The sequence below is a fragment of the Streptomyces sp. NPDC051963 genome (assembly GCF_044593495.1).
In the GTDB taxonomy this organism is placed as follows: Bacteria; Actinomycetota; Actinomycetes; order Streptomycetales; family Streptomycetaceae; genus Streptomyces.
In genome coordinates this window covers 286605-344275 of sequence record NZ_JBIUCC010000003.1, presented here as the reverse complement: position 1 = coordinate 344275, position 57671 = coordinate 286605, and the positions used below count along the sequence as shown (strand labels likewise).

At 70.1% G+C, this 57671-nt stretch carries 24 protein-coding genes (2 of these 24 cut by a window edge); 18 read left to right on the top strand and 6 right to left on the bottom strand.

Annotation, left to right across the window (positions count from 1 at the left end; genetic code table 11):
• Positions 1 to 1586, top strand: the 3' portion of a protein-coding gene (locus ACIHFB_RS13830) for an ABC transporter ATP-binding protein (protein ID WP_400127152.1). The gene continues 295 nt to the left of window position 1, outside the view; only the last 1586 of its 1881 coding nucleotides appear in the window; its start codon lies off the left edge, out of view; the stop codon is at positions 1584 to 1586.
• A 156-nt stretch (positions 1587 to 1742) separates the two neighbouring features.
• On the opposite strand, the gene ACIHFB_RS13825 is transcribed toward ACIHFB_RS13830, so the two are convergent.
• The gene (locus ACIHFB_RS13825) at positions 1743 to 3251 is read right to left on the bottom strand and encodes an MFS transporter (RefSeq protein ID WP_400126883.1); all 1509 of its coding nucleotides are present in this window, start codon (positions 3249 to 3251) and stop codon (positions 1743 to 1745) included.
• A 198-nt stretch (positions 3252 to 3449) separates the two neighbouring features.
• On the opposite strand from ACIHFB_RS13825, the gene ACIHFB_RS13820 reads away from it, so the two are divergent.
• Entirely contained in the window at positions 3450 to 4157 is a 708-nt protein-coding gene (locus ACIHFB_RS13820) for a TetR/AcrR family transcriptional regulator (protein WP_400126882.1), read from the top strand.
• On the opposite strand, the gene ACIHFB_RS13815 is transcribed toward ACIHFB_RS13820, so the two are convergent.
• Complete coding sequence (locus ACIHFB_RS13815) at positions 4138 to 5418, bottom strand: DUF3533 domain-containing protein (RefSeq protein WP_365280272.1); 1281 nt, start codon at positions 5416 to 5418, stop codon at positions 4138 to 4140. The two genes, ACIHFB_RS13820 and ACIHFB_RS13815, sit on opposite strands and share 20 nt — an antisense overlap.
• A gap of 205 nt (positions 5419 to 5623) precedes the next feature.
• Between ACIHFB_RS13815 and ACIHFB_RS13810 the strand changes: the two genes are divergently transcribed.
• On the top strand, positions 5624 to 6853 hold the full coding sequence (locus tag ACIHFB_RS13810; protein ID WP_400126881.1) for a PP2C family protein-serine/threonine phosphatase: 1230 nt from the start codon (positions 5624 to 5626) through the stop codon (positions 6851 to 6853).
• Between the two features lie 673 nt (positions 6854 to 7526).
• On the opposite strand, the gene ACIHFB_RS13805 is transcribed toward ACIHFB_RS13810, so the two are convergent.
• Positions 7527 to 8198: a TetR/AcrR family transcriptional regulator gene (locus ACIHFB_RS13805; protein WP_400126880.1), complete on the bottom strand. Its 672-nt coding sequence runs from the start codon at positions 8196 to 8198 to the stop codon at positions 7527 to 7529.
• Between the two features lie 88 nt (positions 8199 to 8286).
• Between ACIHFB_RS13805 and ACIHFB_RS13800 the strand changes: the two genes are divergently transcribed.
• Positions 8287 to 8802, top strand: coding sequence for a nitroreductase family deazaflavin-dependent oxidoreductase (locus tag ACIHFB_RS13800; RefSeq protein WP_365280264.1), 516 nt, complete (start codon positions 8287 to 8289; stop codon positions 8800 to 8802).
• 114 nt (positions 8803 to 8916) lie between these two features.
• Positions 8917 to 9378: a nuclear transport factor 2 family protein gene (locus ACIHFB_RS13795; protein ID WP_365280261.1), complete on the top strand. Its 462-nt coding sequence runs from the start codon at positions 8917 to 8919 to the stop codon at positions 9376 to 9378.
• 467 nt (positions 9379 to 9845) lie between these two features.
• Here ACIHFB_RS13795 and ACIHFB_RS13790 read toward each other — a convergent pair whose 3' ends face one another.
• Complete coding sequence (locus ACIHFB_RS13790; protein ID WP_365280259.1) at positions 9846 to 12677, bottom strand: AAA family ATPase; 2832 nt, start codon at positions 12675 to 12677, stop codon at positions 9846 to 9848.
• Positions 12678 to 13030: 353 nt separating this feature from the next.
• Here ACIHFB_RS13790 and ACIHFB_RS13785 point away from each other — a divergent pair, with 353 nt between their 5' ends.
• On the top strand, positions 13031 to 15043 hold the full coding sequence (locus ACIHFB_RS13785) for a BTAD domain-containing putative transcriptional regulator (protein WP_365280257.1): 2013 nt from the start codon (positions 13031 to 13033) through the stop codon (positions 15041 to 15043).
• A 27-nt stretch (positions 15044 to 15070) separates the two neighbouring features.
• On the opposite strand, the gene ACIHFB_RS13780 is transcribed toward ACIHFB_RS13785, so the two are convergent.
• Positions 15071 to 18388 carry a right-handed parallel beta-helix repeat-containing protein gene (locus ACIHFB_RS13780; RefSeq protein WP_365280254.1) on the bottom strand — a complete coding sequence of 1106 codons (3318 nt, stop codon included), beginning with the start codon at positions 18386 to 18388 and terminating at the stop codon, positions 15071 to 15073.
• 207 nt (positions 18389 to 18595) lie between these two features.
• Between ACIHFB_RS13780 and ACIHFB_RS13775 the strand changes: the two genes are divergently transcribed.
• The 3 genes from ACIHFB_RS13775 to ACIHFB_RS13765 all read left to right on the top strand — a co-directional run bounded on the left by ACIHFB_RS13775 (position 18596) and on the right by ACIHFB_RS13765 (position 23664).
• Complete coding sequence (locus ACIHFB_RS13775) at positions 18596 to 19795, top strand: S8 family serine peptidase (RefSeq protein WP_400126879.1); 1200 nt, start codon at positions 18596 to 18598, stop codon at positions 19793 to 19795.
• 436 nt (positions 19796 to 20231) lie between these two features.
• Complete coding sequence (locus ACIHFB_RS13770; protein ID WP_365280248.1) at positions 20232 to 20621, top strand: hypothetical protein; 390 nt, start codon at positions 20232 to 20234, stop codon at positions 20619 to 20621.
• Between the two features lie 190 nt (positions 20622 to 20811).
• Positions 20812 to 23664, top strand: coding sequence for a BTAD domain-containing putative transcriptional regulator (locus ACIHFB_RS13765; protein WP_365280245.1), 2853 nt, complete (start codon positions 20812 to 20814; stop codon positions 23662 to 23664).
• Positions 23665 to 23696: 32 nt separating this feature from the next.
• Here ACIHFB_RS13765 and eccCa read toward each other — a convergent pair whose 3' ends face one another.
• Positions 23697 to 27677 (bottom strand): type VII secretion protein EccCa, encoded by a 3981-nt coding sequence (eccCa, locus tag ACIHFB_RS13760; protein ID WP_365280546.1) that lies wholly within the window; start codon positions 27675 to 27677, stop codon positions 23697 to 23699.
• Positions 27678 to 27878: 201 nt separating this feature from the next.
• On the opposite strand from eccCa, the gene eccD reads away from it, so the two are divergent.
• The 9 genes from eccD to ACIHFB_RS13715 form a co-directional block, all read left to right on the top strand.
• Entirely contained in the window at positions 27879 to 29279 is a 1401-nt protein-coding gene (eccD, locus tag ACIHFB_RS13755; RefSeq protein ID WP_365280242.1) for a type VII secretion integral membrane protein EccD, read from the top strand.
• A gap of 16 nt (positions 29280 to 29295) precedes the next feature.
• Positions 29296 to 30789 (top strand): type VII secretion protein EccB, encoded by a 1494-nt coding sequence (gene eccB, locus ACIHFB_RS13750; protein WP_365280239.1) that lies wholly within the window; start codon positions 29296 to 29298, stop codon positions 30787 to 30789.
• Positions 30749 to 31150: a hypothetical protein gene (locus ACIHFB_RS13745; protein ID WP_365280236.1), complete on the top strand. Its 402-nt coding sequence runs from the start codon at positions 30749 to 30751 to the stop codon at positions 31148 to 31150. The genes eccB and ACIHFB_RS13745 overlap by 41 nt, the downstream gene beginning before the upstream one ends.
• Positions 31151 to 31182: 32 nt before the next feature.
• The gene (locus tag ACIHFB_RS13740) at positions 31183 to 31503 is read left to right on the top strand and encodes a WXG100 family type VII secretion target (protein WP_365280234.1); all 321 of its coding nucleotides are present in this window, start codon (positions 31183 to 31185) and stop codon (positions 31501 to 31503) included.
• Between the two features lie 114 nt (positions 31504 to 31617).
• On the top strand, positions 31618 to 32103 hold the full coding sequence (locus tag ACIHFB_RS13735) for a type VII secretion system-associated protein (RefSeq protein WP_365280231.1): 486 nt from the start codon (positions 31618 to 31620) through the stop codon (positions 32101 to 32103).
• Between the two features lie 51 nt (positions 32104 to 32154).
• Positions 32155 to 35361: an AAWKG family protein gene (locus ACIHFB_RS13730; protein ID WP_400126878.1), complete on the top strand. Its 3207-nt coding sequence runs from the start codon at positions 32155 to 32157 to the stop codon at positions 35359 to 35361.
• Between the two features lie 34 nt (positions 35362 to 35395).
• A complete protein-coding gene (locus ACIHFB_RS13725; protein ID WP_365280225.1) occupies positions 35396 to 35875 on the top strand; it encodes a YbaB/EbfC family nucleoid-associated protein in 480 nt (159 codons plus the stop codon).
• A complete protein-coding gene (locus tag ACIHFB_RS13720) occupies positions 35872 to 36243 on the top strand; it encodes a hypothetical protein (protein ID WP_365280222.1) in 372 nt (123 codons plus the stop codon). Before ACIHFB_RS13725 ends, ACIHFB_RS13720 begins: the two co-directional genes overlap by 4 nt.
• Positions 36244 to 57671: the 5' end (the start) of a lonely Cys domain-containing protein gene (locus ACIHFB_RS13715; protein ID WP_400126877.1), read on the top strand. Its footprint extends 31795 nt past the window's final position; 21428 of the gene's 53223 nt are visible here — the first part of the coding sequence; the start codon lies at positions 36244 to 36246; the stop codon falls past the right edge of the window.

Genomic DNA, 57671 nt, shown 5'->3' with positions numbered 1-57671 from the left:
GCAGGCGGCTGTCGGCGACGCTCGGGGAGGGGCTCATCCTCGATCTGCGGACGGCCGTGTTCGACCATGTGCAGCGCATGCCGGTCGCGTTCTTCACCCGCACGCGCACGGGGGCGCTCGTCAGCCGTCTCAACAACGACGTGATCGGCGCGCAGCGGGCGTTCAGCAACACCCTGTCCGGCGTGGTCAGCAACCTCGTCACCCTGGTGCTCACGCTGGCCGTCATGCTCACCCTGTCCTGGCAGATCACTCTGCTGGCGCTGGCCCTGCTCCCCGTGTTCGTGATCCCCGCGCGCCGGATGGGCAGCCGCATGGCCCGGATGCAACGCGAGGCGGCCACGCTCAACGCGGCGATGGGCACCCGGATGACCGAGCGGTTCTCGGCGCCCGGCGCCACCCTGATTAAGCTGTTCGGCCGCCCGGCGGAGGAGTCCGAGGAGTTCGCCGCCCGCGCCCGCCGCGTCCGGGACATCGGCGTACGGACGGCCACCGCGCAGTCGGCCTTCATCACCGCCCTGACCCTGGTGTCGGCCCTCGCACTGGCCCTGGTCTACGGCCTCGGCGGCTGGTTCGCCCTGCGCGGCACTCTGGAGCCGGGCGCAGTCGTCGCACTCGCGCTGCTGCTGACCCGCCTGTACGCACCGCTCACCGCACTGGCCGGAGCCCGCGTAGAGGTGATGAGCGCCCTCGTCAGCTTCGAGCGGGTCTTCGAAGTACTCGATCTGAAGCCGCTGATCGCGCAGAAGCCGGACGCACGACAGGTCCCCGACGGCCCGGTCTCCGTCGACTTCGACGACGTCCGCTTCGCCTACCCCGCCGCCGACAGGGTCTCCCTGGCCTCCCTGGAGGAGGTCGCCTCCCTCGACACCCGCGGCGGCGACCAGGTCCTGCACGGCATCTCCTTCCGCGCCGAAGCCGGCCGGACTGTCGCCCTCGTCGGCTCGTCCGGCGCCGGAAAGTCCACCATCGCCCAACTGCTGCCGCGCCTCTACGACGTCGACGAGGGCGCCGTACGCATCGGCGGCGTCGACGTCCGCGACCTGACCGCCGACTCCCTGCGGGCCACCCTCGGCATGGTCACGCAGGACGGCCATCTCTTCCACGACAGCGTGCGCGCCAACCTGCTCCTCGCCGCCCCCACGGCCACCGAGGACGACCTGTGGGACGCACTGCACCGCGCCCGTCTGGCGGATCTCGTACGGTCCCTGCCCGACGGTCTCGACACGGTCGTCGGCGAGCGCGGCTACCGTCTCTCCGGAGGCGAACGCCAGCGCATGACCATCGCCCGGCTCCTCCTCGCCCGCCAGCGCGTCGTCATCCTCGACGAGGCCACCGCCCACCTGGACAACACCTCCGAAGCGGCCGTCCAGGAGGCGTTGACGGAGGCCCTGGAGGGCAGAACCGCGATCGTCATCGCCCACCGCCTGTCCACGGTGCGGGCGGCGGACCTGATCCTCGTCGTCGAGGCGGGGCGCATCGTGGAACGCGGCACGCACGAGGACCTGCTGGCGGCGGGCGGACGGTACGCGGAGCTGTACCGGACGCAGTTCGAGTCCGGCGACGTGACGGAGGCCGCGGCGGCCTAGGGCCTGTGTCGAAGGTGGCGCCTGCCGGCCGACGCCTGGCACGCACTCTCGCCGCACCGGGCGCAACCCCAAGTACGTCCAGACGGCTGTTCCCGGAGGCGGTCGGCTCCGGGAACAGCTCGGGCGGCCTGGGCGGTTGCGGCCCCGGCCGGGTGGTCACATGTGGACCACGGGTGCCGCACCGGGATCCTGGGTGGGCACACCGCGCCGGTAGAGGATCACGCTGATGACCAGACCGGCGGCGAAGAAGGCGGCCGACCACCAGTAGGCGGTGGAGTAGCCCTCCAGGCCGGCCTGGCCGAGGACGGCCGGGTCCTTGGGGTCCTTGCCGGCCAGGTAGTCGGCGACGGCGCTGGTGGAGAGGGTGTTGAGCAGGGCCGTGCCGAGGGAGCCGCCGACCTGCTGCATGGTGTTGACGGCGGCGGAGGCGACACCTGCGTCCTCGGCGCTCACGCCTTCCGTGGCCAGGCTCATGGCCGGGGCCATGACCAGGCCGAGGCCGAGTCCCGCCACGACCAGCGCAGGCAGGATGTCGGAGGCGTAGCCGCTGCTGAGGTCGAGGCCGGTGAGCCAGGCCATGCCGGCCGCGGAGAGGCCCATGCCCAGCGGCACGACCGCCTTGGGACCGATGCGGGGGATGAGCACGGTGGAGGCGAGGGCCGAGGTGAACATCAGCGCGCCGACCATCGGCAGGAACGCCAGCCCGGTCCTGATCGGGGAGTAGCCCAGGCTCTGCTGGAGGTAGTAGGTGAGGAAGAGGAAGACACCGAACATGCCGGCGCCGATGATCAGAACGGAGACGAACGAGGCGCCGCGGTTGCGGTCGAGCAGGACGCGCAGCGGCAGCAGGGGGTGCGCGGTGCGGGTCTGCCACCAGGTGAACGCGGCCAGCAGGATGCCGCCGCCGAGCAGGAAGCCCCAGGTGGCCGGGGAACTCCAGGCGTGGCTCTCGGCGTTGGCGAAGCCGTAGACCAGGCAGAACAGACCGCCGGAGACGAGGACGGCACCGGGGACGTCGATGGTCGCGCTCTTGTCGCGGGTGGCGCGCTGGAGCAGCAGGACACCGCCGACGAAGGCGACGGCGGCGAAGGCCAGGTTGACGTAGAGGGTCCAGCGCCAGTCGAGGTGCTCGGTCAGCACACCGCCGAGCAGCAGGCCGATGGCACCGCCGGCTCCGGCGATGGCGCCGTAGACGCCGAAGGCCTTGGCGCGTTCCCTGGCGTCGGTGAAGGTCGTGGTCAGCAGGGACAGCGCGGCCGGGGCGAGCAGTGCCCCGAACAGGCCCTGGGCGGCACGGGCGACGATGAGCACCTCGAAGCTGCCGGCGGCGCCTCCCAGGGCGGAGGCCACGGCGAAGCCGATCAGCCCGGCCAGGAATGTGATCTTGCGGCCGAACAGGTCGGCTATGCGACCGCCGAGCAGCAGCAGACTGCCGAAGGCGAGCGCGTAGGCGGTGACGACCCACTGCCGGTCTCCGTCGGAGAACCCGAGGTCCTGCTGGGCCGAGGGAAGGGCGATGTTCACGATCGTGCTGTCCAGCACCACCATGAGCTGGGCCAGGCCGATGACACCGAGGATCCACCAGCGGCGGCGGGGCGGTGCGTCGACGGCCGGGAGGGGCGCGACGGCCGCGTCGGCAGGTGCGTCGGCGGGGGTTCGAGGCATGACGAACTCCAGAAGAAACGGGACGAGGGAGGGGTCGTTCGGTGGTGCGGGGTGGCAGCCCGGCCGCGACGTGACGCCGGAGCGCACAACGTCTGACACCTGTCAGATTAGCTTTGATCTGACAGGTGTCAAGTAAGCTGTGTCCGGGTCCCCGGGACGGTCGCGGGCAGTCCGCGCCGCAGGGAAGGGAGAGCCGCGATGGAGGCAGTGGTGGGAGTGCGAGGCGATTCCGTACGACGGCCTGGGCGCCCTGGTGCGGACACGGTCGCGGTGCCCGAGGAGGAGAACATCCTGCTGCGCGGGCTGGAGGCCTTCGCGGAGCTGGGCTACGACCATGCCTCCGCGCGCGAGCTGGCCCGCCGCCTGGGCGTCAGCCACAACTTCATCAACGACCGGTACGGGTCCAAGGCGGCCTTCTGGCGTGCGGTGGTGGACCACGCGCTGGGGGCGCACATGGCGGGTCTGCCGGAGGTGGACCCCTCACTCGACGATGCCGAGCGGTTGCGGCAGTTCATCACCGGCTTCTACCGGGGCGCGGCGGACGAGCCGCGGATGGGGCGGATCTTCGTCAACGAATTCACCCTGGAAAGCGAGCGGTTGGACTACCTGTACGACAACTACATCGCTCCGACCCTGAAGACCATGGGGGCCATCATCGACCGGCTCGTGGCCTCCGGGCGCATGGCGTCCGTCCCGATGGACGTTCTGTTCTTCGCCATCATCCCGCCCATCTCGGGGATGGTGGAGGTGCCTCTGGCGCGACGCCTGGGGCGGCCCGAGGCGTCCTCGCCGGAACAGCTCACGGCCACGGCCGAAGCACTGGCGACGCTCGTGGTCAACGGACTGCTCGGCACAGGTTCACACCGCCCTCACCGCACTTCTCTGCTCAAGCGGGCTGCGGGGTAAGGCGCTTGTGGCCCTTGCGGTCGTAGTACGAGGTCATCGCGAAGCCGAAGAGCAGGGCGATGACCGCGCCGATAGCGATCATGATCCAGGAGCGGGTGAGGCCGGCGTCGCCGCGTGCCTCGAAGTACAGGATCGCGCGGACGCCGTCGCTGAGCTGGCGCATGGGCTCGAAGTGGGACAGGAAGCGGTAGAAGTCCGGGACCGCCTGAAGGGGGACGGTGGCGCCGGAGGACGGAAGTCCCAGGACGATGAACACGAACATGGACACCAGCTGGCCGATGCCGCCGAACGCGGCGTTGATGGCCTGGACGCCGATGCCGACGGCGAGGGACGCGCAGTAGGAGTAGATCCACAGCAGCGGGATGTGGGTCGCGTCCATGCCCAGAACGGTCACGGTGGCGAGCAGCACGAGGGAGACGCTGAGGACCGTGATGCCCGCCGTCATGACCATCTTCAGCAGCAGGGTGTGGGTGCGGTCGATCGGCACCGTGGGGCGGCGGGTGTGCCAGGGGCCGATCTCGTTGTCGGCGTAGCCCAGCGCGGTGTCGACGCCGTTGCTGATGACGTTGGCACCCAGGAAACCGGCCAGGACGAGCAGCAGGGTGTAGTAGAAGGCACTCAGCCCGAGACCGCTGTGGTCGCCGAGGGGGTGACCGACCTCGGTGACGACGGCGACCGGGTCTGCGAGCAGCAGCTTCTGCGTGGAGTCCGCGCCCTTGGCGGCCGCCGTCAGCTGCTTGCCGATGCTCAGGGAGGCCTGTCCGGCCGCCGTAGTGGTGATCTTGCTGGCGAGGGAGGAACCGAGGCTGCCCTTGCCGGGGTTGGTGAGCACCGTCATGGTCGGGCGGGCGGTGGCGCTCGTGGTGGTGAGCGCGGTGACCGAGTCCGTGAACCCCGCGGGGATGACCAGGGCGCCGTAGACCTTGCCGGAGTCCAGTTCGTCCTGGGCCTGCGCCCGGGTGAGCGTGCGCCACTCGGCCGTGTCGTCGGCGGTGTCGGCCGTGATGGCCTCGCTGATCTGTGCGCCCAGGTTCTGCCGCTGGCCGGGCGGCGGCTTGCCCTTGTCGGAGTTGACGAGGGCGATGGGCAGGCGGTGCAGGTCGCCCTGCGGATCGACGACGCCGCCCATGTAGAGCAGGGACAGCAGCAGGGCGAGCAGCCCCGTGAGGATCGTGGGGATCAGCCACAGCTTGGGGCGACGCAGAAGCGCGGCGACGCCGACCTGCGGGCCGGTGTTCGGGGTCGTACCGTCGGCGGTCATGGTTCTCCGTCGTGTCCGGGACCTGGAGGGCGGGAGTCCGCAGGTCCTGCTGTAGCAGATCCGGTGGCCCGTACAGGGACGCAGCACCAGGCGGCTCGGGTCGCCCGTCTCGTACCCCCCGGAGGGAGTAGTGCCAAGGCCCCGTCGTGGGTTCGCTCCTATCGTGGAACAGCTCACTGACGGTCGGCGCCGAGGCAGGCAGGACATGAGGAAACCGCAGATCGACTATGCGGCGGTCTTCCGGGCCCTGCCCGGAATGGTGGCCCTGCTCACCCCTGAGCTGGTGTACGCCGACGCCAATGAGGACTTCCTGCGGCTGGCCGGACGCACCCGCGAGCAACTGCTGGGCCGCTACATCTTCGATGTCTTTCCTGAGAACCCCAACGATCCGGCCGCGGCCGGCATGCGGGAGACCGAGGCGTCGATGCTCCGCGCGGTGACCACCGGCGAGCGCGACACCATGGCGCTGGTCCGCTACGACATCGAGGACGCCGCACGGCCCGGCCATTGGCAGCAGCACTTCTGGAGCCCGGTCAACGCCCCCGTCCTCGGCGCCGACGGGCAGGTGGAGCTCCTCGTGCACCGCGTCGAGGAGGTCACCGAACTCATCCGCGCATTCGGCAGCGGGGGCGGCGACACCCGGGCCAACGTGCTGGAGGCCGAGCTGTACACCCGGGCCCGCGAACTGCAGGAAGTCAACGAGCGGCTGCGCAAGGCGCACGCCCGTGAACGTGAGGTCGTCCTGGCCCTCCAGGCGGCGATGCTGCCGCCACCCGGGCCCACCGGGTCGCACGGGGCGGCCGTGCGCTACCGACCCGCCATCGGCGCCCTGAATGTGTGCGGTGACTGGTACGACCTGGTCGACCTCCCCGGCGAGGCCCTCGCCGTCTCCGTCGGTGACGTCGTCGGCCACGGCCTGGAGGCCGCCTGCGCCATGGGGCAGTTGCGCAGCGCCCTGAGCGCGGCCTGCCGCGTCACAGCGGGCCCGGCACAGGCCCTGGAGGTCCTCGGCCTCTATGCCCGCTCCGTCGAGGGCGCCGCGTCGACCACCGCGGCGACGACGTACGTCAACTGGGGCGACCACTCCATCACCTACAGCTGCGCCGGTCACCCTCCGCCCGCTCTGCTCCACCCCGAGGGCACCGTGACCTTCCTCGACCGGGCCACCGACCCGCCACTCGGTGCCCGGCCCGAACACGCCCCCCGTCTCCAGGCACGCGTGCCCTTCACCGAGGGCGGCACGCTGGTTCTCTACACGGACGGCCTGATCGAGCGCCGTACCGAGGACATCGACGTCGGTCTGGCCCGCCTCGCCGACTCCCTCACCCGCCACCGGCGGGCCGGCCCCGAGGCCCTGGCCGACGCTCTCCTGGCCGATCTCCTCCCGCCCACCGGCAACAGCGATGACACCGCGCTGGTCGTCATCCGCCTGTGAATCGAAAAGGCCGGGGCTGCGCGTGCCGGGTGCCGCGCACGGGGTGACCGGGCTCTCAGTGTGATGGGGAGGGAAGTGCCTACGCTGGTCCGGTAGTCCGCGGCAGGTGCGCGAAGAGTCCGGTCCCTCGCCCACCTCTTTCACGGCCTGATGCGGCATCAGGATAACCAGCCCTTGACCTGCAAAAACGCGGGCAGGGAGCCCGGGCCCAGGAGTGCATCCATGCTGCGCACCATGTTCAAGTCCAAGGTCTAACGCTTGGTCATCTGTGCAGGTGAGAGGCATCGCATTGCCCGCGATCGGCTTGAGTGGCTGGGTAGGGCGCCGGCGGCGGGTCGGCTTCCACGGATCGTGGACGGACAACAACTCCAACAGTGAACGTGTCACCTCAGACACGCGCGGACGCGAACACCTCGCCCAACCGCTCGTTCAGTGCCTACGAACACGACAAGAGCAAGCGCCGGATGGCCTCCGGCCGGCCACGCTCGAACATTGCCCGCCTCCTGGCTCCAGCGCGGCTGACCTGAACCCCGTGGTCGGCACTTCGGATCAGTCACTTCCCGAACCTGCCGACGACAAGGTCCGGCCCACAGGGCGTGGCCGGCAAGGCGAAGTTCGAACGAGGACGATGCTGACAACTGCGACACAGACGCACTGCGGCAGCTTGACCGTCTCACGTAACGACGGGGCCGCTGTTTCGGTGTGTCCGGTCCGGGTTCGAGCTGTGGGTGTCCGGTGCCGCCTCGGCGGGAAGTGGTTCGCGGTGGGCGGCACGCAGCCCGGAAAGGGAAATGTGCAGCAGCCTGTTCCACATGTGCGGGCGGCACTCGTCGGTGACCTGCACGGCGTGTCCCAGGGAGAGCAGCAGGAGCAGTAGGTCGTCGGTGGTCACTCCGGGGCGCAGCGCGCCCGTGGCGCGGGCACGCAGTTCCTCGATGACGAGGCGAAGCTGCTGGATGCCTTCCAGGTCGGGGACCGACCAGGTCAGTGCGAAGTTCTCCATGATCGCACTGTGGCGCGCGTAGCCGGTCAGGGCTTGCTGGTAGAAGTCGGTCAAGGCCCCCCAGGGGTCTTGGGCGTCGATGGCCGCCTGGCGTGCGGAGTCCGCCCATTTGGAGAAGTCCCTGCGCAGGACCGTCTGGATGAGATCTTCCTTCTTGGGGAAGTGCCGGTAGAGGGTGCCCATGCCCACTCCACTGCGGCTGGCGATCTCGCGCACGTCCACCGCGGTGCCCTGTGCGGCCAGGACTTCGGAGGCGGCCTCGATGATCGCTTCCCGGTTGCGGATCGCGTCCACGCGCGGCGCGCGGCGCCTGGTGGTGTCTTCCAGTTCAGTCCCTGCCATAGGGCCGAGCCTACCCCGCTTATCCGGAGCACGTGCTCCTCGCATGCTACTTTGAGGAGCACGTGCTCCGGATAGCGAAAGGGATGCCATGTCCGACCCGTCCACGACCAGCGCGAACGATGCCACGGCGCCTGACGTCGACACCTGGAACGAGCGGATCATCGCCGAGTTCCGGGCGAATGCCGGGTACGTGTCCTGGAGCAGCGAGGAGGAGTGGGCCGCGTCTCGCCCCGTCCCGCCCTGGATGCCCGGTTTCGACGAGCAGGGCATGCCGCTCATCCTGGTGCACAACATCGGGGCCAAGAGCGGGCGCGAGCGGATCAACCCGTTGTTCTTCCAGCCGGTCGACAACGGCTGGGCCGTCTTCGGAACCCACGGCGGCAGTCCGCGTGATCCGGCGTGGTACCGCAATCTCATGGCGAACCCGCGGGTCACCATCGAGGTGGGCACGGAGACCGTGTCGGCCGTAGCCCGGCTCGCGCAGGGAGAAGAGCGCGAACAGATCTGGGCGAAAGAGGTGGTGCTCGTCCCGAAGTTCGCCGAGTTCGAGGCAACTGCAGGGAGGCAGGTCCCCGTTGTCGTGCTGGAGCGCGTAGACGGATAGGGCTCACCCCATTTCCCTGACATTGCCGATCCAATTCACCAAGAAACCTGACGGTCGGCCTCAAGCTGCCGCCGCAGAGCGTCGACGCGCGCTTACTCCAAGGAGTGACCCGGCATGACGATTTCCGTAGAATCCCGTTCCGTCCAAGAGCTGTTGGACAAGTCCGCCATCACTGAGATGGTCTACACCGTCGCGCACGCCATGGATGCCCGCGACTGGGACCTGTTCGCGACCTGCTATGCCCCGGAAGCCGAAGGCGACTACGTCAATGCCAAGGTCACCGGCCGTGAGGCGATCATCGCGGGAACCAAGGCGTTCCTTGGGCCCCTTGACGCCACCCAGCACCTTGTGGGCAACCTCCGCGTCACCGTCGACGGCGACATCGCCACCACCCACGCCACGTTCATCGCCCAGCACGTGCGCGCAGAAGCGACCGGCAGCGGACGGTACATCCTCGGCGGCACGTATATCGATACCCTCCGACGCACGGACGCAGGCTGGAAAATCACCAGGCGTCAAATCCGAGGAATTTGGAGCAACGGCGACTCCTCGGTGCTGACTACACCCGTTTCCTAGCCCGGTCGCCCAACCGGGACGCATTGCTGCGTCCCGCCCGGCTTTCCTACGACCGGGCCCGCGCCGCCCTCGACGCGGCGACCTGCGTCAGCGGCAAGGTAGGCACCGGGCAGGACCTGCACGAACACCGGCACCCCGGACTGACACACCTCGGTGAACAGGGCGCCGGCCTGCGGGAGCTCATGGCCCAGTCGAGGCACAAGAAGTCGGACAACGTGAAGCGGTACGTCACGCCTCCCCGCGGCGATGCGCGAGCTCACCAGCCTGCTCGCCCCCGGATCCGACCGGCGCTGATCAGCGCACCGCATCCCCGTTTGGGGCCGGTGACATGTTCGTTCGTGGGCGCCGGTCCTGACCGCGGGCCCGGGCATGGTGGTCAGGACCTTCGCGAGAGCGTGCCCCAGCAGGGCCCCGACGCGGGTCTTGAGCTCGGTCGGCCGGTGGGCACACGCTCTGCCGGAAATGCCCTAAGCGGGGTGGCCCGTGGTACTCAGTGCCGCCTGCAGCTCGCCCCGGCCCTGGATGCCGAGTTTGCGGTAGGTGCTGGTGAGGTGGGTCTCCACGGTGCGCCGGGCCACGCTGAGGACGTTGGAGATCTCGGTGTTGGTCCGGCCGCCGGCCGCCAGTTCCGCAATGCGGCGCTCACTGAGCGTGAGCGAGGCGGAGCCGGTGAGCGCCACGGTGATACGGCGGGCGCCCACCGCGCGCAGCGCCGTCTCGGCGGCGAGGCGCAGGCGGTCGGCCCCGAGGCGCTCGGCCTGTTCGGCGGCCTCGTGGAGGGACTGCCGCGCCAGGTTCCGCTGTCCTGCGCGGGTGAGCCGGTGCCCCCGGTCGAGCAGCGCGGCGACCAGATCGCCGCGGTCGGGGGACAGCCGGAGCAGCTCCACTGACTCGTCGGCGAAGGCCAGGGCGTGCTTCCCGGAGGCCGTCGAGGCGAGGCCGCGCATGGCACGTCCGAGTGTGCGCGGGGTGTTCCACACCCGGGCCAGCCGTACCTCCTCGTGCGCCAGTGCCACAGCGCGCGGCCGGTCGCCCAGCGACAGCAGGCATTCCGTCGCGGCCGTCCGCCAGGGGGAGAGGGCCGGGTTGACCTCGTCGCGCGCCGTGTGCCGTCGGCCGCACTCCAGGAAGTCGTGGAGCGCGCCTGCAACATCCCCCAGTGCGGACCGCAGCGTTCCCCGGGCGTAGAGGAAGCGGCCGATCTCCGCGGAGTCCAGCGCCGGGTCCGGTGTGAAGCGCTCCGCGAGCTGCCGCGCCTCGGTGAGGCGGCCGGTCTCGACCAGGGCGCGCAGCACCCGCGCCGCGGCGTGGGCCGGCTCCGCGCGGCGGGCCGGGGTCGGCAGCGCCGGGGACGGTTGTGCTGGAGGCTCCGGAGACGGCCGCTCCGTACAGCCGGCGAGGAGCCCGGCGTGGTCGCCGTGGGCGGCAACCAGGTCCGCGCGGATGTCGAGCAGGGTCTGGCGCACCGGGTGCAGCAGGACTGCGGACTGCCCCGCCAGTCCGCGTTCCACGAGCGATTCCGCCTCCTCCAACTCGTCGGCCCATAGGGCGACGGTGGCGGCTGTGCCCAGGAGGAAGGGCTCCTCCAGCGCGTCGACGGGTCCGGCCAGCAGCTCCCGCAGCTGTGCCGTCGCCCCGGCGGCCGAGATCCTGCCGGACCTGGCCTCGGACAGGACCAGTACCGCCCGGCCCGCCCGGCCGACCGCTTCGGGGTCGTCCCCGGCCGTCTCGCGCAGCTGCCGGTACGCCTCCAGGTGTGCGTCCTGGTCCCGTTCGGACAACAGGACCGCGGCGGTCCGCAGGGTGCGGACGATCAGCGGGTCCGCGGCCAGCTCCCGCTCGGTTCTGCGCAGGACGCGCACGGCCTGCTGCACCTCGCCCCGCTGGGCCAGCGCGGCGCCCAGGGCGAGCGCTGTACGTACCTGGTCGCGGGGCTCGGCCGGGAAGTGCTGAGCCTCGGTCAGACGCCGCACGCCCGCGGGCGAATCGGCGCAGAGATGCTCCAGCGAGCCCAGCTCCGTCATCAGCGGCTGCCGCTGCTCGTCGGAGAGCGGCTCGCGCAGGGCCCGGCGCAGATACCGGCGGGCGTCGTCGTGCCGGTCGTCGCGGACGGCGTCGGCCACGGCGTCCCGCAGCACGCGAAGCACCCAGGACTCTCCCACGGCCTCCACGCCCAGCAGCTGCCGGGCGATGGCCTCGGCACGGTCGCCGCGGCGCAGCATCGCCTCGGCTACTGCCCGCCCGGCCATCGCCCTGGCTCTGGCGGGCCAGCCCGCGAGGACGGCGTCGCGCAGCAGGGGATGCGCATAGCGCACATGGCCCGCGTCGTCGGGGCGCAGAAGACCGAGCCGGTGCATCGCGGTGAGCCAGCCTCCCGTGCGGGCAGGGTCGGACCGGGACGCCTCGGCGAGGAGTTCGGCCGGTCCGTCCACGGCGCACTCGGGGCCGGTGCGCTCCAGGACCGCGAGGGTCCGGGCCAGTTCGGCGGTCGTGGTCCCCGCGCTGTCCAGCCACCAGGCGACCGCCGCCGGGAACGCGCCGGGGTAGAGCGCCGCGCAGATCTGCGGCACGGAGCCGAGCGGGGTCTGGCCCAGGTCGTCCAGCAGCGCGCGCAGCAGCAGGGGATTGCCCGCACCGGCCCGGACGCACTCCGCCGTCCACCGCTCCGGAGCCGCTGGGACGGCGGCGCGGACCAGTGCGGCCGAGGCGTCGTCGGAGAGCGGGGCCAGGGTGTGGGCGCGCACCAGGGACGGCGACAACGCGTGGGCCAGTCCGACGAGTTGGGGCGAGAGATCGTACTGACTGCGCTCGGTGACGACCAGCAGGACGGGCATCCCGTCGAGATAGCGGGCCACGTCGACGAGCCAGCGGCGCGAGGCGGCGTCGGCGAGGTGGACGTCGTCCACGCCGATCATCAGCGGGTGTGCCGCGGCCCGCGCGCGCAGTCGGCGCCACAGCCGCGCGGCGCTGTCCCCGTCCCTCGGGTCGTGCCCGGCGTCCCTGTGCCCTTCCGCGTATCCGTCCACGTCCTCGGAGTCGTCCGCGCCGACGTCGGCGTCTTCGAGGAGGGGGCGGATCGCGGCGAACGGGACGGTCATGTCCTCCTGGGAGCAGCGCACATGGCGCACGCGCAGTCCGCGGTGCGCCGCGTGCGCGGCGGCGGCCTCCAGTACCGCGGTCCTGCCGGTGCCGGTGGCGCCGCGCACCAGGACGAGGTGGCCGACGCCGGTGAGGACGCGGTCCGTCTCAGACGCGATTAATGCCTGTACGGCGTCACGTTCGAGAAGTTCTCCGAACATCCCTTCCTCCTGATGCTGTCCTCGTGGCGAGCCGCATACCGTCCCGCGTCCGGGGCCTCGGAGCGCCCGGGCCGTCGGTGGGACAACGGGTACACGGTGCGGACAGTTCAATCGGCAGACCGTTCGGGGTGGCCGCGCCGCTCCTCTCGTGGTGCGTCCCGTGGTGCTCCACGATTGCGCCCGCCGCGAAGGCCGCAGAAGTATGAGCGGCGACCAGCCGTCACGGGCCGGCGCCGTCGCCTCACGTGCGCGTCCGTGCATCGCTGGCCCATCTCTGGCCAGCCCATCTCTGGCCGGGCCGCGAGCGGGAACGGGACCTGTGCGCGAACCGCTCCCGTGAAGAGGGGAACCCAGTGAACTCGACCGCCGAAGGCCGCCATACGTGGTACCGGCTGCTGGGGCCCGTCCAGGTCCAGCGCGACGGCGTCCTACTGGACCTGGGGCCGCGGCAGCGCAGAGTGCTGTTGACCCGGCTGCTCATCGAGGACGGCAGGCCCGTTCCTGTCAGTGAGCTGTGCCGATCGTTGTGGCACGACCACCAGCCGTCCGGCGCACTGTCCTCCGTGCGGGCCCACGTCAGCAGGCTCCGTGCGGTCCTCGACCCGGACCGGCGGGGTCGCCCCAGCGTGCTGGTGGCCGGGCCGGCCGGCTATTCCCTGAAGGTGCCCTCCGAGGCCCGGGACACCACTGCCTTCGAGGACTCCCTGCGCCGGGTGCGGGGCGCCCTGAAACAGGGCCGGCTCCCGGCCGCGCAGCGAGAGGTGGACGCGGCTCTCGGGCTGTGGCGCGGCGAGGCCCTCGGCGACGCGGCCGAGTACGCCTTCGCGATACGTGAGCGGGAGCGGCTGGACGCCCTCCACCAGGACGCCAAGGAGCTGCGGGCCACCATCCTGCTGCGCCAGGGCGATCTGGAGCTCGCCATCGAGGTCGCCGAGGAGCTCGCGCTCAGCGCCCCGCTGCGCGAGGCGTCCTGGGCACTGCTGATGCGCGCGCTCTACGCTGCGGGTCGGTCGGTGGAGGCGCTCGGGCGCTACGACCGGTTCCGGGGGATGCTCGCGAGGGAGCTGGGCCTGGACCCGAGCCCCGTGCTGGGCAGACTGCATTCCGCGATCCTGCGGCACGAGACCGAGTACCTCGACGACCTGGGGCCTCACCCGGCCGTCCCCCTCGCGGCCGAGCGGAGGGCCGCCGCGCCGCTGGTCGGCCGGGTCGAGGAGACCGCGCAGCTGGCCGCGCTGCTCTCGGCGGCCGCTGCGGGGCACACCGGGTGGGCGGTGGTCTCAGGCGAGCCGGGCTCCGGCAAGACCCGGCTGCTGGAGGACGTCGCCGACGAGGCCACAGCGGCGGGCTTCGCCGTCGTCCGCGTCGCGGGCGGCGAGGCGGTCGGACCGCACCGCAAGTCGCCCGGCGGGCGCCCCGCCGCCGAACTCCTGGGCGCCCTGCGGCAGAACGCCCGGGACACAGGAGAGGAGCCGCGCTCCGGCCGGGGGCCGGACCGCTCGGGAGCCGCCGGAGGAGACCCACTGGAGCAGCTCGTCCGGGACCTTACTCGCGCCCCCACCTCCACCCTGTGCGTCCTCGACGACCTCGACTGGGCACCCCCGGACTTCCACGCCCTGCTGCTGCGGCTCGTCGGTGCGCTGCCGGACGCCCGCGTCGCGGTGGTCTGCGCGGTGCGCGAGGCGGACGACCCCTCCGCCAGCGGGCTGCTGTCGGCGCTCGCCCGCCGCGGCACGATCTGGCTGCCGCTGGAGCCGCTCACTGTGGCGGACGTGACCGAGCTCCTCGCGGCGCACGGCGGCGCCACCACGGCGGACGAGGCCGTACGGCTGCACCGGCGCGCGGCGGGCAGCCCGTTCGTCCTGGGCGAGTTGCTCAAGCTCCCGCCGGAGCGGCGCACCGGGCCCGCGGCCCGGGTGCCGACCGCAGTGCGCGGAGCGGTGCACGCCCGCCTGGCCGAACTCTCCGAGCCGGTACGGCAGATGCTCCGCTACGCGGCGGCCGACGGCGAATGGCTCGATATCGGGCTGCTCGCCGAGATCCAGTCCATGCCGCCCGATCTGCTGCTGCCGCAGGTCGACGCGGCGGTCGCGGTCCGGCTGCTGGCCTGGGAGGCGGACTCCGGCGAACGCGCTGAGGGCGGCTACCGGTTCCCCGAGCTGCCGCGCGAGGTGGTGCTGAGCACTCTGACCCCCTCCGCGCGGCAGATGGTGCACGCCGCGCTCGCCCGCAAGCTCCTCACCCGCCGCGGTGCCGATCGGGCCCGCCTGGCCCGCCACCTGCGGGTGGCGGGCCCGATGGCGCCCGCCGCCGAGCCGAGCCCGCTGGGAGTACGGCTGCCCGGGCCCCGGAGGGGGAACGGCTGAGACGGCGCCCCTGGCCGCAGCGCGCCGTCAGCGCGCCGTCAGCCGGGCCTGCTGCGGCAGGTCCTCCGGCAGCAGCAGCCGCAGGTCGTCCAGGCTGGGCGCGGAGATCGCGCCGATCCGGCGGGCCTGTCGGGTCATCATCGCCTCCAGCGTCTGCCGCGCGGTGCGCGCGTTGCCGAACGAGCGGTCGCGCGGCAGCTGTTCCAGGTAGGCGCCGAGCGCCTGCAAGGTCCCGGACGCGCAGTCGTAGCCCGAGCTCGCGGCGTAGCGGCCGGTGATCTCGACCAGCTCGTCGGTCGAGTAGTTCTCGAACGCGACCGAGCGGGCGAAGCGGGAGGCCAGGCCCGGATTGGAGGCCAGGAAGCGGTCCATCTCGTCGGTGTATCCGGCGACGATGACGACGATCTCGTCGCGATGGTCCTCCATGAGCTTCAGCAGCGTCTCCACGGCCTCCTGGCCGAAGTCGGAGCCGGCGCCTTCGGGAGTGAGCGTGTAGGCCTCGTCGATGAACAGCACGCCGCCCAGGGCGCGGTCGAAGACCTCCTTGGTGAGCTGCGCGGTATGGCCCACGTAGCGGCCCACCAGGTCGGCGCGGGCCACCTCCACGAGCTGGCCCGTGGGCAGCACGCCGAGGGAGTGCAGCAGATCGGCGTAGAGCCGCGCGACCGTGGTCTTGCCGGTGCCAGGTGGGCCGGAGAAGACGAGGTGGTTGCTGACCTTCGGCACGGGCAGCCCTGCCGCCTGCCGCTGCCGGGTGGCGGACAGCAGGTTGACCAGGTCGGTGACCTCCTGCTTCACGGCGTGCAGGCCGATCATGGCGTGGAGTTCGGCCAGCAGCTCCTCGGAACCGCGCCCGTCGGCGCCGTCCTTCGCCGCGGCGCCGTCGCCGGCGTCCTCCGGCAGCAGCAGCGACAGATCGGCCTCCGCCGCCGGGTCGGCCAGGGAGCCGAGCCGGAAGGCCTGCCGGTCCACCATCTCCTCGAACACCTGGCGGGCCGCGCGGCCGTTGCCGAACGCGGAGTCGCGCGGCATCCGCTCGTAGCGCTGCGCGAGCGCCTCCAGAGTCTCCGGGGCCAGGTCGTAGTGGTGGGCCCGGCACATGCTCTCGGTGATGGTCACCAGCTCGTCGACGGAGTAGTTGGCGAATTCGACAGTGCGGGTGAAGCGGGACGTCAGGCCGGGGTTGGAGGCCATGAACTGCGCCATCTCGTCGGTGTATCCGGCGACTATGACGACGATCTCGTCGCGGTGGTCCTCCATCAGCTTCAGCAGCGTGTCGATGGCCTCCCGGCCGAAGTCGGCCCCTGACCCCTTGCTGTCGGACAGCAGGGTGTAGGCCTCGTCGATGAACAGCACGCCGCCGATGGCCTCGTTGAACGCCTCGGTGGTTTTGATGGCCGTACCACCGATGACCCGGGCGACCAGATCGGCCCTTGAGGCCTCCACCAGGTGCCCCGAGGGCAGCACGCCGAGCTCCGCCAGGATGCCGCCGTAGAGCCTGGCCACCGTCGTCTTGCCGGTGCCGGGCGGTCCGGAGAAGACCAGGTGCCGGCTCATGGGCGGGACGGGCATGCCGAGGCTGGCGCGGCGCTGCGCGAGCTGGTTGAGGTTGACGAGGGTGTGCACCTGGTGCTTGACGTCGGCCAGACCGATCAGCGACTCCAGTTCCTCCAGCGGCCCCTGGGGGCGCCGCTGCTCCCGCCCGGCACCGGATCCCTCGGCGGCCAGCTCTTCGGCGGCCTCGCCCCACGCGTCCGGGAGGCCGTTGCCGTTGCTGTGGAGCCTTTCGACGCTGAGCCGCTCGGTGACGCGGGACTGTCTGAGCCCGGCGCCGCGGTTGTCGTGGACGGCGCAGTCGGTCAGGGCGACCTCCTCGGAGCTGTCGACGCGGACGCCGTCGCCGGTGCTGCCGCTCATCCGGCAGCCGTCCAGCGCGGCCCTCCCGCCGTCGGCGACCAGCACGCCGTGCGAGGCCGCCCCGGTCACCTGGGTGCGCACCGCGGTCAGCTCGCCGCCGCCGTCCACCAGCAGCCCGGCCGTACGACTGTCGTGGATCTCGCAGTCACGCATCGTTCCGCGACCCCCGGAGCCGAGGCGGACACCGGCCTGCCCGGTTGAGCGCACCACAGTGTCGGCCATCTCGGGCGCTCCGCCGCCCGAGATGTGCACGCCCGTGCCCTCGCAGCGCTCGACCGTGCAGCCATGCAGCCGGCCGCGGCCGTCCTCCAGCACCTCCACTCCGTGGCCCCCCGCGCCGACGACCAGGGCATTGCGCAGCAGCGGGTCGGCGCCGGAGCGGATGGACACGCCGACACCCGCCGCATCCAGCACCTCCAGTCGGTCGAACTCGGCCGAGGAGTCCTCGCACAGAAGGACGGCGCCCGTCCTGTCCGCGCAGGTGCGCACCGTGGTGCCGGTCAGCAGGGGGGCGCTGGATCCGGTCACCCGGATCGCCGCGCTCGCCGCGCCGTCGAAGTCGCAGCCGTCCAGGGTGCCCCGGGACCGCTCCGTGACCGTGAGGCCGTTGCCCTGGGTCCGCTTGGTGCGGCAGCGCCGCAGCTCCGGGTCGGCGCCCTGGGAGAGCACGATGCCGGGCCCGGTGGTGTCGGTGACCGTCACGTCCTCCAGGACCGGGCGGGCGCCGCTGGTCACATACACGCCGACCGAGGTGTCGTGCACGGTGCCGCGTGCCACGCGGGTGGCGCACCGGCCCTCCAGTGCGATGCCCGGCTTCTCGGTGCCGGAGATGTCGCAGTCCTCGACCAGGCCCTGCGCCTCGCCGTTGGCCAGCACCCCGTTGCCCTTGGCGTCCCGGATCCGGCAGCCGCGGACCACGGTGCGGGCCCGCTCGCCCAGGACGACGGCGGAGGTGCCCAGATGCTCGATCAGGCAGTCGGCGACGATGCTCTCGGTGGGCGCGGTGTCCACGACCCCGGCGCCCTCCGGGTTGGAGACCCGGCAGTCCCGCATGGCCAGCGAGCCGTTCTCCCGGGCCAGCACCGCCGTCCAGCCCCCGCCCACGACGGTGCAGCCGTCCATCGCCACCTGGCCGCGCGGCGCGTCCACCACCGGTAGGTCCTCGCTGCCCCCGCGCAGCGTCAGATCGGTGAGCATCACCGCGTCCGCGACCAGCACCAGGGCGGTGCCGCGCTGCGGGCAGATCTCCACGCTGCCGCGTTCGCCGTCCGCGACGATCGTCACCCGGGTCTTGACGGTGAGGTTCTCCCGGTAACGGCCCGGCCGGACGCGGATCACGGCTCCGCTGCGCGCCTGTGCCAGGGCCTCGCCGATCGTCGGGAAGCCGTCCGTCCCGTCTGGATCGACCCTGAGCGACTGCCGTGGCACGGTCGGGACCTCCTGGTAGCGGTACTGGTGGGGGTGCCCCTGACCCGGGGGCGGGCCGCGGCGGCTCCTTTCGGTGGAGCGACGCGCGTTCTTGCACGCAGGCTACGGGAACGCCGGTGCGAACAGCCAGGAATGCCGGGGGAGTTGGATTGTCTCCGGATTGTCTCCGCCGTCGAACGCCGTGGCGGGCGCCGTAGCATGCGCCTTATGCGACGAGCTCTCTCTCACCGCCCTCCGAGAGTGCGGGCGCTGGCCGCCGCTGTGCTGGCCACGGCCTCGCTGGCCGCCGCCGCCGCCGCCGCGGCCCCGGCCGCCGCCGACGGCGTCGTCCAACTCCCGTCCGTCAGTGCGGTGTTGACCTCCGGCGAACCGTGTGCGAAGGCCTCCACCGACAGGGCCGAGCAGCAGCCCTGGAGCAGGCGGCCGCTCGGGCTGTCGCGAGCCTGGCGGCTCACCGAGGGCGCCGGGGTGACCGTCGCCGTGGTGGACACCGGCGTCGGCACCGGCATCCCCGCGCTCTCCGGCCGGGTCAAGGCGGTCGGCGACGCCGGCGAGGACTGTGTGGGCCATGGCAGCTTCGCGGCAGGGTTGATCGCGGCCGCGCCCGCCGACGGCGTGGGCGTGGCCGGACTCGCGCCCCGTGCCCGCATCCTGGCGGTGCGCGGCACCGACACCCGGGGCGGGACGACGCCCGGGACACTGGCCGCCGGCATCCGCACAGCGGCCGACCAGGGTGCCGACGTCATCTACGTCGGACGCGCCATGGCCACCGGCAAGGACGAGCTGTCCGCCGCCGTCGAGCACGCGGCCCGGCGCGACGCCCTGGTCGTCGCGCCCGTCGTCCCGGACGCCCTCCCCAAGGACAGCAAGACCGGTGAGCCGGTCGAGCGGGCCCCCTGGTACTGGCCCGCCTCTGCTGACGGAGTGCTGTCCGTCGGCGACTACGGCCCCGGCGGCAAACGCCCCGAGCAGGCCCCGCCGACGACCGGAGCGGACCTCGCGGCCCCGGGAGACGCGGTGGTCAGCGTCGGCCCAAGTGGCTCGGGGCACTACTACGGCTCCGGCTCCTCACTGGCCGCAGCGCATGTGGCGGGCGCCGCGGCCCTCGTCCGGGCCCGGTACCCGAAGCTGACGGCGGACGAGACGGCGCGTCTGCTCACGGTCGGCAGCTACCCGGACAACCCGCCGCGCCTGGACCCGTACGCGGCGCTGACGACGGTGCTGACCGACGGGCGGGGGGCCGCGCCCCGGCAGGCCGCGGCCCAGCTTCCCGAAAAGGCCCCCAACGGACCGCGCCACCGCGCGCTGGCCATCGCCGGCGCGGGCGGCGGGCTGGTGCTGCTGGTGGCGGGCGCCGCCGTGGTGATTCCCCGGGGTCGCGCCCGTGGCTGGCGGGCGCCGCGCTGAGGAGGAACCGGAAGGCCCCCCGCTCGCAGTTCCGGCAGCCGCAAGCAGTGCTTGGCGAGTTCGCGGCGCAGCGGGGCAGGGCGCGTCAGTTCTGGAGCTGGAGGGGGTGTCGTTGCGGTCGTCGAGCATCGGGTGGTTCAGCGCCGGCAGTCGCAGGCGCCGGCCAGCCCCCTCCGCGCGGAATGCTCAGCGTTTCGATTTTGAAGAGAAAAAGCTCCTCCACCCGCTGGTAAGAGGGGCAGAGGAGCTTCGGAAGGCATCGGACGCCCCATCCGGTATGGCCGCAGGATGGGGGCCTGATTCTGTTCGGGGCCCAGAATGCCCTTCCGGAGAGTAACTACGGCTGCGCGCAATCTTTGAACAAGAGCCGCCGGATAACGTCTTCGTCAACGGCACCGAAAAGGATTTGACGCACTACATCTCAGAAAGGAAACTCATGGCCGGAGCCAGGAATCTTACGCGGGCGGCGACCGCCCTTGGCGGCACTGCTCTGCTGGTCACGGGGGTGGTAGCCGCGACAGCAAGCCCGGCGGGCGCCGCCGCGAGCGGGACGATAAAGGTCTGTGCCAGGGGCAGCTACGATTCCTCTGTCGAACTCAAGGCAGGGGGCGGCAGGGGCTGGCAATCACGTATCGTCCAGCCCGGGAACTGCACCAGCGCACGGGTCGGGTTCTCCGGGCGGCTTTATGTCTACGGTCACGCCTCCCCCAGCACCTTCTACATCGGTTTCGTGGACTACAAGGCCGGGACGAGCCGCGTGATCAGCACTACCGGCAGCACCGCCGCTCCCCATTTCGCCGTCAATTCCCCGGGTGGTTCGACCTGAACAGTCAGGAAGCCCCGCCCGACCGAGGGCGGGGCGGCCCTGCCCGGGGTCACCATGCTGATGCGTCGCGTCACGGTCCGTGATCTCTGCGATGTCTCACTCCAGAATCCACTCAAAGTCTTAACAAAAGCGGAAATGTGGTCGTGCTAGCGTCCGCGGACGGGCATTGACCGCGGAGTGGATCGGGCTTGTGAGCGCATCCAACGAAGATTCTCTTTACTTTTCCGTACTGGGGCCGGTCCGGGCGTGGCGCGGCAAGCGTGAACTGAACCTGGGCTCGCCACAGCAACGCGTGGTGTTGGCAGTGTTGCTGCTACGACGCGGGCGCCCCGTCACGGTGGCCGAGTTCGTTGACGCTGTCTGGGGGGAGGCACCTCCGCCCGCTGCGGTGTCTGTGCTGCGCACGTACGCGTCGCGGCTACGCAAGCTTCTAGAAGAGGAACGTGGCGTCGGTGGGCCTCCGCGGGTGCTTGTCTCGGCCGCGGATGGGTACCTGCTGCGTGTCCCTGAGCGCGCTGTGGACTTGGGCGTGTTCGAGCAGCGGGTTGCCGAGGGGCGAAAGCAGCGTGCCGCGGGTGAGCTCGCGGCGGCTGCGGACCTGCTGCGAGCCGGGTTGGCACAGTGGGAAGGGGTGCCGTTGGCGGGGATTCCCGGGCCGTTGGCGGAGGTGGAGCGCTCGCGGCTGGCCGAGGAGCGGCTGACGGTGCTGGAGAGCTGTCTGGAGATCGAGGTGGAGTTGGGGCAGCTGGGTGAGGCGGTTCCCCGGCTGATCTCGCTCACGGGTGAGTACCCATTGCGTGAGGAGTTGTGCCGGCTTCTGATGCTCGCGTTCTACCGGTCCGGGCGGCAGGCCGAGGCGCTGGCGGCGTACCGCAGGACGCGGGGCACGCTGGTGGCCGAGGTGGGCGTCGAGCCCGGCGTATCGCTGCGGGATCTGCACGACCGGATCCTGGCGGCCGATGCTTCGCTGCTACCGGAACGCTCCGGCCCGCAGCAGCGGCTTTCTTCTCGTGAGCCCGGGGCTGCCGGGCAGGTGGCCGGTCCCGCACAGCTGCCTGCCGATCTGCCGACTTTCACCGGGCGCGAGGACGAACTCAAGCAGGTCCGGACTCTCGGCCCGGACACCACAACGTCCTCGACCGTCACGGTGATCAGCGGGATGGCGGGGATCGGCAAGACGGCCCTGGCGGTGCACTGGGCCCACCGGATCGCCGGGCACTATCCCGACGGGCAGCTCTACGTCAATCTGCGCGGATTCGATCCGACCGGTGCGGTCGTCTCTTCTTCGGAGGCGATCCGTGCGTTCCTCGACGCGCTCGGCGTCCCCCCGCAGACGATCCCGGGCTCGCTGGACGCTCAGACCGCCCTCTACCGCAGTCTGCTCGCCGACCAACGGGTGCTGGTTCTCCTCGACAACGCCCGTGACACCGAGCAGGTCCGCCCGCTGCTGCCCGGCTCCGCCGACTGTCTGGCCATCGTCACCAGCCGCAGTCAGCTCGCCGGTCTGGTCACCCGCGAGGGGGCGCAGCCGCTGACACTGGGCCCGCTGCCTCCCGCCGAGGCCCACGACTTGCTGGCGCGCCGCGTCGGTGCAGTACGGCTGACGGCGGAACCGCAGGCCGCGAACGAGATCATCGAGTGTTGCGGGCGACTGCCCCTGGCCCTGGCCGTCGTCGCGGCGCGTGCCGCAACCAACCCCGGGTTCACTCTCGCCACCGTCGCCGGAGAGCTGCGCGAGGGCCGGGGCAACCTGGACGCGCTCACCGGCGGCGACCCCACCTCGGACGTACGCACCGTCTTCTCCTGGTCCTACGACGCCCTGTCCGCACCAGCCGCGCGACTCTTCCGCTTGCTCGGCCTGCACTGCGGCATGGACATCTCCGGCCACGCCGCGGCAGCTCTTGCCGGGCTCCCCCTCCGCGAGACCCGCGGCCTGCTCGCGGAGATCACCCGGGCCCACCTCTTGAACGAGCACACGCCCGGCCGTTACACCCTGCACGACCTCCTGCGCGTCTACGCCGCCGAACGCGTCGCCGCGCAAGAGCCGCCAAAGGAGCGGGACCGGGCCGTGGAACGGCTGGCGCACTTGTACCTGCACACTGCGGCCGCCGTCTACGGTCACGTCTCCCCCTCTCACCGCCCGTTCCCTCTCGGGCCCCCGCCCCCTGAATGCGAACCCCTGACATTCACCTCGCGCGGCCAGGCACTGCGGTGGTGCGAGATCGAGCGCTCCAACTTCGTCGCCACCGTGCACCAGGCCGCCGGAATGCACCGGCCCGACCTGGCGTGGCAGCTGACCTCCTCCCTGTGGGGGTTCTCCTACCTCCGCGGCCATCTGAACGACTGGCTCAACATCGCACAGGCGTCGCTCGAGAGCGCCCGCAAGGCCGAGGACCCCTGGGGCGAGGCATGGAGCCTCATCGAAGTGGCCGTCGCGCACACGACAACGCGCCGGTTCGAGGAGTCCATCGCGAACTACCGGGAGGCGCTGGCGCTCTACCAGCAGCTCGGGGACCCCTACGGCAGCGCCCAGGCCGTGAGCGGCCTAGGCGTCGCGTATCTGCAAGCGGGGCAGCTCGACGATGCCCTCGACTATCTCAACCGCGCGCTGGCCCTCTCCCGGGCCAACGGCGATGAGTGGGTGGAGGGTATCGCCCTGGCCCAGTTGGGCGAAGCGTGCCATCGGCTCGGCCGCACCGACGAGGCGATCGACTACCTGCGGCGCGCACTGGTGGTCCTGCGGGCCACCGGCTACCGCTGGGTTGAAGGCGTCGCCCTCGACGTCCTCGGCGTCGTCCTCCACCAGCGGCTTCGCCATGACGAGTCCATGGAAAGTCTGCACCAGGCGCTGGAGATAATGCGGGAAGTCGGTAACAGCTGGGGCGAAGCCGACGCCCTCGATCACCTCGGCGACGCCCTCTGGGATAAGAGCCGGCCAGCGGCGGCCCGCACCCGATGGCAGCAGGCGCTGGCGCTCCTCCAGGAGTCCGACCGCCCGGAAGCCGAAGCGGTCCGCGGGAAACTCCGCCGCCCGGACGGTTAGCAACCACGACTCAGCGCGGCGAGTGGTTCACTTCACGGCCGGATTTCTTCGTCCACCAGCGCCGTCTGCACCTGAGTCGCCTTGCGGCGGGCGATGTGCGTGGCGCGCCCCGGCGCCATGGCCCGGCCCTTGACATTGCCGATGAGATAACCCTCGGTCGGCGGACAGGACAGCAGCAGCGCAGGGGTGTTGGCCTCCTGGAGGCGCCGCATCAGGAGGTCGTTCAGGCCCCGGCTGGCGCCTGCCGCAGCACGCGCCACGACGAGGTGCAGGCCGACCTCGTAGCCGAGCGCGAGGTGGGGCATCAGAGGCTCGAACGGCGCGATTCCGATGCCCGTGCCCAGCATGTCGTAGTCGTCGACCAGGATGAACAGCCGCGGGCCGCTCCACCAGTCGGCCAGCCGCATCCGGGCCGGGGTGATCTCCGGGCCCGGCAGCCGGGTCTTCACGGCGCGTGCCGCGCCGTCGACCAGGTCCTTGAGCGCGTCGGTGGAGACGGCGTGCCCGAGCCGGTACGCGTCGGGGACCGCCTCGACCAGGTCGCGCCGCAGGTCCACGACCATGATCCGCGCCTCGGCCGGTGTGTAGCGGTCCATGATGGCCTTGGCGGTCAGCCGCAGCAGGTTGGTCTTGCCGCTCTCGGTGTCGCCCACCACGATCAGGTGCGGGTTCTCCGCGAAGTCGTGCCGGACCACGGAGAGTTCGTTCTCCTCCAGGCCGAGCGGCATCCGCAGATCGCCGTCCGGCGCCGGCAGCTCCCGAGCCGGCAGCTTGGTGGGCAGCATCCGCACTTGCGGGGTCCGGCCGCCCGGCCAGCTCTCCTTGACCGCCGACACCAGCCCGTCGACCCCGTCGGCGAGGTCCTCCGTGCTCTCGATGCCGTCGATGCGGGGCAGCGCACTCAGGTAGTGGAGCTTGTCCTCCCGGGTGAGGCCCCGTCCGGCCAGCCGGGGGACGGTGGCGGCGCGGCGGGAGTCGATCTCGGAGTCCATCGCGTCGCCCATCCGCAGCTCCAGGTGGGTGGCGGCCTGGTCGCGCACGCCGGAGGACAGTTCCACCCAGCGGGCCGTGGTGACGATGAGGTGCACGCCGTAGTTGAGGCCGCGGGCCGCGATGGCGTGGAACGTCTGGATGGTGTGGTCGAAGTCGGCGCGCACGGTGGACCACCCGTCGATGACGAGGAAGACGTCGCCGTAGTCCTGGTCGGGGAACTCCCCGGCGGCGCGGCGGCGGCGGAACGTCGGCATCGAGTCGATGCCGTGCTCCAGGAAGAACCGCTCCCGGGAGCTGAGCAGCGAGGTGATCTCGGCGATCGTACGGCCCACCCGCTCGGTCTCCAGCCGGGCCGCGACACCGGCCGTGTGCGGTAGCCCGGCCAGCGAGGCCAGCGTGCCGCCGCCGAAGTCGAGGCAGAAGAACGACACCTCGCGCGGGGTGTGGGTCACGGCGAGCGCCGTCAGGATGGTGCGGACCAGGGTGCTCTTGCCGCTCTGCGGACCGCCCGCGATGGCCACATGGCCGCCTGCCCCGGACAGATCGATGGTCAGCAGGTCGCGCTGCTGCTCGAACGGCTTGTCCACGATGCCGATCGGAACGGCCAGCCGGCCGCGGCCCTTCCAGCCGACGGTGGTCAGACCGAGCTCGGGGTCGGGGGTCAGCGGCGGCAGGATCTGGTCCAGGCTGGCCGGCTGGTCCAGTGGCGGCAGCCACACCTGGTGGGCCGGCGGACCTGCGTCGCGCAGTCGGTCCACGGCCACCGACAGCAGGGTGTCCCCACCCTCCTCGTCGGGCTCCGGCTCGGACTCCGGTGCCGGCTCGTCGGGCAGCTGGCGCGGCACCACATAGCCGGATGTCCAGGGCACGGTCTGACTGGCCACCCGGGCCTGGTTGGCACCCGAGCGGCGCTCCCGGTAGGAACCGGAGACGTAGGCGGCGCGGAAGCGGGTCAGCGCCTCGACCCCGGACTTGAGATAGCCGCTGCCCGGCTGCGGCGGCAGCTCGTAGGCGTCAGACACCCCGAGCACGCCGCGGCTCTCCATGGCGGAGAAGGTGCGCAGCCCGATCCGGTAGGACAGATGGCTCTCCAACTGGTGCATCCGGCCCTCGTCCAGCCGCTGCGAGGCGAGCAGCAGATGGACGCCCAGGCTGCGACCGAGCCGGCCGATCATCACGAATAGCTCCATGAACTCCCGGTGCGCCGCGAGCAGTTCGCTGAACTCGTCGACGACGACGAACAGGCTGGGCAGCGGCGCCAGCGGAACGCCTGCGGCCCGCGCCTTCTCGTATTCGAGTGCTGAGGTGTAGTTGCCGGCGGCGCGCAACAGCTCCTGGCGCCGCATCAGTTCGCCGTGCAGCGCGTCCTGCATCCGGCCGACCAGTGCGGCCTCACCGGCCAGGTTGGTGATCACGGCCGAGGTGTGCGGCAGCTCGTCCAGGCCGAGGAAGGTGGCGCCGCCCTTGAAGTCGACGAGGACAAAGTTGAGGGTCTCGGAGGAGTTGCTGAGCGCCAGTGCGAGGACGAGCGTGCGCAGCAGCTCGCTCTTGCCGGAACCGGTGGCCCCGATGAGCATGCCGTGCGGCCCGGTGCCGCCCTGCGCCGACTCCTTGATGTCCAGCTCCACCGGGGCGCCGTCGCCGCTCACGGCGATCGGCACCCGCAGCCGGGCGCTGCCGGTGCTGCGGTTCCACAGCGTGATCGGGTCATGGTGATGCAGGTCGGAGATGCTGAGCAGCGTGGTCAGCTCCACGTCGCTGGAGAGAGGTGTGGCGCTGTCGACGCCCACGCCCACGCCCATCCGGTACGGGGCTATCCGCTTGGCCAGTGCGGTGGCGCCGACCGTCCCGAACCGGTCTGGCCGGCCCAGTCGGGTGGTCTGCTCCTTGCGCTCGCGGTCGGTGCGGACGAGCGAGAAGTCGTCCTCGGACACCTCGAAGCGGAGCGTGACCCGGCTGGGGCGCCAGGTCAGCGCCCCGCTGAGATCGATGACCACGGCATTGCGGAATCCGGAGCCGTCCAGCCGGTGCCCGGAGGGTACGCTTCCGCCGTCCACGACGATCACGGTGAACGGCTCCTCGCGCCCGGCGACGGCGTCGGGGTCGAAGGGCGGGCGCTCCAGGAATTCCGCGCCGAGCAGGTCCTCCAGCTCGTTGAAGGCGGAGGCGAACATCCGGGCCCGGCCCGCGCCGTCGTTCTCCTGCGGATGCAGGTTGTGCGGCAGCCACTTGGCCCACTCCCACTCCTCGCGCCGCTCGTCGGAGACGCACAGCGCCAGCCACAGGTCGTCCGGCGCGTGGAACGTGGCGAGTTGGCCGATCAGGGCCCGGGCCAGCGAGCGCGCCCGGTCCTCGTCGCCGCGCATCAGTACCCGCGCCCAGGCGCGCAGATAGATCGCGATGGGCTGGTCGGGCACGGTCCCGTAGGCGCGGATGAAGCTGCGCAGGGCGTGCGCGGAGAGCGGCTCCAGGTCCTCGACGGGCGTGCTGGACTTCGGGGTCAGCCGCAGGCCCAGTTTCTGGTCCCCCACGGCCACCCGGATCTCCCCGAAGTCCTCGTCCTGGGAGCGGCGTTCCCACAACCGGGTGGTGCCCACCATCGACCACAGCGCCGCGGGTTCGGGATGCCGCCAGGCCAGCGCCTCCTGCTGAGCGGCGACCGCGGTGCGCACCTTGCGGCGGGTCTGGGTGAGATAGCGCAGATAGTCGCGCCGCTCGCCCTTGAGACGCTGCTTGCGCTCGCTGGCCTTCCGCATCATCTGGCCGAGCATCATCGCCGCCGACGCCAGCACCATCATGCCGACCGCGAGATAGAGGAAGTGGCTCCCGGAGCTGCGTGACATGCCGGGACGCATGAACATCAGCATCATCGAGCACGACATCATCGCCATCGGCAGGTAGTTCCATATGGCGGAACTGTCCGGCACGACCTCGGGCAACGTCGGAGGCTCCTGCATGCTCAACTCGCCCTCAGGCATGTCCGGACCGGGGCGGCGGGCCGGCCTGCGGAATAGGACCACACTCAACGGACGGTCTCCTCACGAGCTGAACGAACCACTGCAACGCATTCTGCGGGGGCGGGAGTTGCCTTTGCGTTGCACGCAGCTTGCTTCCGGTTTGTCTCCACGTTGTCCGTTCTTGCCCACGGACGTCAGGGGACAGCAGGGTTTGCCTGGAACCAGTCCCACCCCGAACCTGCCCGGAGAAGCGTGAGCCAGCACATGAGTGACACGCAGACGGCCGGACTGTGCCGTATGACCGTCCGCGCGCCCAGCAAGAGCATCGATCTCGCGGTTCCCTCTGATGTGCCCGTGGCCGACCTGCTGCCCGCCGTCGTCGGCTACGGCGGCGAGGACCTCGCCGAGACCGGGATCGACCACGGAGGCTGGGTGCTCCAGCGCCTGGGCGCCGAGCCGATGGACGAGGAACGCACCCTCGGCTCCTACGATCTGCGCGACGGCGAGACCCTCTACCTCAGGCACCGCATCGAGGCCCTGCCCGAGGTGCACCTCGACGACCTGGTGGACGGCATCTCCACCACCATGGACTCCCGCCCCTACGGCTGGACTCCCGAGGCGAGCCGCCGCCTGCTGCGCGGCGTCGCAGTGGTCGCGCTCGCCGCCGGACTCGTTGTCCTCGCGCTGCCCGGCGGCTCGCTGTGGCTGCGCGTGGTGTGCGCCGCAGTGGTCGGGTTGCTGCTGGTGGCGGGCGCCGGCTCGGCCAGCCGCGCGGTCGGCGACGCCGGGGCCGGCGCGGCACTGGGCGTCATGGTCGCGCCCTACCTCGCCTTCGCCGGCTGGCTGCTGCCCGGTGGCGAGCTGACGGGGGAGCATGCCCACGAGGTGGTCGGCTCCCGGCTGCTGGCCGCCTGTGCGGCGGGAGCCGGCGGTGCGGTCGTCGTCGTCGCCGTCGTCGCCGCGTACGCGGCGCTCTTCCTCAGCATCGCGGTGGTCGCCGCGTTCGGCGCTCTCGCCGGAGCCCTGATGCTCACGCTCGACCTGGCGTTGCAGCATGTCGCCGGGGTCGTCGCGCTGGTGGCGGTGCTACTCGGCGCGTTCGTCCCCTCGCTGTCCTTCCGGATGTCCGGGCTGCGGATGCCGCCGCTGCCCACCACCCCCCAGCAGCTCCAGGAGGGCATCGAGCCGCACTCGCCCAGCGGCGTCGCGGCCCGTACGGCGCTCGCGGACGGCTGGATGAGTTCGCTGTACGGGGCCGTGGGCGTGGTCTGCGCGGCCTGCCTGTGCGTCCTCGCCCGGTTCGCGAACCTGTCGGGGACGATTCTGGCCCTGGTGCTGTCACTGCTGCTGGTGTTGCACGGCCGCGGCCTCGGCAACGCCTGGCAGCGGCTCTCGCTGATCATCCCGGGGACGCTCGGACCGCTCCTGCTGCTCATTCTTGATGCCGCCTCCAACGAAGCCGACGACCGTCCCCTGGCGGTGGCCGGGTTGCTGGCCGTCACCGCGACCATGGCGATCGCCTCCTGGACCGTGCCCGGTGCCCGGCTCGTGCCGTACTGGGGCCGGGCGGCAGAGATCCTGCACACGCTGTCCGCCGTTGCACTGCTGCCGCTGGTCCTGTGGGGGCTCGGTGTCTACGGCACCCTGCGCGGGCTGATGGCCTGATGCGGGGGTGTGAGCGGTGAACGACAAACGCGATCAGGTGCAGGCGCACATGTTCGTCATGGGGCGGCTGACCTCCGGCATGCTGCGCGCCGACCCAGACGCCCCCGAGAGCCCGCAGGGACGCACCAACCGCGGTATCGCGATCAGCGTGCTCATCGCGCTCATCATCTGCGCGGGCGCCTTCGTCTTCGGTCTGCTCAAGCCCGGCACCAAGGACTCCTGGCGGGACCCGGGCACGCTGGTCGTCAACACGGACAACGGCGCCCGCTATCTCTACCTCGGCGGACGGCTGCGGCCCGTACGGAACTTCACCTCGGCGCGACTGCTCGCCGGCGACCAGATGAAGGTAATGACGATCGGCGGCAAGTCGCTGGCCGACGCCCCGCGCGGGACACCCGTCGGCATCGTCGGTGCCCCGGACGAGCCGCCCGGCACCGACGACCTGGCAGCCGGACCGTGGCAGGTCTGCTCGGGCACGACAACTGGCTCGACCGCGACCACCGTGGCCGTCGGCACCGAGGCCGAAGGCCCCGGCCTCAAGCAGGGGCAGGGGCTGCTGGTCACGGGCCCCGACAAGAACAACTACCTGGTGTGGCAGGGCCGCAAGCTGCGTGTCGACGACGGTACCAACGCCCAGCAGGCCCTGGGCTACGGCGCCGAGAAGCCGCTGCCGGTTTCCGCGGCGCTGCTCAACTCCCTTCCCGCCGGCCCCGATCTGACCCCGCCCGAGGTGCCGGGACTGGGCGGGGCCGGACGGGAGCTGGCCGGCCGGCAGGCCCGTATAGGCGAGGTCTTCAAGGTCACGGCGTCCGGCGCGCAGGCCCGCTTCTATCAGTTGCGCGAGGACGGCCTGGCCCCCATCACCGCGACCGGAGCCGCGCTGGTGCTCGGCGACCCGGAGACCAAGCGGAAGGCCTACGCGGGCGGTTCGGTGGCGGCACGCGGTCTGGGCACCGACGTGCTGAGCGAGAATCTCGCCGGCGACTCGAAGCTGTCCGACCTCGCCAAGGAGCTGCCCGAGAGGCCGCCGGAGCCGGTGGACGTCGCGCGCGGGCAGACCCTCTGCGTCGGCATCGAGTCGGCCGCCGACGGCATGCGCGTCGCAGTGACGCTGTCCCAACCCAGGGACCTCGGCCCGACCGCGCAGGCGCCCGCCGAGGGGCTGACCCCGGCCTGTGTGACGGTCAACAGGATCGCGGTACGGCCGGGGAGCGGCGCGCTCGTGCACGCCATTGGCGCGAGCGGCAGCGAGGTCGGCAACACGCTGTACCTGGTGACGGACACCGGAATGAAGTACCGGCTGCCGTCCGAGGACGCGCTCAAGGCACTCGGCTACACCGGGGAACGAGCGCGGGGCATTCCGTCCGCACTGCTGGCCATGCTCCCGACGGGTCCAGACCTGACGCAGCAGGCGGCGGTCTCCGGCGACCAGAGGTCGACGGCGCCGAAGTGCGAGGGGGAGAGAGCCCATGACAGAGATGCCGGAGGCTCAGCAAAATATTCCGGCTAGTTTGATGGTATTTGCCGAGAAAGGTGGAAACGTGCAGGGAATCACACAGCAGGAAGAGAGCTACACCCGAAACGGAATCAACGCGCTGGAGCAGGCATTCGCCGCCGTGCAGAAGAGCCGGTGGGAACTGGAGAACACGAAGAACAACGTGGGTCTGGGAGGTTCGACCGGCCGCAGCTATGACGAACTGCTGCAGCTGTGGGACGACCAGGCCGAAATCATCTCACGAAACCTGCAGTCGATGATCGACGAGCTGAACAATACGCTGCGGGAAAGCGGGAAGACCGTCGGCTCCGCGAACGAGCAGGTCAACATGGAGTATCAGCAGTCGCAGTCCGTCTTCAACGCACTCCAGGGCTGACCGATCGCACACCGAAACGGAAAGAGGATGCAATGCCAGATCGCGCGAACTTCACCGACGGTCATATCTTCGTTGATTTCCAGAGGACTGGAAACGCGATCCAGGACATGGAGCTGCAGACCAATCAGATCATTTCGTGGCTGCAGCAGCTGAAAACGGAACTCAACGAGCTCCAGCAGAGCTGGATCGGCGACGACGCGGACGTGTACAGGGTGAAACAGGAGGCATGGAACAATGCGGCCGAGGAAATGGCCAAACTGGTGAAGAAGCATGGCATGACTCTGGATGACGTGTCGAACGTATTTTACCAGAATCAGCAGCAGTCGAAGATGAGGTGGGAAAGCCTTCGCTAGCGGCGGCTGAACGGCACAGGAATCCGGTGACGGGCAGCGGTCTGCGTTCCGGTTGACGCGGACCGCTGCCCGCGCTCCAGGCAGGCGGAACGAGATGGCAGGGGAGGCAGCGCCGTGGCAGCTGGGAACGACGATAAATCAGAGATCGTCCTCGACAAGGAATGGATGAAGAATTTCATCAACAACGAAATCCTGGAGTTCCAGGCGGCACTTAAGAAGATCGGCACCGCCGACTCCAGTGGCGATGGGCCGACGGTGCCAAAAATCGCCGACCTGGGGGGGAATTCTCGCCCTGTTTATGTGTCGCCGGGCGGCGCCTGGCCGCTGACCATGGGCCTGTTGGAGGATGAAGAGGGAGGGGGGTATCTGCAGGATCAGGTAAAAAGCTTGGCCAACACCCTCGGTGGATTCATCGAGGACCAGCAGCTCCTCTTTGACGACATCGAGAGCAATATGCGCGAAACTCTGCGCACGTTGCTTAAGGCGGAGGAGGACAACCTGAGCAAGATTGACGGTCAGAAGCTCCTGAACGTCTTCGAGGACGTGGTGGACGATGTTGCCGACTCCTCGGCCACAGGAGAGAGCAGTAGCGATACCTGATCCCTGATCACAGAACCGTCAGCCGTCCGATTCCTGTCGCTGGAGCCCGTTATGCCGTCCGAAGAAGATACCCAGATACCGCTGCTTTCGAAGTACGACGAATGGCAGAAGGCGGTCAAAGTACTCACTGGGTACGACGCTCCACTCATCGAGGATGTCTTCACGGACAAGCTGATAGGCAACCAAGACATTCCTCTGATGTACGTCGAGATTGAGACGATGGACAAGGTCGAAGTCGTCGATGCGTCGGAGACGGCTTGGATCGGCGAAAACTCGCTCTTTGATGTCAACACGCTGGACATCACCATCCCGTTCTACAACGACATCGACGGGGAGGTGAAGTATCAGAAGGTTAAGATCCGGCTGCTTGGTGACCGGGACTCTGGGTATGCGCCCGTTGGCGGTGTGAAGGCGGGGAGTGAAGGGAAGCTTCCCGACACGGATGAGAATACCGAAGGCACTTCCTGGGATACGTACGCCCTGAATCGGTATGCCTACGGCACGGGGAGGGCGCTGGAGGCGCTATTCCGGCACGAGCACGGCACGAAGGGCTTCGCCTGGGGCGGGGATGGTGTCGGAATAGAGGATACCGTTGACCTCAGTACCTTCGAAACGGCTGCCCTGGCGTTCGACCACGTACAGAATTTTGTCAACGGGCGGATGAACGAGCTGCACGGGTGGGAGAAGATTCTCGGTACGTACGAGAACGATAACTGGCGGGGCTATGCGGCCGGCGTCTGGTGGGAGCTGGTCCATCTTCTGGTGCGGCGGTACGAACGCCTTGCCGAAGATATGGAGAACACTTCCGGTAAATCCTTCGGATCAAAGCAGGGGGCCGCGATCCGGCATGCCGGTGACGTAGTCCGCGAGGAAGCGCAGAAGCTGCACAACGTGTGGGTGACCTGGGCCAATGAGAGGAGCAACCCGTTGCGTTGGCTCAGTGACATCCTCGCACAGATTATGGACTACGTGTGGGATTTCAACATCACTAAGATCTCGTATCACGACGCCGAATTCGGAAACCCGTCTGCCCATGCGAACGCTGGCGCTAACGGCGAAGGCGCAACGGGCAACAATTATACAACCGACCCCGGTTTCAGTGACGAAGCAGTCAACGAGTTCGGTAATTCCTACGGCCCGCTCGACTCCATGTCGACCTGGAAGAAGGTCGGTGGAGCGGCGAGGCAGCGTTGGTGGAACGACGTCCGCGAAACGCTGGGTACAGCCGCCGAAGACGCCATGCGGAATGTGCAGCGGGCGTGGGCGGACGCGGGCCTGGACATCGGGGAGATCCGCCCGCCGCGGGCCGACGACCTGGAGGCGGCCTTCAAGGAAGACAAGGCCTACAAGGACCAGAAGGACGCCCAAGACAAGCAGGACGATATCGCCGAGCAAAACCAGAAGAACATCGACGACATGAACGCGGCGAACGAAAAGGCCAGGCAGGACGCTGAAGAGGATGCCGCCAAGGCCAAGGCCGCGGCGGACGCACAGCGCGAGGAGGACCTGAGGCGCCAGGAGGAGGAGCAGAGACGGCAGGACGAGATCCGGAAGGCGCAGGAGGCCAAGGCGGACGCACAGCGCGAGGAGGATCTCAGGCGCCAGGAGGCGGAGAGGGAACGGCAGGACCAGATCCGGAAGGAGCAGGAGGCCGAGCAGGAGCGGCAGCAGAAGGAACAGGAGGCGAAGCAAGAGGAGCAGGAGCGGGAGGCCGAGCAGGAGCAGAAGGAGCAAGAGGCCAAACAGGAAGAGCAGGAGCGGGAGGCCGAACGCGACCAGGCGGAGCAGGAGCGGAAGGCCGAGCAGCAGCAGAAGGAGCAGGAGGCCAAGCAGGAGGAATACCAGCGCAGGCAGGAGCAGATGCAGCTCCATCAGATGGCCCAGCAGAGGGCCATACAGGAGCAGCAGCGGAAGGAGCAGGAGAAGCAGCAGAAGGAGCAGGAGGCGAAGCAGGCGGAGCAGGAGCGGGAGGCCGAGCAGCAGCAGAAGGAGCAGGAGGCGAAGCAGGCGGAGCAGGAGCGGGAAGCCGACCGCGAGCAGGCGGAGCAGGAGGCGAAGCAGGAGCAGCAGCAGAAGGAGCAGGAGAAGGAGCAGGCGGAGCAGGAGCGGGAGGCCGAGCAGCAGCAGAAGGAGCAGGAGGCGAAGCAGGAGCAGCAGCAGAAGGAGCAGGAGGCGAAGCAGGCGGAGCAGGAGCGGGAGGCCGAGCAGCAGCAGAAGGAGCAGGAGGCCAAGCAGGAGGAGTACCAGCGCCGCCAGGAGGAGCAGCAGAAGGAGTACCAGGAGCAGCAGCTCAACCTCCAGCGGGAACAGCAGCAGCAGGCCGAGGACCTGGTGCAGGACCAGAACGAGATCACCGGCCCGGTCAACGGCGACGACTCGCTGACGAACCCGGGCGGCAGCGACTCGCATCTGGATGAGCACGGCCGCGTCGTCACCGAGTACCCGGACGGCAGCACCACCACGATCGACCCGCAGACCCAGACCGTGACCGTCACCAACCCTGACGGCTCGACCTCCTCCGGCCCGTTGAACTCGGGCGACGTCTTCACCAACCCCGACGACAGCGTCTCCCACCTCGACTCGCAGGGGGAGGTGGTCACTGAGTACCCGGACGGCAGCACGACCACCGTCGACCCGCAGACCGGTGCCACCACGTTGACGAGCCCGGACGGCACGACGACCTCGGGATATCTCAACGGCGGTCCTGGGAGCGAACTTCCGGGTTCGGGCTCGCAGGGCGACTACGAGGGTTCCCAGGTCGGGGGCGTAAACGACCTGGGCTCGTTCAACGGCGCGCAGACCCCGGAAGAGGAACTGTACGACCCCAAGAACGGTGGATCCAACGGGCAGGAAGGGAGCGGCATCGGCGCGCCGCCCCCCTCGACCCAGGGCGTCGGCGGCTCTCCCGGCGGAATGCCGTTGAACCAGGGGATGGGTCCCGGCCGTGGTGGGGGCGGCGACGGCGGCCCCTCGGAGCGCACCCGCAACGTCATCGACGGCGGCGAGGTCGTCAGCAACCGCAGGCGGCCCGCCGCTGCCCGCGCGGGGAACGGGCGTTACGACGAGCGCGAGGCCGTGATCCATACCAGCGGCGGTACTCCCTTCGTCCCGCCCATGGCAGGCGCGGGCGGTGGGCAGGGCGAGCAGAACCGGCAGCAGACGGAGAGCGGCGACCGGGAGCGCGACGTGTGGGCGCCGGAGGACGAGGACGTATGGGGCTCCGACGAAGGGGGCGCACCGGCGGTGATCGGACGATGAATGACCACGGGAAGCCCAGGGAGAGGAAGCTGTGATGGCGGGAAACCCGCAGGAATCGCTTGAGGACCGCATGGCCAGGGCGCGGGCCTATATGGAGGCGACCCGGGCGGCTATCGCCCGCGCCGAGGACGACCTGCGGACCACCTCCGAGACAGTGCGCTCCAAGGACCGCGTTGTCGAGGTGACTGTCGGAGCGCAGGGCGAGCTGACCGGACTGAACTTCCCCGACAACAAGTTCGCCGCCATGACAGGTCCGCAACTGGCGGCCTCGGTGCTGGAGGCGGCCAACGAGGGCCGTCGGCGGGTCGCGGAGCGCGTCATGGCGGCCTTCGCCCCGCTGACGCAGCCCAACCCCGGCCTGCCGGACGCACCGGGAGTCGAGGTCGACTGGGAGAAGATCTTCGGCTCGGCTCTCTCCGGCGGCCGGCGCGCGGGCGGCGGCCGGACCAGGGACCGGCTGCGGGACGAGATCCACGAGGACGACGCCGACCAGACACCGGGGGGCCGGGCATGAGCGTGTACCGGGTCGATCCTGACAAGGGACGGGAGGCCGTGGAGAATTTCCGCAATTCCCTGAAGGAGCGCCTACAGGAGATGAAGTCCCGATTCCAATCGGAGGCCGCGGAGTGGAGGCCGGCTTTCGGGAGGGACGACGATTTTTACTGGAGAGGGTCCACGGAGTACGACAAGCAGAACGATGGGATCACGAGCGTCCACGAGCGCCTCGATGAGGTGATCGACGGTTTCGCATCCGCCGCGAATGAGTTCTTCAACAGCGCAGATGAGGCCAATATCGACGCTGGGGACATGATCGATGATGCGCGGCGGAACAGCGTCTTGCCGGATCCGTCTGGCGATCCCGGTGGCGGGGGCAGGCGCTAGATGGCTGGCAAGTACGACTACGAGGCCTGGACCGAAGAGGAGCGGTACTGGTGTCTCATCCTGATCGGTGACATGCCACCCCAGGGCCTGCCGGACATGATGTTTGGGAGCCGGCAGCTGTACGACATGTCGGCCGAGGACATGACCGAATTCGAGGAAGTTCTCCGGCAGGCCGTCGGAAAGATCATCGACGAAGTCCCGGACGAGATGGGCGATTCGTTCAATCAGGTCCTCGACCAGTTCTCGGGGATGTTCGACGACTTCAGACGTCAGCAGAGGCAGCTCGCCGACAACCAGATCCTGCTCTCCCAGCAGCTGCAGAACGCGAGGTGGCAGATCTATGCTGAGATCGCCCGCCTGATCGTCGAGCTGGCGATACTCGCGGCGCTGGCCTACTTCACGGGTGGCCTGTCCCTGTCCCAGGCCGCCTGGGCCAGGGCGCGCGCCGCACTCGGGATCACCATGGCGGTGGACCGGCTGCTGAACGCCGTGCCGGTCGTGCCGAGCCTCACGGAGATGCTGGATGAGTCGATCCTGGACTTCTTTGTCCAGGAGGCCCAGAGAAACATTCCTGAGCCCATACGGCGGCTGAAGAGGATCGACTGGGGGCAGGTCTTCGCGGCCGGAGCGATCGGCGCCCTGACCGGAGCGTTCACGCACTGGCTCATGGGGCTGGGCGACGTCATCAAGGACAAGCTCTCCGATTACTTCAATAACAACTTCGGGAAGGACGTGTTCAGCAAGTTCGACAGGGACAGCTTCCCTGACGAGTTCAAGGACAGCAAGTTCTTGAACGGCCCGGATTTCGGCAACTACTTCAATAAGCCGGATCCGGGTCCGAACGCCGTCTACGACGTCGGTCAGATCTTCGTCGCGCAGGGCATCGGAGAGGGCGCGGCCGAATACATCGGCGTAGGGCTGATATACAACGACTGGAACTTCAAGTGGGAGACCTTCCTGGGTTCCGGGTCCAGCGGCAACATACAAGCCGGCCTCGCAGGGGGCATCGCTGGGAATCCCAATTGGGGAATGACGGGCGCATTTGTGTGGCTGCATCATAAGTCATTCCCAGACGGCAACATATTCACCGAGTTCTACATGAACAGCTTCTACCCGGGCGGCTCGAACGGCCCGGGCGATGCCGGAGGAGGCGTGAACGGGGTCGGCGGTTCCCAGCCGGGGACCCAAAACCTACCGCTCACGCCTCCCCCCGCATCGCCCGACCTGCTGCCCACATCCTCATCCCCGGACAACATTTTCAACGGCAGCAGCCCTCCGCCGCCTGACTCGTTCACCCCAGCGGATCCTCCGCCGCTGTACAGCTCGCAGGACTCCGCTCCGCCATCCCCGGAGCAGGACGCCTTCCCGACCCCCGAAGCCCGGGAGTACAGAGCCGAGATCCCGGCGCCCGCGCCCCCCGGTTGGACGAACACGGCCTCGGCCTTCGGGCCAGGGAGCCCGGGGCTGCCGCAGAACGTCAGCCCGCCCGTCACCAAGGACTTCGGCGACTACGCACCGTACGACGACCTGCCCGACGCGGATGGGGCCCTCAACCTGCTGCCCGAAGACGCGGACGTCAACGCTTACAACCCCGCCGATCCGCTGTCCAGCCCCGGCGCCCAGGACCTAGCAGACCTGAAGGGCGACAAGAACCTCCTCGCACCGGGAACCGAATCCCCGCCTCCCTCCGCACCCGGCCGCGGTGGTGGCCCGGAGAGCCAGTCGCTCACCTCCGGTGAGGACGCGGCGCTGAATCCCGAGGGCGACGTCGCTCCTGGCCCGGGCGCTACACAGCAGTCGCCGGGCCCACCCGGCAGCCAGCAGCCTACGGGGCAGCCTGGCGGCCAGCAGCCGGGGAGCCAGCAGCCGGGGAGCCAGCAGCCGGGGAGCCAGCAGCCGGGGAGCCAGCAGCCGGGGAGCCAGCAATCCGGTGGCCAGGGCAACCGCGCCCCAGGGCAGCCGGATGCCCCTGCCTCCCGCCCGGACGCAGAGCAGGACGCCCACCAGGGCCCGCAGGCCGGAGAGTCCGAGGACACGGCATCAGAGTCCGAGGACACGGCATCCGTGTCCAGCTCGTCGAGCATCGACAGCTCCGAGATCCCGGGGGCTACGGGCGATGCCCAACGCCATTGGATCGCCCAGCGGTTGACGGCGGAAGACCTGACGGCGGACGGTCGGGACGATGGCGCAGCGCTGCTCGACCCGCACTCCACGGTGACCCTGCAAGAGCTGGAGTCCGCCGGGGTGATGAACAAGCGCCGGCAGTTCGCGGCGACCATGGCCGGCGACGGCCTCCTGTCCGTACGCGAAGCGGGGCTGACGCCGCTGGAGCAGGCGCGGCTGCTGCTCATGGCCCGGTCCGGCGCCGGCCCCTGGACCGGGAAGCTCGACGCCATCGCGGACCGGGTGACCCAGCGGATCTGGCAGCAGGCGTACGCGGACTTCGCCACTTCGGCCCCGGCGGACGCCACCCCCGCCGACCTCGCCGACGCCTGGGCAGCCGTCGTCTCCCGCCACGGAGGCGACACCTTCCGCGACGCGGTCCGACCGGTCGTCGGCAAGGCGCTGACGCACAGCCGCGACGCAGACCCGGAGGCGGACGCGACGCCGCCGTCGGCCCCGGCCCCGGCCACGGCACTCCTGGACACCGTCCGCGCGAGCCTGGGGCTGGCCGAGCCCATCGTCACGCCGCCGACCGCGATCGTCACCACGTCCTCGAACCCGGACTCCGCCACGTCCGCTGCCCCAGTCGAGACGGACGCCGGGGAGACGGTGGCTCTCGCGCCCACGGGCGGCCGTCACACATCCCCGACTGCGGCCCAGCCGGCCTCCGCGCGGCCGACGGCCGGAGGAGTCCCCTCGTCCCGGTCTTCCTCCGGTCCGGAACGGCGTGCCGCTGTCTCGACTGACGCCGTACGGGAGGTGGGCCGCCGTATCAGGGCGGCCGTTCGTGGGGCGGGGGGTGACCTGTTCCTGGGCGGTTCCATCCGGGAGCGGGTGCAGTTCGGGAATCCCTTCCCCTTCGACAAGCTGTACTTCCACTTCGCTTCCCCGGCCGCCCCCTCCCTGGACGAGATCAACCAGGCTATATCCAGGGAGTTTCCTGGTACGTCGGCGAACGCGCTGCGGCTCACCGAGAGCGGGCAGCTCTTCGCCGGCTCGGTGAACGGCGTCATGGTCGGTATCGCCACGTCGGGTCCCGCGTACGCGAATGCCGAATCGGCCGAAATCGACGGCTTCCTGGTGCCGTCCCAGAATGAATCCCTGGCAGATACCGCGCTTGCGCTCGCGACCAGCCGCAATGCGAGGTGGCGTGAACGTCATCTGTTCGATCTGCTGGTGGGGCTCGGGAAGACGGACTCAGCTGACGAGCTGCCCGGCCTTCTTGAGGGCCTGAGAGGGGAGCGCTACCGGGCCGCGGGAGGACAGTGGGCCGCCCCCACACTCAGCGTCGCCCTCTACGAGCAACTGATGGAGGCGGAGCGCGATCCCGCGAGCCGGACGCAGTTCGATGACCGCTGGAAGTCGCAGGGGGTGCCCGAGAACGCCCGGCGACGCCTGCTCGGATTGCTGGATGCTTTCGTGGCCGGGTTGCGGCGTTCGGACGCGGTGGCTTCGGATCCAGTGCACGGGCTCGTTCCGCGTCTTGTGGACATGTCGCAGGAGGAACGTAAGCGTGCGCTGGAGCTGTCGCCTGCTGACCACCGCCGGCTCGTGTTCAACCGCTTCCTGATGGAGCCGCTGGTCGATTCGCTGACCGACGGGCTGAAGAAGAGCAAGCTGTCCCGTGATGAATTCGCCGAGACCGCGGCGTATCTCATGGTGCAGGTGGCGGCGGGCGCGGAACAGCCTGCCCCGGAGGGGCAACAGGCGTCCTCGGACGTGGTGCGGACGACGGAGGCGCGGCGGGAGGCGCGGCGGCAGGTTGCCCTGATGCTGCGCAATCCGAAGGTGGTGGCGAAGCTCCTGAGGGGCGGGCATCACGTTCTGGTCGTCCCTCGCCACATGCCGATCACCGCATATGAACCCTTCCTCGACCAGGCCGGTATGTCGGTGCGAGGCCAGCAACTCGATACGGTGCGCGGCCTGGCACACCGCGACAGGGGGGTCGCGGGAGTGGCGGAGGAGCGCCTGCTCGGCGAGTCCAACCTGTTCGGAGCCGAGGGGGAGTCCGATGGCTATGCAACGACCGTGCACGAACTCGCCCACGTCATCCACTGGTTCGCCCTGAACAAGCGCCAACAGCGCCGAGTCAGCATGGCGTTTGACGCGGCTACTGGCGAATACGGTGCGTTGTACCCTGACGGTGTTGAGACCGTTCTCGACGAGGACGGTAATCAGGTGGGGAATTACTCAAGGACCAACCGGATTGAATTCTTTGCGCAGCTGAGTAACCTCTACCTCGGAGTGAACAAGGGGACGGACCCGGCTTCCGGTCAGATGCGCCACAACGGCGGGCCGGATTGGGTGCGAAGGCACTATCCTCAGCTCTTCCCGCTGATGCAGTGGCTGTACGGCAAGAAGCCGGCGCAACTCGAGTCGGTCAATCCGGTCCACGCCATGCGCGCAGAGGACGATGCCCTGGACGGGTTCCGGCAGCTGTGGGACCAGGCGGAGGGCGAAGCGGAGGTCGAGGCGCAAGCCACTCCGCAGACGCCGCTGGACGTGGGCCGCCGTATCAGGTCCGCCGTGCGGGGCATGGGCGGTGACGTCATTCTCGGCGGGCCCGCGAGGGAACGGGTGCAGTTCGGGAATCCTCTTCCGATCAGGGGCGTGGGGTTCCAGCTCGTCTCCCCGGCCGGTCTCTCTCTGGATGAGATCAACCAGGCCGTATCCAGGGAGCTTCCAGGAATTCCCCCGGACGCGCTGGCGCTCGCCCCGAACGGAACCGGGTTCACCGGAACGGTCAACGGCGTAGAAATCCGTATCTACATCTCTGGCCCCGAATACTCCGAAACCACCGAGGTCGACGGCTACCTCCTGCCGTCCGGGAACCACTCCTTGGCAGACACCGCGTACCTAGTGGCGACGAGCGGCGCCGGGCAGGTGCGTGAGCGGCACCTGTTCAATCTTCTGTGGGCGCTCGGTCAGGCGCGTTCCAGCCGCACGCTGCCACATCTCCTTGAGGGTCTGCGAGGCGCGAACTTCCGTGCCGCGAACTTCCGTGCCGCGAGGACGTCTTCGTTCGCTCCCACCCTGGCCGCCGCGCTCTACGAGCTGCTGGGGCCAGCAGTGGCGGACTCGGCGGAGCGGTCGCGGCTCAACACAAGCTGGCGGCAGCTCAGGGTGCCCGAGAAGAACCGGCGGGCACTGCAGGGGATGCTCGACGAATTCGTGGTCGAGCTGGGCCGCACGGCTGCAGTGGCCTCGCGGCCTGACGACCCGCAACACGCTCTTAGGGTTCCCGAGGACACCATCCTGGACGTGGGTCGCCGTGTCAGGTCCGCGGTCCGAGACCTGGGCGACGAGGCTCTCCTCATCCGGCCTGTCAACGGAAGGGTGCAGTTCGGGAACCCGCTCCCGTTCCACTGGATCGGCTTCGAACTCGTCGCCCCGCCCGACCGGACTCTGGACGAGATCAACCAGGCCGTTTCCCGGGAGTTTCCCGGAACATCTCCGAACGTGCTCACGTTCGCCAGGGACGGGAAGACGCTCCTCGGCGAGGTATATGGCGTTCAGTTCTCACTGGCAACCTCAAGCCGCGTGTCCGCGGCGGCCGGTAACGTCGAAATCGACGGTTTCCTCATGCCGTCCGAGAACGAAACTCTCACGGACACAGCACTTGAGCTGGTAACGACCCGCGATGGCCGTCTGCGCGAGCATCTCCTGTTCCACCTGCTGTGGGGAGTCGGGCACAAGGGGTCCAGCCGCGATCTGGTGCGTGATCTGGAGAGGCTGGGTGGTCAGCGCTTCCGTGCCGCGAGGAATCCTTGGAGCGCCCCCTCGCTGACCGTTTCCCTCTACGAGCTGCTGGCGCCGGGCGTGCGCAACCAGGAAGCCAGGCAGAACGCTATTCTGACCTGGGCGAAATTTGAGATGGACCGGGACGACCGGCGGCGCCTGCTCGGGGTGCTCGATGCTTTCGTGGCCGAGCTGGGACGTTCGGACGCGGTGGCTTCGGATCCGGTGCACGGGCTCGTGCCGCGCCTTGTGGACATGTCCCACGAAGAGCGCAAACGCGCGCTGGAGCTGTCGCCCAATGAGCACCGGCGGCTGATGTCCAGTCTCTTCCTGACGGAGCCGCTGGCCACCTCGCTGACGGATGGGCTGAAGCAGAACAGGCTGTCCCTTGATGAACTCGCCGAGACGGCGGCGTATCTCATGGTGCAGGTGGGGGCGAGTGTGCAGCGGCACCTCTCGGAGCCGGGGCGCCCCGCTCCGGCGCTGACGCAGCCGTCCTCGGACGTGGTGCAGACGGCGGCGGCGCGGAGGGAGGCGCGGCGGCTTATAGCCGTGATGCTGCGCAACCCTGACGTCGTGGAGAAGCTTCTGAAGGGCGGTCGCCATGCCCTGATTGTGCCGCGCCATCTGCCGATCACCGCCTACGAGCCTTTCCGGCAGCTGGCCGGTGAGGCCCTGCATCATGGCGGGATCATCGATCTGAACCGTGGCGCGACGCATAAATCCGAGGGAGTTTCGGCAATAGTTGAGGAAAATCTTCTCGGTGAACTCGACTTGTTGAAGCACACCGCTCAGGCGGATGGCTATTCCTCGGTCATGCATGAAATTGCCCATCTCATCTACTGGTTCGCCCTCAGCGATGAGCAAAAGAGTGCCATCAAACAGGCGTTTGACCAGGCGACCACGGAGTACGGGGCGCTGTACCCGGACGGCGTCGAGGCCGTTCCGGACAAGGATGGCAATCAGGTAAGGAATTATTCGAGGACCAACGCAGATGAGTTCTTCGCGCAGCTCAGCTGCCTGTACCTCGGCGTGAACCGGGGAATGGCCTCCGGCCAGATGCGGCACAACGGCGGGCCGGACTGGGTGAAGCGGCACTACCCGGAGCTCCTCGAACTGATGCAGGGGCTCTACGGCGCGGAACCGGAGCCACTGGAGTCGGTCAATCCGGTGCACGCCACGGAGGCCGAGGAGGATTCCCTGGACGCCTTCCGTGCATTGTGGGCGGGGGCGCTTCTGCCCGGGCCGACGAGCTTCAGGTTCACCGGCGGGGTTTCCGAGCTCACCCGAGCCCAGCTTGAGCGGGTACGGAAGCTGGCGGGGGAGATCGCGGAGGCCTCCGAGCCGAACGTCCCGGCGGGCGTTCCCGGCCCGCGTCTCGTGGTGACCGGCTATGGAGACGATGGCCGCCCCTCCCGTTCGGGCACCGCCGGGCAGCGCGCCGCGGCGGTCGCCCAGGCGCTCCGGGAACAGGGCGTGCCGGACGTGTTCACAGTCGAGGTGAGCGAGGAGACACGGCCGGAAGGTGCTACACCGTCGGGCGGCCCGGGACGGGTCACGGTCGACATTCAGATGCGGTCCGACACCGCGGCGGTCGTCCGCCTGGACCAGCCGCGGCTGGCCGATCCGGACCTGGACCGATCAGCGGAGATGGCAGCGGATGCGGCCGATACCGCCCCCCCGACTGCTCCCCGCGTGCGGCCTGCGGAGTCCGGGCCGTCACCGGCCGGCGAGTCGGCCCGTCGGCCTCGCCCGCAAGGCACCCGGCGGCCCGTGCTCACGCGGCCCGTGGACGGTGCGCCGCAGAGTGCGAGGACGAATGCGCCCCCGGCGGGGTCGCCAGCGCTCGCCGCAGCGCTGCCGCCGTTCGCGCAGTCCTCCGACACGTCGTCGCACCTCGAAGGCAAGGGCAAGGGGCGCCTGGTGTCGGGGGATCCGGACCCGGCTCCGGACGACACCCTCGGTGTGGCCGCGGGCGAGGACGAGATCACGGCTGCCGTGGAGGAGTACACGGACGCGGTGCAGGCCTACGGTGCCGCCGTAGCCGCGGAGAATGCGGCGGCGAGGCGTATGACGCCGGGCAGTGGCAGCGGCACCCCCGGCAGTGGCGTCCCGGCCGTCCTCGCGGCGGCCCGCGCCCGTGCGGTGCAGGCGTACGGCAGGAGGTCCGCGGCGGAGGACCGGCTGCGCGTTCTGGGTATCGATCCCGCGGGTGTGGGGGCGGCTGAAACGTCCGCGATCGTGCCGCGTGTCGCCCATGATGAGGGCGCACGGCGGTGGATCGCCGCGCAGGTCACGACGGCGGATGTGCCGGAGGACCTGGGGGAGATGGGGGCCTGGGGGCCGGCTTCGGGTGTGCTCGCGCCGGTGGAGCGGGTGCGCGCGATGATGGTGCGGCCGGGGCCGTGGCCCGCTGTGCTCGACGTCGTGGCCGCGAACATGTCGCGTAGGCGGTGGAAGGAGGCGTACGCCCAGTTCGCGCGGGCCGCGGCGGGGCCTGATGGCGGGCGGCCGCGGGAGGAAGGGGCGCGCCTGTCCGGGGTTTGGTACACCGCGATGAGCCTGGTGCTGCCGCTTGAGCTGCACCCGGTGGCGGCGGATGCCTCGTATGCCACTGAGCCCTATCTCGACGCCGTCCAGCAGGTCGCCGGGCTGCTGGCGGCGGGCGGCAGCCGCGGCGAGGCCAGGGCCCTGGCCGATCGCCATCGGCGCGACCTCGGGCTGCCCTTCCGCGTACGCGGCGGCGCGCTCGCGTCATCCGATGCGCCGGGGCCGTCCGACACAGCGGCGGCCGCCCGAGCCCGCCTGGACGAGCTGCGCCAGGCCGACCCCGACCTGGCCCCAGGCCCGCTCGACCTGACGCCGCTGGCACGCCGGATTCTGCACCTGGCCCCTTCCGCACCGGTGGACGCATGGGAGCACGAGGCGGTGCTTGCCGAGCTGTACGGGGTGGTAGACGCGGCGGTGCTTGATGAGCTGTACGCGGTGGTGGCCGAGGCGATGGCGGAGGGCCGCGACCGGAGCCTGGCGTCGCTGGCCGCGTTCCACGCCGCCACGCGGGGCCGCTTGCTCGCCCCCGAGTATCTGCTGATCGAGCCCAGCGGCAAGGTGGTCGGCCGTAGCTGGACTCGGCGGCACGCGCTTGCGCAGGTACCGCCCAACGACATGACCGGAAGTGACGAGACCTACTGGTTGGAGGCGGAAGGCGGCCGTGACCATGTCGTGGTCCCGTGGCCGGACGGGAAGACCCGCCGGATTCCGGGCGACGAGCTGACCGAACTGCTCGCCATGGACAGGGAGTTGATCAAGCGGAGCGCCCGGGCAGATGTGCAGCTGTTCGTGCCGAACGCGGGCGCCGGCGGCCTGGAGATGCCGCGCGGCATGTCGTTCGGGCTCTCGCCGCGCAAGGTTCTCGCGCACAGCGGCGTCCCACGGCTGTTCTTCGACAGCAAGAGGCAGCGGTACCGGCACGATGTGGTGAACCTGTCGACGCCACAGAAGAAGATCCCGCTGGGCGACTGGGTGAAAAGCATCCCGACCGACCTGGGGCCGAACGGTGACTGGGCCAAGCCGGGGGACGGGTCCATGGTCCTGCGCGACGGCTCCAGACTGATGGACCGGCACCTCAAGAGCTTCACCCTTACGGATCCCGGTACCTGGCGGCCCTGGGGCCGTGCCATCTTCACCGACGCCGATATGCACGACCGGCAGGGCTACGCACGAGATGTGCACAACCTGGACGTGTACCAACTCGATCCGGTCACTGGCGAGCTAATCGGGCCTCCCGAGGACGGTCTGTGGGCGGAGCTGGAGGAGGAGTTCTACCACCTCGTCGCGCACGGCTTGGAGGACGCAACCCAGGTCGTGGACGAGAGGGCAATCCCGCCGGACACAGGGGAAAGGTGGGCCACCGGGGACGGACTGGTCGGTCATCTGAAGCGCCGCCCCAGCGTGCAAGGGCTCAGTCCGAACGCCGTGTTCGTGATCCAGTCGTGCTTGTCCGACGCACACCCGGGCGGTGGTGCGCTGGTTCAGTTGCGCAACGGCCGTCCCACGCCGTTCGTGCCCAATCCGCTGCGGCAGATACCGAGGTCGCGGATAGTCTCCAACGGGCTTCAGCTGGATGTGATCGCCTTCAATCAGGTGAAGTGGTCCACGGATCTCGAGGATGGTTCGTTCGCGCACGCCATCAGCACATCCGTCCTCGGCGTGCGGGGGATCCAGAGGAGAGTCCGGCCGGAGCCCGACCGGGAGGTGCTGGGCCGGCTGGCTCTGCTGGGGAGCTTGTCCGACGCGGGGAAGGCCCCCGACCTGGAAGCCACGCTGGACCTGGTGCGGGCGCTGCGTGAGATCTACGGGGACGCGATCGAGGACGACCGGGACGACCCCAAGGGGACGTACCGGGAGCTGTGGGCCGGAATCTCGGCGCTGGAGCGGATGCGCCGCGCCGATACGGGCCTTAAGGAGGGCGGGTCGTTCACCTTGGACCTGCTCGACTTCGTGGTGCGTTCCCACATGAAACAGGAAGGGAACCCGAAGCCGGGGGCCGAGCCGTTCGCGGACCTGGACGAGATGCGTGCCGAGGTGCGGATCGTGCTGAAGGCTGCACGGAAGTATCTCGACAACGCGATGGAACCGGATGCGGTGACCCTGCATCACTTCGTCACGCTCAGCGCGCTCGACGAGGCCGCTGCCATGATGCCCCGCCTCTCGGGACCGGCCCTCAGCGTGCTGGGGCTGGCGGTACTGCCTCCTTCGGGGCACCCGATCCGGGCACTCGCGTTCTGGGGGCTTGCCAAGGCGCATCGGGCGCTGGCGGCTCGCACCGACCCGGTGGGATTCGCGGCCCAGATCCTGCATCTGGGTGATGGCGACCCGGTGACGGACGACGACCTGAGGCGGGCGCTGTGGCTGATGGCGTCCGGCGCGATGATCGGCCGGGACATCTCCGACCCCGTCGAAATGGGCGCATACGACCTTGAGAAGCGGGGCGCGCTCGACACGGCCACCGCGATCGTCTCGCCCGCGGGCAAGTACGTGGGCCGCAACTTCACCGGCCGCCCTATGCCGGGTTCCCTGGCGCACGGCGGCTACTACGTGTCGCCGGACGGCACCCCGGCAAGCGGCCAGTGGCGCAGTTTCGGTGCGAGCGAAAACCGCGAGTACTGGCTGTTTGCCGACCGCGACGGGAACGGCACCGCGATGGTCCTGCCCGGGGTCAGCCTCAATGTGCCGCACGAAGAGATCGCCGTGCTCGTCAGGCACGATCCCATACAGTCCGGGCACTTGGTCGTGCTGTCCAATTATCCCGTCACCCTGATCGGCTCGGCCGCGGGCACCGGGCTGAAGACCGCCCTGGCCGCGCGGGAGGGCGCGGCGAGGAAGGTGCTGACGCCCGCGTACCCGGCCCGGTTCGCGCCTGACAGCACGCCGGGCCAGAGCGTGCTGCTGATGATGGCTGACCCGGTGGCGAACGCGGATCCGGATGACGACTGGAACCTCACTACCCCCCCGCCCCTGCCCCAGGCCGAGGGCCGTCCGCCCGTGGCAGTCCTGAGCCAGAGCGCGTCCGTGGAATCCGGGAATCCGGCCCCAGGCACTTCAGCCCACCCGGGCCAGGACGCCACGTCGGTGGCGGTCTCACAGGAGGCCCAGCCGGCCGAGTCCGGGCCGGCGCCGCTCACCGCACCGCCGGCGGGCAGTACGGCCCCCGCTGCCGTGACGGGTGATCCCTCCCCCTGGTACTTCGCCCACGGCGCGATGGGCCAGGCCGTCGTCGCCGACTCCGTCGAGGCCATCGACTTCCAGCGGGAACAGGCGGACGCCTGGGCGGAGCAGATCAGTTCGCTCCTTGACCTCCACGGGCCCGGCCCGCATACCGCCCTGCGCGCGGGCATCAGGACCGCGGTCAGCGAGCTGCTGCTCACCACCCGGCCGAAGGAGTGGGACGACATCCTCGCGGCGGGCCGCACGCTGGTGGTGGACGGCCGGCTGGTGTGGCTGCGCCCGGTGATGCGGGACCTGACGCCTGTGCCCAGGACCAAGGGGGCGGTCAACGAGTTTCCCGTGGGCTTCGGTTCCACCGTGACCGGCGGCCGGAGCGGCCACGAGGTCACCCAGGGCGTGGAGTCGACGTTGCTCACCCTCGTCAACCTGGGGACGAACGCCGTCGCGTCCGCGGCAGCGGTACCAGCCCCCAAGCTCAGCATCGCCTCGTCCAAGTCCAAGGACGGCGGCTGGCAGCGTACCGTCCTGTCCGGCCGCAAGCCGTTCATCAACGACCTCACCCGCTTCAGCGCCGGTCTCCGGATGAGGGTGTTCGTCGACGGGGAAGAGGCCACCCCCACCGCCTCCCACCAGGTGACCGTCAACGACCGGATCCACGTCGACGTTCCCACCGGCTACGCCGGCGCCGACGGACACCGCCCCGACTACCGTGCTCCCGAGGCCGAGCGGCCCCGGTACCAGCGCGCCTCCCAACCCTCCCAGGCGCGGGAGCTGCTGCAGGCGGTCGACGTCACTCCCGTCATCGCCGGGCTGCACCGCGCCATGCGCGACGCCGGACTGCCTGCCCCGGCCGTCAAGAAGGCCCTGGAACAGGTCGCGATGAACCGGTCGCAGGGCTTCCTGACCGAGACGACCGCCCGCAGCCGCCATCTGTGGTGGGCGGGCGGTGACTCGTCCAACGCCATCGAGGTCTCCGGGTCCTTGTTCGGTACGTTCCGGGGCCATCTGCGGATCCGCAGGGAGATAGACAGCCTCCAGTACCTCGGTGACAGCGCGATCGCCACCCGCGACGACTTCGGGGTGGGCGACAGCAGGAGCGCCGACAGCCAGGGGGGCTCGGACGCCGGGCTCGCCTTCGGTTACAACACCGCAGGTCTCGGCTCGGGCCTTGAGGCCCTGCCCGATGTCGACGGCGGCACCGACCTCTCCGAGGAGCAGCCGAACGCGAAAGCGACAGGCATGGTCCCGGCGCTCGGCGTCGGTGCAGGGGTGAACCGCGGCGCCGGATACTCCCTGGACTCCTCACATATGAGCCACACCGTGCTCAACGACTTCGCCGAGCAGTCCCGCTACCGAGCCGGGCTGCGCCTCGAAGTGACCATGGAATCCAGCACCCACAGGATCGCTCCCGTGCAGGTCACCACCGAGGGTGAACTCAGCGTCCCGCGGCGGGAAGCGGCGCACTTCGTACGGCGGACCGTCGGCTCGGGCTGGAACGCCGAGCTGCGGCCGGTGACCGGCGGCACTGATGCCCCGCGGCACCGTGTGCCCGCTCCCCCTCCGCCGAGGAGGGTCACGAGGCTGCCGGAGACCACGCCGCGGTTCCGGTTCCGCATGGCGGTGCAGCGTGTCACGAGCCTGCTCACCCCGCATCCGCGTGAGCCCTTCGCGCTGGCCGCGCGCCGCGGCATGGGCTTCGGCGTGCCGATCGCGCTGCCGGGTGTGGAGAGCCTCCAGCAGGACCTGCGCGATGCCATCGAGCGGCTGCATGAAATGGATGTCGGCGCCGCAAAGGCGAAGAAGAGCAGCTGGATGCAGGCCGACCGGGACCTGGCGTCCTTCTATGGCCGCCCGGCTCTCGAAGGGGATGTGTCCAAGGCGCTTCTCGGCATCTACCGCACCGTCGAGGTCGGCGGACGCCGCTACAAGGTTGCCGCGCAGGCGGTATGGGGCAGCCGGATCGACCGGCCCAGCCCGCTGGCCGACCCGGTAACCGAGGGCAGCCCGGCGGGTGACTACCCCATGAAGGTCAACACCCGGGCGGCCACCGGGGCCACCACAGCCGGCGAGCGCGGCAACGGATGGTGGGCGGCTCTCACCCTCGGTGGCGGCGCCCGTCTGGGCATCCCCGAGTTGTCCATCGGCAGTCTGCACTTGAAGATCCCGCCGATACGCCTCCAGCTCGGAGCAGTGCGAGGGATCTTCAGCAGGTCCAAGAACAAGAGCAGTAAGTACGGGGGTGCCGCCGGGAGTTACCGCAGGACCGAAACCGGCAAGCGGGTCGACGAGCACCGCTATCTGATGGCCGTGAACTGGACGGTCACACCCGAGAAGACGAGCCGGTCGATGACGACCTGGCGGCGCAAACACCGGTTCCTCAGCGGGCGCAACCCCTTCGTCGCCCGTGTCGTCGTACCGAACGAGCACGTCCCCGCCACCCCGGTCACACCGGAGCAGGCACAGGCGGCCGGCCGCACCGCCGTAGGGACGGAGCTGACCAGCGTCGGCCGGCTGCTGGACTTCTCCCGCGGCGCCCAGGGGATCTACCCCGCCTTCCACCTCATGCCGGAGCTGGCCCAGCTCGGCGCCCGGATGTACGCCGAGCAGAAATACGCCGCGGAAGGGAACAGGGCCAAGCGGCAGCGCCTGATCGACGCCTGGATCGACGACCCCGCGCAGTGGCCGGAGCTGATCCGCGACTTCGCCGATCCCGGCTTCCTCAGCCAATACTTCGGCCAGCTGGTCGGCCAGGGCGGATTCGAGGAGGAACTCCCGCGGGACGGCAAGTACAAGCAGGCGCTGCGCCTGCGAATCCACGTGGACAACGCGCACGTCCTCGGGGCCGGCCCGGAAACGGAGGTGGAGCAGTACCTCAAGGGCAACTCCGCGTATGAGTCCGGGCAGGAGGGCGAATGGGGGGTGGGCGTCACCGGCACCGTCGGCCCCCAGCTGCGGTTCGGCTCCGATGCGGCAGCCGGTGATCACCCCACAGGACCCGGCGGCCGGGTCACTGTTCTCGCCGAAGCCTCGGCCGAGAAGACCTGGGGCAGCGGAGCGGCCCGGAGCTCCGGCCGGATCGGCATCACCCGGACCACGTACGGCGGAGACGTGTACACGCTGCGCACCGACCCGGTCTTCGAACTGACTCATGTCCGCTGGCACAACGACAAGCTCACCGAGACGACGCGGTATCTGCGCGCTACCGAGGCACTCGATCTGCTCGTCCCCGAGCGACGGATGTCCGACATCCTCGCTACGACGGCACCTCCGGCCGCCGAGATGCCCCGTACCTACCTCGACACCGGCCTGCTGCCCGGGATCGCGCACCCCGAGAACCTACGCGTCGACGTCCTGAAGACGATCAACGACCGGCTGCGCACCAAGGGGATCATCCGCACCGAGAACGACGAAACCACCGCGCCACGCCCCAACCTCCTCCAGCGCTCCCTGAAGGCGGTCTACTCCGCCGAGGCACTGCAGAGCGAGTGGCCCGCCCTCAGCACCGACGGCGTGCTGCGCTGGTTCCCGGTGCCCGGCCCATGGGGCACCACCCGGTATCTGTGGGTGAACGTCACGGCGACCCGGCTCGACCGCCCCCATGGGCAGCGGCCTCGTGATGAGGTCAAGCTCACGCTGCGTGGCGAGACCCTCGATGAGGAATCCCGGAGCAGCGACACCGGCTGGGAGTTCAGCGCCGGTGCCGGCGTCCGGGCCCGGGCCGGAAACGAGAAGGGGCACGGCGGAATCGAGGCCGAAGCCGAGTACTCCGCGTCCGCGGGAGTGAAGCGTGAGGACGCCGAGAAGAAGGTCGGAATCTACCGGGCCACCCCCCAGGACCCGTCCGAGGAGTTCGAGCACCGCGTCCACTTCCGCGTCGAGATGGGCACGACCACCGAACTCCCGGAGGTGCTCACGACACCGGCTCGGGGCGCGCTGTCCGTGGCCCGCCTGTTCTCCCGGACTGGCGGACCCAAGGCCGGCCCTTCGGTCTTCGCCTGGCACGACCCCGGGGACGGTCCGGACCAGTTGGTCGGCGGCGACGTGCGGCTGCTTGTCTCCCGCCACTTCACCGGCGAGAACGACCGGCCGCAGCAGTGGCCGCTCGACCTCGCCGCACCACGCGAGACCCGCGTCAGCTGGCTGTGGCACCGCTCGCAGAACCCGCCGGCCCCCGCGCTGCCGGATGCGTTCGCCGCCAACCTCCACCCGTGGACGGTGCCCGCCGCCGCCTCGATCCGACGCTGGGCCCAGCTCACCGCCGTACGCCACCGCATCGTGCCCAGGCCCGAGGTGGGCAGCCCACCGGAGATCTCCGGCCTGGACCGCACGGAAACTGCCGGGGTGCGCTATCACCACAGCACCAGAGCCGATGTGCTGCGCCCCCGCATCACGGAGCTGCTGAAGCAGACATACGAGGTCCCGCTCGGCGACCGGTCGGCCCTCGTGGGCCTGGAGCTGAACGGCGCCGAGATCCTCGGACCCCCGGAAGGCGCACCGCTTAAGCAGCGCAGGTACCACCAGGCCGACGAGGAACCCAAGCACGAGGCGCATCGGGACAGCGGCTGGCGGATCGCGGCCGGTCCTGACGCCGGCGGTCCGGCCGGCGATCAGAAAATGCTCGAGCGCATGCCGTTCGACATCAAGAACTGGGAGGACAGCGAGAGCCGGACCGCCGCGCTGGGCGATACCGACGAACGCAACGCGGAAGGCAAGCTGCCCTACCGGGACTACCGCTTCGACGTCACCGCGGTCGTCAACGGGCCGCACGGCACCGTACGGATCGCGGTGCCGGGCGGTCTCTACGGCGGCCTGCCGGTGGACAAGAGCACCGGCAGGCTTGTCGGCGGCCTGGAGGACGACCCGGTACTGGGCCCCCTCCTCCGCCCGGCGCCCGCGGCCACCGCGACGGCCGGACCGGCGACTGTGGGCGCGCCGCCGGGGCCGTCTGCCGCCGGGCCGTCGCACGTCGAGCATCTGGTGCTGGAGGCGGAGCGCGCCTCCCGGCAGAAGGCAATGGAGCGGTCCCTCGCGGCACTTGAGAACGTCGTCGCCGAAGCAGAGCCCGACATCGAGGCCGCCAGGGCGGCCGGCGCCGCGCTGGCCGACGCGGAGCGCGACGCCCCCTGGGACCTGGTCCGGCTGCGGGCCGACGCACGGCTCGCCGAGGCGCTCTTGGCGGAGCTGGAGCGGAGCGCCGCGGCCGACGGGCCGGACGTAGCACCCGAGTGGACCCGCGCGGCTGCCGAGGCGGCGCAGGCGGCGAACCAGGAGGTCGCCGACCGGCAGTCGCTGCTCGACAGGTACGAAGAGGCCAACCGCAGGGGCGAGGCCGCGCGGGCGGCGATCACCGAGGCTCTGGGCAGGCTGGAGGCGGACGAGGCACGCGTCGCCGAGATCGGCACCGCCGCCGTCCGCGCGGCCGAGGCGCACCGGGCCTCCGGCCAGGACGCCCTGCGGGAGGGAGCGGCCGCCACCGCGACGGCCGGACCGGCGTCTGTGGTGTCGCGGGCGAGGGCGGCGGTGGGGCCGGTGTCTCCTCGGCGGGTGTTGAGCCGTGACGAGTTGATCGGGCTGGTGCGGGGCGTCGTCCGGGGTGGGCCGGCGGTGGAGCCGTCGGGGGAGTCGACGGTGGAGCGGTGTGCGGGGTTGCTGCAGGGGTTCCGGGATGAGTTGTTTCCGCAGGGGGTGCGTGCTGCGGGGGTGTTGGACGACTCGGGGGTGGGCCGGGGTGGGCGTGAGTGGGCGCTGGCGGCGGGGCCGGGGTGGCGGCCGGTGCGTGCGTGGGGGGACGTTGCCGAGGCGCTGCGGGGGGCGGGCCCGGGGTCCGTGGCTTTTGTGCTGGCGCGGCACTTGGGCGATTGGCGGGGGCATGCGTGGGCGGCGTATCACCTCGGTGGCGAGGACGGTGTGGTGTGGGTGGATCTGACGCTGGCGGAGGGGTTTGAGGTCTCCGGCCGCCCGCCGGTCATGGCGGCGGTGGACGCGCGCGCCGTGGTCGTCGGGCCGGAGAGTCAGGTGCTGACGGGCCAGGTGCTGGAGGACGCGCTGCCGTTGTTCGCGCAGTCCTCCGACACCGAGCGTTCCGTGGTGGACGCCGCCACGAACCGAAGGTACGACGGGCTCGGGCTGGAGGACGAGGACAAACGGATCGTCATCATCAAGCCCCGGAGCGGTGATCCGGAGGATCTCACGCCTCAGGTGCTGGCCGAGGGGCCGGGGCTGAAGGCCACCCTCGACTGGGGGAGGTTCTACCGGGATCCCGGAACCGGGGCTCTCCGGGCCACACCACCGGAGGTTGCGCCCGGCCAGGACCCGCCGCGGGCGGAGATGGCCTACGTCGTCGAGTTCAGCGACGTCGATCCGATGCAGGTGCTGGAGGAGGAGCAGCGAAAGACCATCGGCGAGGGGCTGTCGGCGCTGGAGCGTGCCAAGTCGGCACTGGGCTCCGTCGATGTGCTGGGGAAGCCGACGCCGCTCGGCGACCTCCTGCGTACGGCAGACGGGTGGAAGTTGACCGAATTGGGGGAGCGGGCTACGGTCCAGCCGAAGTTGCCGGACGCTGGTGTCGGCAGTTATTTGCAGCTCACCGCAGGAGTGAGCGCACTCGGCCTGCGGAGCATTCAGTACCAGGCGTTGCGCCGGCTGAACCATGAGGCCCTGGGAGTGGTCCTCGACGAAGGCAGCAGCTTCGGCCACGAACTCGCCCGTCGGTACGTGCTCGGGCTCGTCGACGCAGACCCGTCGCGAGTGGACGCGCTCACGCCGTTCCTCGCGGCGGTTCCGGACGTCGAGGAGATGTTGGGGTACTCCTGGCTGCTGTTCAACGAGATGGCCGCCGACCCGAGCGCCGTGGGTGCCCCGAACCTTCTCGCCAAGAACTTCCTCGCGGCGGCGTCACGGCACTCCTTCGAGCGCCTGCGCAGGACGCTCAGGCCCCGCACCCGGGAGTTCCTCCAGGACCACGTCGAGTGGATCAACGAGGTCGCCGCCGGGCACCTGACGGGGCTGCTGGAGCAGCTGCAGCAGTCCCTGAAGGGGTTCGAGAAGTTCCCCGTCAACGTCTTCGACCTCGCTCGCCGCTCCGGGGATCCGCGCATAAAGTCAGTGAGTCCGCGCGAGAAGATGAACGTCGGGCTGACCGGTCGCATGTCCTCGGGGAAGCGGCTGAAGAGGTTCGACAGCGTCGGTATGGTGGAGTTCGGTCCCCTCGATACAGACTCCGGCCGACTGCTGGTTGCCCTCATCCTGGTGGAGTTGCGGCAATACGGCTTCAATCCGCTGACGACGCCCGCGGAACTACGCGAGTTGGCGACGGAACTGGCCGACCTTCTGCGGCGGGACTACGAACGGGCGAAGGCCCACCGCCTCCCGCAGTCCGAGGACACACTGCGCACGGCGCTGCTGCGGATTCTCGACAGCGAAGCGGTGCAGCACCTCGCGCCCTTCCTGAGCATGGCAGTCGATGGACTGCCGTCGGCCAACGGCGAACGGCAGGTGCTGCTGGACACGCCGACCGCATGGGACATCGCCTCGGCCGTCGGAGCCTGGGCCCTCGGCACTCCGCTGCCCGAGAAGCTTCACCAACGGCTGAGCGGCGCGGTGCGGGACGCGGAGCGCCAGTTGCCAAGACTTCCCCGGCCGGATCAACTGCGGATTGTGCCGCTTGTCGACGACGCGGCGGCCGCCCTGACGAAGCTGGCGGATCCGGAGGAGTTGCCGGACCGAATGCCCTGGGACACGGCGGTCGAGGCCGCGGACGGGGAGCTGGTGCCGTTCGAGGAGATCGCCGTCGACCTGCACCGGGCCGTGGGAGGCGATCCGGCGGGAGGCGTTCCAGTGGCGGTGTCGTCGGGTTCCGCCGCGGACCGGGACAGGTGGCAGCAGTCCTTCGGCCGACTGCTCGGGGTGTTCCCGAGGAAGCCGGAGAGCGAGGGTGGCGCCCAGGGCGTGGCGGCGATGACGGGCACGCTTTCGGTGCCGTTCGCGAAGGCGTTCGGGCTGGGTCTCAAGGCGGACGCCGGGCTCGTGCAACTGACGCTGAAGTCCGGCGTGGTCAAGCAGTTCAGCTTCCCGGCGCTGATCGACGTGCTGCATGCGCTCGCGCCGGATCTGATGGCGCAGACGACGAACACGGCCGCAGTGGCGATGGGGATCGACCTGGCGGGCCCGGCGATGGCGGATCCGGCGATGGCGGATCCGCTGGTGCACCCGGTGGCCGGTGAGTATCTGGCCACGGTGTGGGACCGGTGGCTGTTCGGGACCGCGAGCGGGCGAGAGCCGAGGATCGTGGACCTCGGCACCGGCCAGAACCCTTCGGCGCGCTTCGAGTTGCCGGAGGGCGACTGGTGGGTGGGCTTCCGCGGAACGCCGGGCGAGCCGCAACTGCAGGCGCTCTCGAAGCGGATCACGGGGGGCCAGGCGACGGCGCAGCAGGTGCTGCGCTGGGTACGGGCGATCCGGCTGGTCTACGGCCCGATGCTGGAGAACGATCAGGCGGCGTCCGACGCGCTGCTGCGCGGGTTCTGGCTGCTGGACCAGTACCGGGCATCCAGTGGCGGCCCGCCACTGCTGACCTGGGCGGTCTTGCGGCAGATGCTGGTCTCGTTCCACGCGGAGAGCGGGCAACCGGTGCCGCCGCCGGCGTCGGGACTGCCGAAGCTGATGGACGCGGTGGCCGCCTTGACGCGTGTGGACCTGGGGCTGTCCGGCCTCGACCTCACGCCCCGGCACGCGCCTTCGCGCGTACCGGAAGGGGCCGCAGGGCCGCCGAGGCCGGTGTTCACCCGGCCAGTACGGGAGGTGGGGGACCGGCCCGGCGCCCCCAGGGCGCGGGTTCCGCGCGGACGGCGCGGTGGACCGATGGAGCCGGCGACGGGCTCCGCGGGGTCCGGCCGGGGTCCGGCGGCCTCGGCTGGGGCAGCTTCTTCGGCTCCGCCCATTGCCCCGGGCTCGTACGGGGAACCGCCCGTGCCGACCGCCGAGCGGGACTACCGCGAGATTCTCGAAGACGTCTACGGTCCCCGGGACCTCCAGGGAGAGGAAGACTGGAAGAAGCGCAATGAAGCCCTTGTGGTGCTCGAGCGGATCGGCCGGGAGGACCCGATCCCGGATCCGAATGCCACTCCGCGCACGGACTCGGATTTTGACTCCGACTCCGACTCCGACTCCGGTCCGGCGACTTCCCTGTGGGAGATGGAAAGGATGGCCCGTCATGTGATGGGCCTTGAGCTGTACGAGGCGGAGGACGACGATAAAGCCGGGTACCGGGAGCTGGTGCGGCTGGCGATCGAGTACCCCCAGGCGAAGAGCTGGCGGGAGCTGTCCGTCTACCATCTGCGGACCTACGGGGACGGGCTGTTCGCCGACCGGTACCGGCTACCGTCCGACGGGCAGGGTCGGCCCCAGGGCTGGCACTGGGGCACGGAGGACGTGCCGGGCGATGCCGATCTGAGCCAGATGCTGATTGTCGTCGAGCGGGTGGACGGGACACGCGAGGAGAGGCTGCTCCCCGCCGAATGGATGAACGGCGGCGTGCCGCCGCACCTTTACTCCGCCGCCAGCGACGCGAGGGAGGTCTCGCTGCCGGGCTTCGCCGGGCAGCTGCGGCAGTGGCCGTTCGAGGTGCTCATCGGAGTGGTCGCGCACGACCCGGACCTGGACATGGTCCCGGCGGACGCGCACGTCGTGTTCGTGATGCCGGAGATCAGCGCGCAGGGCATCCACGCGGCGGACGGCGCCGTCGCCAATCTCGAACGCACCGTCTGGACCACCAGCGGCACGCTGGGCTGGGAGCGGGCGTC

What these genes read in the sequence shown, in the direction of transcription:
- ACIHFB_RS13825 (WP_400126883.1), bottom strand. Translation starts at nt 3,251, where the DNA reads ATGCCTCGAACCCCCGCCGACGCACCTGCCGACGCGGCCGTCGCGCCC.
- ACIHFB_RS13820 (WP_400126882.1), top strand. Translation starts at nt 3,450, where the DNA reads ATGGAGGCAGTGGTGGGAGTGCGAGGCGATTCCGTACGACGGCCTGGG.
- ACIHFB_RS13815 (WP_365280272.1), bottom strand. Translation starts at nt 5,418, where the DNA reads ATGACCGCCGACGGTACGACCCCGAACACCGGCCCGCAGGTCGGCGTC.
- ACIHFB_RS13810 (WP_400126881.1), top strand. Translation starts at nt 5,624, where the DNA reads ATGAGGAAACCGCAGATCGACTATGCGGCGGTCTTCCGGGCCCTGCCC.
- ACIHFB_RS13805 (WP_400126880.1), bottom strand. Translation starts at nt 8,198, where the DNA reads ATGGCAGGGACTGAACTGGAAGACACCACCAGGCGCCGCGCGCCGCGC.
- ACIHFB_RS13800 (WP_365280264.1), top strand. Translation starts at nt 8,287, where the DNA reads ATGTCCGACCCGTCCACGACCAGCGCGAACGATGCCACGGCGCCTGAC.
- ACIHFB_RS13795 (WP_365280261.1), top strand. Translation starts at nt 8,917, where the DNA reads ATGACGATTTCCGTAGAATCCCGTTCCGTCCAAGAGCTGTTGGACAAG.
- ACIHFB_RS13790 (WP_365280259.1), bottom strand. Translation starts at nt 12,677, where the DNA reads ATGTTCGGAGAACTTCTCGAACGTGACGCCGTACAGGCATTAATCGCG.
- ACIHFB_RS13775 (WP_400126879.1), top strand. Translation starts at nt 18,596, where the DNA reads ATGCGACGAGCTCTCTCTCACCGCCCTCCGAGAGTGCGGGCGCTGGCC.
- ACIHFB_RS13770 (WP_365280248.1), top strand. Translation starts at nt 20,232, where the DNA reads ATGGCCGGAGCCAGGAATCTTACGCGGGCGGCGACCGCCCTTGGCGGC.
- eccD (WP_365280242.1), top strand. Translation starts at nt 27,879, where the DNA reads ATGAGTGACACGCAGACGGCCGGACTGTGCCGTATGACCGTCCGCGCG.
- ACIHFB_RS13745 (WP_365280236.1), top strand. Translation starts at nt 30,749, where the DNA reads ATGACAGAGATGCCGGAGGCTCAGCAAAATATTCCGGCTAGTTTGATG.
- ACIHFB_RS13740 (WP_365280234.1), top strand. Translation starts at nt 31,183, where the DNA reads ATGCCAGATCGCGCGAACTTCACCGACGGTCATATCTTCGTTGATTTC.
- ACIHFB_RS13730 (WP_400126878.1), top strand. Translation starts at nt 32,155, where the DNA reads ATGCCGTCCGAAGAAGATACCCAGATACCGCTGCTTTCGAAGTACGAC.
- ACIHFB_RS13725 (WP_365280225.1), top strand. Translation starts at nt 35,396, where the DNA reads ATGGCGGGAAACCCGCAGGAATCGCTTGAGGACCGCATGGCCAGGGCG.
- ACIHFB_RS13720 (WP_365280222.1), top strand. Translation starts at nt 35,872, where the DNA reads ATGAGCGTGTACCGGGTCGATCCTGACAAGGGACGGGAGGCCGTGGAG.